This is a genomic window from Natrinema sp. LN54, from assembly GCF_052439245.1.
Classification (GTDB): domain Archaea; phylum Halobacteriota; class Halobacteria; order Halobacteriales; family Natrialbaceae; genus Natrinema; species Natrinema versiforme_A.
The window spans coordinates 54076-108913 of sequence record NZ_JBQVRP010000006.1; the positions used below are offsets into that span (position 1 = coordinate 54076).

Here is a 54838-nt window from a genome sequence, read left to right on the forward strand (position 1 = left end):
GTTGGCCGGATGCCCACTGAGATCCCGACACGGTGCACGTCGGGACGGTTACGCGGGGTCCCGAATCGGGACACAGAACCAGACCGGTGGATTTTACGCACCCGACCGTCAACGCACCGCACATGAGCGAGGATTACAGAGTCGAACGCGACAGCCTCGGCGAAATGCAGGTTCCCGCGGACGCCTACTGGGGCGCACAGACCCAGCGCGCGATCCAGAACTTCCCCATTTCGGGAATCACGTTCAGCCGTCGGTTCGTCCGCGGGCTCGGCGTCGTCAAGAAGGCCGCCGCACAGGCCAACCGCGATCTCGGCCTGATCGACGACGACGTCGCCGAGGCGATCATCGAGGCCGCCGACGAGGTCATCGCCGGCGAACACGACGACCAGTTCCCGGTCGACATCTTCCAGACCGGCTCGGGGACGTCCTCGAACATGAACGCGAACGAGGTCATCGCCAACCGCGCCGCCGAACTCATGGGCAGCGAAATCGGCGACCGCGTCGTCCACCCCAACGACCACGTCAACTACGGCCAGTCGAGCAACGATGTCATCCCGACCGCGATGCACGTCGCCTCGCTCGAGGCCGTCGAAAAGGACGTCATCCCGGCACTCGACACCCTCCGCGAGGCCTTAGAGGAGAAAGAGGAGGAGTTCGACGACGTCATCAAGACCGGCCGCACCCACCTGCAGGACGCGACGCCGGTCACGCTGGGTCAGGAGTTCGGCGGGTATCGCACACAGGTCGAGAAGGGACTGGCCCGCGTCGACCAGGTCCGGGACCACCTCGGCGAACTGGCCCTCGGCGGCACCGCGACCGGGACCGGCCTCAATACCCACGAGGAGTTCCCCGGCCGCGCCGCGGAGTACATCACGAAGGAGACCGGCGTCCAGTTCCGCGAGGCCGACAACCACTTCGAAGCCCAGGCCGCCCACGACGCGATGAGCGAGGCCCACGGCGCGCTTCGGACCGTCGCCGGCTCGCTGAACAAGATCGCCAACGACCTCCGACTGCTCGCGTCCGGCCCGCGCAACGGACTCGGTGAGATCGAACAGCCCGAGAACCAGCCCGGCTCCTCTATCATGCCCGGCAAGATCAACCCCGTCGTCGCCGAGGCCGTCAATCAGGTCCACAAGCAGGTCGTCGGCAACGACGCCGCCGTTTCCGCCGGCGCCGCGGAGGGCCAGATCGACCTGAACCTCTACAAGCCCGTGCTCGCCCACAACTTCCTCGAGTCGGCAGAACTCATTTCGAACGCGAGCCAGGTCTTCGGAGAGCGGTTCGTCCGGAAACTCGAGGCCAACGAGGAGTACTGCGAGGAGCGCGTCGAACAGTCGATGGCGATGGCCACCTCGCTGAACGTCCACATCGGCTACGACAAGGCCAGCGAGGTCGCCAAGGCCGCCCTCAAGGAGGACAAGACCGTTCGCGAAGTCGTCCTCGAGAAGGGCTACCTCGACGAGGACGAGGCCGACGAGGTGCTCGATCCCCGGAAGATGGCCGAGCGCGGCATCCTCGGGCAGGACGACTGAACCGGGAGCCGTCTCCCGGTCACCGCTCGCCCGCTTTCATCGTCTCCTGTTCTCCGTACCGTTCATCGCTCACCGCATACCGCTCGATCGAGTCGACTGCTCGCGGACCGTCGTTCCTCGCCGTCTTTCTCACGATCACTCGAGGTTCTGATACAACGATGAGATGGTTGTTCCCATACGGCATGATCCGTGTGATCTGACAGCAAGCGGAATACTCGAGCACGAGTAAACTGCCGATTCTGTCGTTCTTTTTTCCCGGACCGGATCGACCAAATCGGCGCAGTGGAGCCGAATCAGGGCACAATTCGATGTAATAAAAGAACCCAAGCAGTTTTGGCGGAGGCTCGCGTCAGACGAAATATGCACACCTGTCGCAACTGCAACCAGTCGTTCCAGACCGAACTCGCCCTCGAGTTACATCGGGATACGTGTAAAAACGGACAACTCCTCTGTCAGGTATGCGGGGAGCGATTCCAGGAGGGCACTGCGACGGAAGACGGCTGGCACTACGAGTGTCCGAACGAGGACTGCGAGGGAGACGGACTACAGGAGGACCTCTATCGCGTTGGGGACGTCCGAACGGCGACGCAGTAACCCTCTCGAATCGCGACTCGCTTCTCTCGTATTCCATCCGTGAGCGATGGCTCGAGAGACTCGTCTGTGTCGTGGCGATCCGAACTTCCTCGGACGACGGCGTGTCCCCTCGCTGCGGGCGAGTCCGTCGATTACCCGCGGCCAGCGTGCCTTTCACGTCGTGAGAACCACCGCCGCTTTCCCACCCTTTAATCGGGTAGTGCCCGCACGATAGGTATGGAACGGCTCACTCCGCGAGTGCGAGTCGTCTGGATCGCCCTCGCGATCGTTCGAGCCGCGATTTTCGGTGGCCTCCTCGTGGGCGCGGCGATCGCCCTCACGCGGACCGATTTCTGGGACAGCGCGCCGTCGAACCTCGTGCCCGCCGCCGTCGCGATCGCCGTCGTCCTCGCCGTTCTGCGCGTGCTCGTGGCGTGGCGACGCTACGGCGTCTGGCGGTTCGAACTCCGAGACGACGACCTCTACATCGAACGCGGCGTCTTCACCCGAGTCAAGACCGTCGCCCCCTACGTCCGCGTCCAACACGTCGACTCCCGGCGGTCGCCGCTCGAGCGAACCACGGGTCTCGCGACCGTTGTGGTCTACACGGCCGGTTCACGGAGTTCGGACGTCGCAATCCCCGGGCTGACGCCGGCTCGCGCCGAGGAAGTACAGGAATCGCTCCGCCGACTCGCGATCGAGAGCGCGGGTGAGGACGCCGTATGAGGTCGCTCCATCCGGCGTCGGTCGCCGTCCGATCGCTCTCGCGGAGCCTCAACACCGGCTTCCTGTTCTTCGTCGTCGGCATTGTCGTCTCACCGGGCGGGAACGGGACCGATCTGCTGTCGGTCGGCGCGCTCGTCGCGATCGGCATCGTCACGGGGATCATCTACGAGTTCGCGTACTACCGACGGTTCCGGTACGAACTCTCCGACGACACGTTCGATGTCACCTCCGGGGTGTTCGCTCGCAGGGACCGTGAACTCCCCGTCGGACGGATCCAGAACGTCGATATCAGACAGAACGTGATCGGTCGCGTTCTCGGCATCGCCGCCGTCCACATCGAGACCGCGGGCGGTGGCCAGACCGAGGTCAGCCTGCAGTACGTCGCCGAGGACGAGGCCCACCGGCTCAGGCGACGACTCCGGCGCGGCGCGAGCGCCGAAACCGCCGACGCGACCGACTCGAGTCCCACCGAAACGGGAGCGCAGGCGACCGAGAGCGAACGGGAAATCGACGACGACGAGGAACTCCTATTCGAGATTCGGCCGCACGAACTCGCGATCCTGAGTATCTTCACCATCGATCCCGGGGCGAGTCTCCTGGGCGGGATCGCGCTCTCGTTCGCCAGCGGCTTCGATCCCGCGACGTTGCTCCCGACCGACCGCATCGCGGGGCTCCCGGGTCCGGAATCGGGATTGCTCACGCTCGCGTGGGGACTCGTCCTCTTCTTGCTCGCCGCGTGGGTCATCAGCGCGGCGCTTACCTTCACCCGGTATTACGGCTTCCGACTCACCCGCGTCGGCGACGAACTCTACTACGAACGCGGGCTCCTCCAGCGCTACAGCGGGACGATCCCGCTCGAGAAGGTTCAGACGCTCACCGTCTCGGAGTCGATCCCGTTCCGGTGGTTCGGCTACGCCGCGCTGAGCGTCGAGACGGCCGGCTACGCGCCCGGACAGTCCGACTCCCGCGGGACGGAGTCCGCGATTCCGCTCGCCGACGCCGATCGCGTGGCCGAACTCGCGCGGGCGATCGAACCGTTCGGCCCGATCGACCTCGAGTCCCCGCCGCGACGGGCGCGCGAGCGGTACGCGGTCCGGTATTCGCTCGTCGTCGCCGCTATCGTCGGCGGTGCGTACGTGCTGGCGCGGTATACGGCGGTCGTCCGGCAGTGGTACGTCCTCGCCGTGCTCGCCGTCCTCGTCCCGGTCGCTGCTCACCTGAAGTGGTCGAACCGAGGGTACCGAATCGGTGACCGATACTTCCTCACCCGCACGGGCTTCTGGCGACGGACGACCAAAGTCGTCCCCTACTACCGGGTACAGGCCGTCATCCATCAGGCGACGATCTTCCAGCGCCGACGCCGACTCGCCAGCGTGACGGCCGACACCGCAAGCTCCGCGTCGCTCCTCGGGCGGGCCGCCATCGCCTACGACGTGGACGAAAAGCGGGGACTCGAGATGCAGGCCATCATCGAGGAGCGGTTACAGGACCGTCTCCGGGCACGTCAGCGCGAGCGGACGGTCGGGCAGTGGTTCCGGGACGCGACCGAATCGGCGGACGAGGAGCCGTCGGCCGACGAGACCGACGACCGTTGAATCGTGGGTCGTTCGGTCAACTTCGCTACCAGCACTCCGCATTCACTCTGTATAGCGTCATAGGATATACGAGTTCAAACGCGGACAGTGCTAATCCCATTGAAGAAACTGACCGTGCTCACGGAGACGTGAATATAGCCCGTTCTATGTCCGATATCGACTCGAGAACCGTTCCAAAGGCAAGGAGCAGTCAGAGCGAGTCCCCACTGGCCGATCTATCGAAAAACGCCACAGCGCCGTTCTAAGCCGATCGAGGCGGTCGACAGTTACCCGGGCCGAACGAGAGTTTCTCAAGCGAGAGAGTCGTCGCAGACGCAGTGTGTAGTGTTCTGAAATCGACTCGAGGGCGGATCAACGAGTGATAGCAGTGTGGAACGAAGGTGTGGCCTACTCGAGTCGGAGACAGTCGCGTCTCGACTCGCGAGATGGAGGCGTGAAGACCGGGCCACGCAGTGACTCATGCGAGCGGTCGGACGGTTCAGATTGTAGTACATGAACGAATCGCCGGTCCAGAAAGGGAGACGACGACTCACGATCGGTCGCGGTGGAGCCGTTCGCAAGCGGGTGCGTTCGATCGGACGAACGCAGTGGCGGCCTCGACCGCGACTGATCGTAATCCGGATCGGGCCTCCTCGAACTGGCGGTCCGTTCCCTCGTGACTGCTACGGCGTGTGACTCGACTCTGGCTCGAGCGAGATTCGTTTCTCACAGCTCGGTTCAATGAGGGCCGTTCGATTAGTTGAGTTGCAGACCACTAGCTGGTTCGCGGAGTTCGCCGTGCAATGGACTCGAGACGATTCTTGCTACCGGCCGACTCGTTCGACGAGTCGACTCCGTTTCGAGACTGAATATACGACGAGTTTCGGACTCGAGTTGGGCTCTTCAGGTCGCTCGAGGAGCGGATCGACTACGTCGAGTGACAGTGACCGGTCACGCGTCGTAGCTGAATTCGGGGTGGCGTTTCGATGCTTCGACGCGACTGTCCTACTTATTATCCCGAACCATATCACCACGTGGCCAATATCTATATCTCACACTGTGGCACTTCTATAAGAGAATATCTTCGACTATAGGACTACATCTGCTACCAGAAGGGAACTATATGATAAGATAAACTCACTTAGCTCGAATAATGGGTAGATTGAAGATCACCGCGTCTGATGGATGGCGTATGAGCGATTCGGCGGACACCTCTCGGACCGCTGTCAAAACGTACGTCCCGGCCTACCAGAAATCGGAGTGGCAATCCCACGCCGACGAGCTCAACATGAGCCAGAGCGAGTTCGTTCGAACGATGGTGCAGGCGGGGCGAAAGGGGTTCGAATCCGGCTCAGCGGAACCCGATTCTACCGACCCAGACCCTGGGGGTAGCGGCCTCGAAACACAGGTCCTCAATTTACTCTCGTCTGACACGTATTCGTGGGAGGAACTCCTCGAGGCGGTCTCGGACGACATCGAGTCGCGATTAGACGAGACGCTCGAGGATCTCCAGTCGGCAAACCGGATTCGATACAGCGGTCGCCACGGCGGGTACACGACGATCGACGGTGGTGGCGATGGCGACTGAATCCGGGACCGACACCCCGGAGGACGTGACCGACCCCATCGAGTACTTCCTCGACGACCAGCGCTATCACGGCAAGAGCGACCGCACGCTCGAGGCCTACGAACGGGTGCTCCGGCAGTTCGAGGCCTTCGTCCGCGAGCGCTTCGACGCGGACGCGGTCGGTGCGGCCGAGCGACGGGAGTGTATGGCCTGGATTCACTCGCTGCGCGGCGAGTTCGAGTCGAGTACGATCGCGAGCTACGCGTCCTATCTCAACCGATTCTACGACTACATGACCCGCGTCGGCGTCTTCGATGCCAACCCGATGGCGCTCGTCATGGAGGAGATGTCCGAATCGATCGACACCAACCCGACGAGACGGGATCTCTCCGTCGGCGAAATGCGGTCGTTCCTCGGTTCGATCGACCATCCCCTCGAGCGGGCCGTCATCGTCACGCTCCTGAAGACGGGAATGCGCGTCGGAGAGCTGTGTAACCTCGATCTGCGGGATCTCCATCTCGAGTCCGTGCAGGCGGAACTCGACTGCGAGTGGTCTCCGCGCGTCGGGCTCGAACGCCGACCGTCGTCACTGTTCGTTTCGTCCGAGCCGGCCCGCGGAACGGCCGTCAACGGCGAGGAGAGGACGGCCTCGAACAAGCGAAAGCGGGATACGGTCGTCCCCGTCGACGCCGAACTCCAGCGGGCGCTGCTCGAGTGGCTGGCGATCCGTCCCGACGCGATCTCGCCGGCACGGCCGCTCTTTCTCGATACCAGAGACTCGTGGGGCGAGCGGATCGAGCCGTCTGATGTCCGCTATATCGTCGAAAAGCACGCTCGTGACTACGGCTGGTACCGGACCGGTGGCGGGACCCAAGAGAACGTCACCCCCCACTACTTCCGGCACTTCTTCACCACGCACCTGCGGGATCGGACCGGCGACCGGGGGATCGTTCAGTACCTCCGCGGCGACGTCGCCGGCGACGTGATCGATACCTATACCCACAACTGGGGCGACCGCGTTCGCGAGACCTACCTCGAGAACATCTACGCTATCACCGAGTAGGGGAATCAGTCCCGCTGGTTCTCACTGTCGGCGACCCGAGTCACGGTTGGGGCTGCAGACGGGCGATTTCGGCCGTTCGACGCACGTTGCTGTAGATATTTACTACAATTATCCGTAACCGACGCGCTCGAGACAGTACAGATAAATCTCATACCACTATATCAACTTCGCCCCCGAACGGTGAACGCGATCGGTCGTCGACACCGTCGAAGGAACCGCCCGCTGCATCGGTGTCGACATCGATAGCGAAGTGAGTCCCCGGAAGCGGAACGTTCTCCAGTCACGACCGTAGCAGGGGTGAGACCGTGGATTCTCAACCGACGACGGAGCAGTACGGCGAGGTGGACCGGCAGTACCGACTTCGGCTATCGCAGACTCTCTCTTCGGTCAGTTCGACGGAGCGACCGGCAGAAAGCGGCATTGACGATCCGCAGGAACGCTGGTTACGGCTCGACGGCGAGTTCCGTCTCGAGGTCGCCCCCGTTCAACAGGGAGCGAACGAGATCGACCGTCTCGGTGGTTTCGGCCGTGTTCTCGAGCAACACGGTCTCGCTCGGAAAGAGCTGTTCGCCGAGCAGGAGACCGTGATCGCGAGCGGTCGAGCCGGTGACGGTCAGATAGACGCCGAGCCCCGCGTCGGCGATGGCCGCCTCCTCCTCGCGGTCCTCGTCGGGGTAGCGAAAGTCGACGCCGTCGAGCGTCCGCGTGCCGAGTACTGCCTGCACGAGCCGTTCGTATCTGGGTTCGATGCAGAGCGGCCCCTCGTAGGCCTCGAGGAAGTCCCGGTCGAGCGTCCCCGACGACGGAGCGACCTCGGGCGAGGCTAACAGCGTGTGGTAGACCGTATCGCCGAGGCCGGTGACGACCTGCACGTCGGTATCGGAGGGATTGATCCGGGCGTTTACGTCGGCGATCCGGTTGAGCGGCTCCGGCCGGAGTTCGACGACTTCCTCGAGGACCAGATCGGCGCTGTCGAACCCGAGCGCGAACTCGTGGGTCCGAAGGGAACGGAACGGCTCCTCGCGGCCGACGAGTTGGATCGCCGCGTCGTCGGGTGCACCCTCGATATTCGTCAGCGGGATCGTGACGCTGTCGAAGACGATCCGGCGGGGCTTCCCGGCGCGGTCGTCCCGCAACAGCGTGTATTCGGGTTCGGTCGGATCGTCCACGGCGCTGTAGTCGGCGAGACGATGGTAGACGTCCTCCTCGTCGGGATCGATCGACCCCTTCGTGAGTGCCTTTTCGTGGCGGAGCGTCGACGTAATGTCGTCCGCGAGATCGGGGACATCGAGGCGATCCGCGAGCCGGTCGAGAACCGACTCGAGGGGTCGCCCCTTGCGTGGAACAGCGATCGGTATCGTCTCGCCCATCGATCGATTCTCCATCGGCGACGGATAAACGAGTTGTGTTTCCGGAAGAGTCGCGAGCCCTGGGGCCGAGATTCGCGAACCGAGTCAGTCCGAGAACATCGAGCCGAGCTGGTCGCGCCACTCCTGAATATCGGTCACGTCTTCTCGCACGGCCTCGAGTTCGTCTTCGACCGTCTCGAGCTCGTCTTCGACAGTCTCGACCTCTTCCTCGACGGATTCGACGTCTTCCCCGACGCGTTCGAGATCGTTCTCGACCGTGTCGACGGTGTCCTCGACGGCGTCGAGGTCGTCCGCAACCGTTTCGACGTCGTCGTCGACCGAGTCGATATCGTCGGCGAGTTCGCCGACATCCGATTCGAGTTCGTCGACGTCGTCGCCGACCGCACGCAGATCGGTCTCGAGGTCGCCGTTCCAGTCGGTGAGGTCGGCGACGTCGCCTTCGATATCGTCGACCGTGGTCTCGGTCCCCTCGAGTCGGTCGTCCATCGACGCGAGGTCGTCCTCGAGGGCGTCGATATCGGTCTGGAGCTCCTCGATGAGTTGCGCGCCGGTGCCGTTCTCCTCGAGGAACGTCTCGAGGGCATCCGTGTAGGCCGCGACCTCCTCGACGCGGCTCTGGAGGTGCTCGACTTTGGCGATGTCCGGACCCGAAGTCTCGAGGTCGAGTTCCGCCTGAATGGTCTCGAGATCGTCGTCGTCGACCGTTCCGTCGCGGATTTCGGTCGCGAGACGGGCGGCGATCGATCCGCCGAAATCGGGATCGGGATTCGGTGCCGCAGCGGCCGCCGCGTCCTCGTCGACCGAGGGTTCGGACTCGGTGTCGGCCGTCGCCTCGAGCGATTCGTCCGTCGTCGCATCCGTGTCGGCTTCGGTAGCCGCGGACTCGGCGTCGGTTTCGGCGTCGCCGTCGGCCGCGTCCGGTTCGTCGTCGAGGACGGCCTCCTCGTCGACGGCCTCGTCTTCCTCGAGCGCGGACTCGTCCGCTTCGTCTGCCGCCGCGTCGTCCGTGTCGTCGGGTGTGGTCTCGTCGGCCTCGTCGGAATCCGACTCGGTTTCGGCGACCGGTTCGGTCGACTCGGGGTCGTCCGTCGCGTCGGTCGATCCCTCGTCGTCCGGTTCCGCCGTAGCCGTCTCGAGGTCGTCGACGGCGTCCGGTTCCGCGGTCGATTCGTCGGCCGCGTCCTCATCGGCGGCAGCGGCCGCCTCCTCGAGATCGAGTTCGATTTCGGGCTCGTCGGCGGCGTCGGGTTCGTCGGCCGTCTCGTCCGAGGGCGTGTCGTCGGACTCGTCGGTTTCAGTCCCGAGATCGAGTTCGACGGACTCGTCGGCGTCGCCGTCGTCAGTGTCGTCCTCCGGTTCCGGAATCTCTTCCTCTTCGAATCCGAGATCGATATCCGGCGTGTCCGCCGCGTCGCCGTCGTCCGCATCCGTCTCGACATCGACCGGGTCCGGATCGACATCGCCGAGATCGAGGTCGAGGCCGTCCGATTCGTCCGCCGTCTCGTCGGTGGATTCCCCGTCGGTCCCCGCGGCCGTGGTACCGCTCGCGTCCGTCGCCGAATCGGCGTCGTCCTCGTCGTCCTCGAGCCCGGGGACGGTGTCCGATTCGCCGGAGATCATGTCCTTGACGGCCTGATTCCGGTCCTCGGAGACGATGTTACCGATGACCTCGTCGTCGACCTCGTCGGCGTCCGCCGCGCCGTCGTCGGTCGCGTTGCGTTCGACGATCGTCGGCTCGGAGAGGAACGCCGCGGCCCGGCTCTCGTCGTCGATCTGGATCCCGTAGACCGTCTCGAGTCGGTCGCCGGGCTCGAGCGTCGCGGTGAACTCGACGTGGTTGTCCTGAAACGCCGTCCAGTCGTCGCTGTGATAGTCCGGATGGAACCCCACCTTGTCCATCGGGAACGATTCGGGGATCTCCTCTGAAAGCTGAAACGTGACCGGCTCGTCGCGATCGGACTCGATCTGGAATCGGATCGCGGGGACGGGAAACTCGTCCGCTGCGAACGTCTTTCGGACGGCTATCCCGTCTGAACTGACCTCTATCACGTCGTCCGTGTCGGCGGTGCTACTCATATGGAACCAACGTTACCATACCATTACTATAAATTGTGCGGACGGACTCATATCTGTCTGTAGATAGGTTCTACAGATCGACGCGATCGCCGATCTCGCGGATCTCGAGTCGGCGCGGATACTCGAAGCTGTTCGCGTGGTGGTGAAGCGCCGTCGGATCGGCGGTGAGCCCCTTCCACATGTCCCAGTGGCTCGGCAGGAGTCGCTCGCACTCGAGGGCCGCGGCGCACTCGACGATCTGGTTCTCGTCGTTGTACCAGCGAGTCCGCTTCGGTTCACGGGTCTGTTTGTCGGGGATCTGCCCGACGGTTCCGAACGCGAGCGCTGCGAGATCGATCTCGAACTCGTCGCCGATCCGCTCGAACTCGTCGCACGGCTTCGTATCGCCGCCGTGGAAGAAGGTTCCGGCGTCGTGCTCGAGCACGTAGCTCACGGGGTGGGTCGCGTCGGAATCGTTCGCCGCCTCGACGTGGACCGTGAACTCGCCGACCTCGAGCGTCTCGCCCTCGGTGACTTCGGTCAGTTGGTCGTCAGTTACGTCCCACTCGTCGGTCCAGTTCTCGTCCTCGCGGGCGACCGCGAGGCTATCGTCGGGCGCGTAGAAGGTCGCGCCCGTGTTCGCGAGAATCGGTGCCTGACTCGGGCCGTGAACGTGGTCGGTGTGTTCGTGGGTCGCGAGCACGGCGTCGGCCGCCTCGACGTCGTCCGGATCGAACGGCACGGGAATCATGCGAATCGTCCGGGGCGGGCTCCCGAGTCCGACGTACGGATCGATGAAAATCGTCGTTCCCTCGCGGCCTTTGACGATAAAGCCGTTACAGCCGAGATACCAGACCGCGACCCCGTCCGGATCGGCGTCCTCGACGTCGCGAACGAGCCAGTCTCCCCAGTCGCTTTGGGTCATACTCGAGGGTGCGAGGACCGACTGGGTAAATGTTGTCGTCTCTGTTGACGGGTCGACGTGCCGATGCGTGTCGCGAAACGAGAGTCAGTCCGAGAGAAGAGCGACCGGCGCTGTGAGCGGACGTGTGGCCACGGTATTATAGCGGGAACTGCGAGCGGCGATCCGCGCTCTGGGCGTCGGGGCCGTCGAGCCGCGAGCCGAGCATCTGGCGCATGAGGACGACGAGCCCGTTGTGTGGTCCCTCGCCCAAAATCGCGGTCTCGGCGTACTCGCCGTCGCCCGGCAGCGGCTGCCCGAGCGTCCCCAGCATGACCGCATCGCGGTCAGCGAACACCAGTCGGCCGACCGACTCGCCCTCGGGCGGCAGGTTAAGCCAGTCGAGTTGGGGCTCCCAGAGGACGACCTCGGGCACGCGCTCGCGGACGAGATCGCGGACACGCGGGTCGCGCGAGCCGAGATAGACGTCGACGCCGCGATCGACCGCGTCCTCGATCCGGCGGAAACAGCCTTCCTCGAGCAGCCCCGTCGTCGTGAACATCAGGAAGAGTTCGTCCTCCGCTCGCTCGCAGAGGGACTGGCCGGTCGCGATGATCGTGTCCCGGCCGTCGAGCGTGCGGACATCCGTCCCGGCCGTGCTGTCCGCGACTGCGTCGGTGCCGGCATCGCCGGTCGTCGCCGGCGCGCCGTCAGCGGGCTGGATCCACTCGGCGCGGACGGCGGGGTGGCCCTCGTAGGAGACGCGGTCCGCGTCGTCATCGTAGCCGACGAGCGTGGCGTCGCTCAACAGCGGCAGGTGAACGTGGACGAGGGAGGCCAGTACCTCGTCGACGCGTTCCCCCGAGACCTCGCGCTCGGTCACGTCGTCTTCGCGCGCCGCGACATCGCGGGCGAGCGTCTCGGTCGCGATCGGGTGATACTGATCGCTGAGGACGGCGAGGACGGTCCGCCGGCGGCTATCGGCGAGCGCCTCGAAGACGGCGTCGAGTTCCTCAGCGTCGTCGGTCCGGTGACCCGAGACGGCCGCCTCGAATCCGGGCTCGTCGAACGCCCGGTGGTCGGCGGTCCGGATCAGGTCGCCGTCGGTCTCCTCGAGGAGGCCGGCGTCCGTCAAGCGGGGCACCAGTCGGTGGTGGAGGTCGACGAGCGCTCGCTGGTGGTCGTCGTCGGTGACCGACGCGAGCTGTTTATCCGATGTTACCGCCGCGAGCCGGAACGCAAGATCGTCTTTCTCGATCCCCTGCGGCGATCGTTCGTGGACGAGACGGAGGACGGTTCGGCGGCGGGCGTCGGCGAGGGCGGCGAAATAGTCGTCGCGGGCGGCGACCGCGGATCCGCTCGGATCTGAGTTACTCATCAACTACTGGTCGGGGACTAGCGTCCAAAAGAACTGCTCCAAACCACTTTGGAATCAGTGTAGTATTACCCTTCTTTAGAGCGATATTCAACTATATATACTAATTTTCCGATGATCGTAGTGTCCTATTTCGATCCGTCTGTCGAATATACAACCGAGTCCGAGACTTCTCGACCAGTGACGCTCATCGGTTCCGGAACGAATTCGATCGGTCGAAAACGAGGAAATCGGCGCGTGATCAACCAGCGGTTCCGCCACCTACCACGTCCCGTGGAACGTATCGAACGAGAGACTGTCGAGCGGCTCGTCGCCGACGGCGATCCGGTACTCGCCGGGCGTGAGCATCGGCTTGTGGAACTGCGGCCCGTCGTCGGTCGTGATCCGCGGGCAGCCGGTGTTGACGAACGCGTCCATATCGAAGTTTCGCAGGCGGTCCGGCGTCACTTCGTCCATCGTGATGAGGTAGGCGTTATCGTTGTCCTCGAGGATCTCTTGGGCCATTTCCCAGCGGCCCTGCCCGATCTTGGTACAGAAGATGACGCCCCACTTCTCGGCGTCCATCGCGCGGTGGATGGCACCGTAGCGCTGTTTCATGAACTTGTCCGTGTCCGCGACGGTGACGACGTTGTTGACCGGGTCCGCGATGACGACGTGCTTGTCGGGGTGTTCCATCGCCAGCCCGAGCGGATGGAACTTCCCGCCGCCGACGTAGAGCACCTGATCCGCGGGCACGTCCGCGCTCGCGTAGTTGCAGCCGAGCACCTGTCCCTCGTGGGTCAGTCGCTCGTCGCCGCGGCGGCTCTGGACCTCGTAGCCCCGCTCCTCTAAGAACGCCTTCATCTCGTCGTAGCGGTTCATGTGCTGGGCCGTGGTGACGAGCCCGACGCCCTCCGTCTCTTCCGGCGGCTCGAGGGTCTCGAGGGACTCTTCCATGATCGGCTCGACCTCGACGTTCGAGAACAGCGGCACGTAGATCACCTTGTCCGTGTCCTTCATCGGCGAGTGGCCGAAGTGAACGAACACGTCGGTGCGTTTCATCAGATAGGTATCGAGATCGCAGGCACCGTAGCAGGGCTGTCCCGAGAGCATGAACGTCACGTCGTCGTCGGCCAGCGCCCGGAGGTCGTCCGCGACGGCCGGTCCGCGGCGCTTTAACCCTTCGGGGAACTGCAGTCCGACTTTCGTCGCGTCCCGCTCCTCGATCGCGTCGACGATCGTCTCGAGTTCGTAATCCCACTCGCGATCGTGTTTCAACTGCATTCCGGTGTTCCGGAGGTCCCCCTCGGTGTATTCCGACTCCTGACTCATTGACCGTTCTAACGACCACGGACGTATATACTGCACGCTGTCTCGAGACGCCCGATTTCCCGTCGTCCTCGAAACGGCGGTCGTCTTCGAGCGAGCGTCGGCCGTGGCGTTCGCGGCGAGGCCGCGCAGTCGGCCAGCAGGTCTCGTCCCGAGCGCGTCGACGCAGTCGACGGACGGTCTCGAGGCGGGCCGCTTTCGCAATCGGAACCGGTCACGCCGGTCGCGACGATCGGTCCCCGGTTCGTTTCCCGTCCCAACAGTCATAGTACTGGAGTGTAAACGAGGTGCTAATGGCAGCGGAACAGGCCGCAGACGGCTATCTCTTCGACCTCTATCGTCGATACATCGGTGAACCGGAGGACCGGACCGACGTCTACGTCGGGTTCGGACTCTTTCTGGGCGGGATCGGACTGGCAATCATCGGGCTCTTGCTCTTTCTGTGGGGCAATACGTTCGAGGCGCGATCCGGGGGCTACTTCGCGTGGGTCGGTCCCGCGTACGCGCTCGCGATGATGGCACTACCCGTGACGATGCTCGGGATCGTCGTGCTCCTTCCCTCGGAACGGCGAATGCTGTACACGTCGATCGCCGGCGTCGCCGTCACGATCGGTGCGATCGTCGGCTTCCTCGTCGCCTATCCGGACAACTGGAACGGCTACGGCAACGACTACACCGTCGAAGTCATCGCGACCTACGCCGTCGGACTCGCCGGCATCACCGCCTCGACGGGCGCGGCGCTCATCGCTCACTACCTCGACATGGCCCAGCAGGCCGATGTCGTCGCGACCGAGGCGGACGACGCCGACGACGATCCCGAACTCACCGACGAGGAGATTCAACAGGACATCGACGACGCGATGGACGGCGTCGAACTCTCGTGGGGCGGCGTCGAGAAGACCGAGCACAAACGCCTGAACTTCTCGAGCGACGATCTCGACGACGTCAGCATCGACACCGACGCCGGGACCACGACGACCCGCTCGTCGGGGGTCGACGCACAGGTCAACGGTCTCAAGGGGCTGAAAGGCGGCGAAACGAAGGAGACGACCTCGCAATCGACGGTCGACGACCAGACGGCGAAGCTCAAAGAGCTGCGCGAACAGCAGCGCGCGGAAGAGTTGGCGACGGCCGACGACGACGGCGGTGCCGTCGACACCGTGACGAAACCGTTTTCGGGGCTGCTCGAACGGTTCCGTGACCTCGTAAAAAGGAATTAAAATACGGGGGGAGAAAGTAATAGCCGATTGTGCCGTAGTATCAGTTCCGAAAGTGGCGCACATAGATTTATAATCCGTCGGTGGCCTTGCCCACACATGGCCAAAGGCCTGGACGTTGGAACGATGAACATCCTGTCAGCACAACAGGATGGGAACGATACGGTTTTCGTGCAACAGCGTAACTCATTCGTCGAGATCGAGTACTCGGATATGGCCGAGCAGATGCTCTCGCGAAGCGAAGTGCTCCACATTCGGAAGGACGACAAGGTCTACGTCGTCGGCGACGACGCCCTGAACTTCGCGAACATCTTCAACAAGGAGACCCGCCGCCCGATGAAACACGGGATCCTCTCGAACGACGAGCAGAGCGCGATCCCGATGATGAAGCTCATCATCGAGCAGGTCGTCGGCGAGCCCGCCTATCCCGACGAGAAGCTCTACTTCTCGTCCCCGGCGGATCCGATCGACTCGGATCTCTCGACGCTGTACCACCAGAAGACGATCGAGTCGTTCCTCGACGACATGGGATACGACTCCGAACCGATCAACGAGGGGATGTCCGTCATCTACAGCGAACTCGCGGACAACAACTTCACCGGACTGGGGATCAGTTTCGGTGCCGGGATGACGAACGTCTGTCTCTCCTACTACGCGGTCCCCGTCATGAAGTTCTCCGTCGCCCGCGGTGGCGACTGGGTCGACGAGCAGGCCGCCCGCGCGACGGGTACGCCCGTCGACAAGGTCACCTCGATCAAGGAGGACGACTTCGAACTCGACTTCACGACCGACGTCGGCGGCGTCGAAGGCGCGCTCTCGATCTATTACGAGAACCTGCTGGACTACGTCATCGAGAACATCGTCAAAGAGGTCGACGAGGAAGACGTCGAAGAGGGTCTGGACGTGCCCGTCGTCGTCACCGGCGGCACCTCGAGCCCCAGCGGCTTCGAGGCGCTGTTCCGTGACCACCTCGAGGACGCGAACATTCCGTTCTCGATCAGCGGCGTAACCCACGCGAACGAACCGCTCTACAGCGTCGCACGCGGTGGCCTCGTCGCGGCCCGCTCCGACGAGGATGTCGACCACGACGCCGAGGACGACGAAGCGGAAGCGGCGGCCGCAAACGAGTAATCCGTCGGCGGTGCGGTTTGCGTTCTTTTGCCACTCACGTCTCGACGAGTGACGACTCGAGTCACGGATCGACTCGAATCGACCGCCGTGGCTCGAGCCGTCGCGGCCGGCTCACTCCTTGTAAAAACGGTTGAACGCGTCTCGCCAGGATTCCGGTTCCTCGCCGGCGGGCAGATGTTCGACGGGCACGTCGGCGTACCCACAGCGGGAACACGTCACCGTCGACACGTCACCGAGCGAGAGTTCTTCGATGGCTCCCCCACACCGTGGACACTCGTCCATACCTGTAACTTTCCCGGGGCATCCTTAACTCTATTCGAAACTGTCGCGAAACCAGGACGTTCCCGATCGGTGGATCGGCCGCCTCTCGCGGCGGCGCCATATCGGCTCGAGTGTATTACTACTGCGTATTCACCAACCTTTTTGTATGCAATCCATGTATGCACTGGCAATGAGTACGACGTCATCCCATGCCCGCGCGATCGACCGCTGTCAGCCCGCAGACGCCACCCCCGTCGCCCTCGAGGCCGACGCGCTCGAGTCGACGTCGCCGGAGTACCTCCGCGATTTCAAGGGCGAACTGACCGCGGAAGGGTTGGTCCCCGCCGAACTGACCGTCGAGGCCTGTTTCGACGAGGACTGCTCGCTGGCCACGCAGGAGGAAGTGGACCGCATCCGCGGCTACGTGCGCGCCGGTTCGTTCCTCGGTGTCGGGACGGTCACCGTCACCGTCGACGACATCGCCGACCCCGAGAAAGTCCGCCCCGCGCTGGCGGCCTGTGCCGAACGGGCCGACCGCGAGGGACTCGCGTTCGAACTCGAGGGACCGATCGCCGTCGACGCGTGAGATGGCCGGCCTCGCTCGGCGCACGCTCGCTCGCCGACTCGAGTCGGTCGCCGACTTCTCCGATCCCAGCGCCGGCTTGGAGCAGTATCTGACGCCGGCGGAACTCGCCGCACACCTCTGTCATCTAGCCGGATTGCAGGACGACCTCGAGCGACGGGTCGTCGACTTGGGCACCGGGACCGGGATGCTCGCGATCGCGGCGTCGCTCGCCGGTGCCGAGCGAGTCGCGGGGATCGACGTGGACCCGGACGCGCTCGGGTTGGCTCGCCGGAACGAACGGACGGCTGGGGATGATGGCGTCCGCGGACGCGCGATCGAGTGGCTCCGCGGGGATGTCACTCGGCACCCGTTTTCGACGACCGATGCGACCGTCCTCTCGAACCCGCCGTTCGGTGCCCAACGGGGGAATCGACACGCCGATCGGGAGTTCCTCGAGACGGCGCGCGAGATCGCGTCGGTCTCGTACACGATCCACAACGAGGGGAGCCAAGAGTTCGTCGAGTCCTTCGCCGACGACGCGGGCGGCGACGTGACCCACGCGTTCCGGGCCGAGTTTCCGATCGCGAAGCGATTCGAGTTCCACACCGAAGCCCGAGAAACGCTCGAGGCCGAGGTCTTCCGGATCGAGTGGGAGTAACGGGTCAGTTTCGGTCGGGACGGAGTGGAGGGCCGGAATTACCCCGAGTGCTGCCGACAACGCGTCTGACGCCGGTCCCCACGAGGAATCCGAGTACTGCGATCGGGAGGCCGATGACGAGTGCAGCGCCCGTTCCGTCGGCGATCGCCTCGGGTACCGAGACGATCTGGGTCACGTTTCCGACCGCGTATTCAGTGCCGTACCGCGCGAGTCCGACGCCGAACGGGACGCTGGCGACCAGCGCGAACGTCGGGACGAATCCGGCCTTGAGAGCGGCACTCAGCGCGGCGACGCCGACGAGCAGGCAGGCGGCACCGATGACCTCGTAATGGAGCGTGGCTCCGCGCCACGTTTCGACGGCCGCGTCGGCGACGCGATCGCTTCCGGCGGTCATCCCGACGCCTGCCGCGGTCGCGAGTGCGAATACGGCGGCGAGGATAACGGCGGCAAGGGAGACGGTCGGACGGCGGCCAACGAGTATCGTTCGAACTCTCGCGGCGAGCGGATGACGTGTCACTCGGCCTAATGACATAGACCTAACTAATCCGGAACGAAAGTAAAAAGTAACGGTGACCAACCGCGTTCTCACCGGACCTTAGCCGACCGCATCGTACGTCTCCTCGCTTGCAACCGCGACACGCGTTCCGTCGGCAGACGCGTAGACCGTCTCGTTGCGACGCTCGAAGGTGAGCCCGCCCGCAGTCGCCGTTTCGTTTTCCCCGGGAATCGGCGTCGTCGCGACGGCCGTTCCGCTCGAGTCGACCTCGAGGACGAACCCGCCGTCGGCGGAGTCGATCGTCACGTTCCGGCCGGCGATCGTCGCCTCCGCGCGGGACTCGTTGGACTCGTGTGCGAGCCGTCGATCCTCGCCGTCTTCCCACAGCCAGACCTGATAGACGGTCTCGTTGCCGACGGGCTCCCAGCCGGTGCGTTCGACGTGGACCGCCTCGCGCCAGCCGGGGCCGCCGACGGTGACCGTCTCCTCGCCGGTAAAGGAGAGCCGCTGGGCGCTGACCGCCTCGAGCCAGACGTTCCGTCGCTCGCTGGCGACGATCACCCCGCTCGACTCGAGGCCGTCGTCGCTCTCGAGGGCCTCGATGCCGATCCCGGAGACGAGCCCGTTCGGAACGCCCTCGACGTACTCGACGGTGTAGTCCTCGATCTGGACGGCGGCGTCCGAGGACGCGGTCGCGTCCTCGACGACGAGGAAACTGGCGGGGATCGCGACCCCGGCGAGCATCGCGAGGACGGCGACGACCGCGAGAAACGCGGCCCGTCTGCGTGTTAGGTCCGACAGCGCGCTCGAATCGGCGGCTTCGGTGGCTCGCGTTCGGGCCCCCGACGCGAGTTCGCGAACGCGCTCGAGTCGGGCGGTGACGGCTCCGTCGGCGGGACCGCCGGCGAGTTCGAACGACCGATCGATCGATGGTTGGACCCCGCCGTTCGACCGCGGATTCGCCCGCTCCGATCCGGCGAACAGCTCCTCGAGTCGCGCCGGGACGAGCGGCGTCTCGGAGGCGGTCATCGAGAGGGTGACCACCAGCGCGAGTATCGAGACGACGGCGACGCCGGGGCCCTGAAAGAGGATGTACGTGTTCTCGCCGCCGAACCAGTAGATCGCCCACAGTCGCTTCGAGAAGCCGAAGAGGAGGACGGCGAGCCAGAGTCGCAGCGGATTGGGACGGGTTCCACGGCGCTCGAGGAGCGCGATGCCGAGGACGAAGCCGATGAAAAGCCCGAGCGCGTGGCCCTGAATGGCGATGCCGGCCCACGAGGGTGCAGACGGCGGGCTCGGCTGTGCGGTGTAGACGTTGATCGGCTCCCGAAGCGCGTAATAGAGCCGCAAAAGCACGCTCTGGACGCCGAGCGTGCCGACGATCGTGACGATCGGATAGTGGACGACGGCGAAGCCGGCGAGCGCGAAGACGACGCCCGAGAAGCCGATCACGGGGCCGAGGGAGAAGAGACTGGTCGCCAGCCCGACGGCGACGACGGCCAGCGGAAAGAGCACGAACGCCCGCAGCCGCGGATTCGTCCGCCACGAGTCGGGCCGCTCCGGGTCCCGATCGTCCGGGTAGTGGCCCCACGCGAACTCGACGAGCGGTGCGACGACGACCGTCCCGGCCAGATTCCCGAGGAGATGGCTCAGCCCGGCGTGGGAGAACGCCGCCGTGGCCATCCCCAGCGGATAGAAGTACGACCAGCTGCGGTAGGGGATCGTCACCGGATCAGACACGTCCGTGATGCCGTCCTGGACGAAGAGATAGACACAGACCACGAACGCGATCACGATCAGCGACCCCCACGGGACCCCGTACACGAGCCGCGACTCGAGTACGTCACGCCAGCGTCGGGTCGGCCGGTGGACCCGTCTGACGACCGCGATCGACCCCACCAGCGCCGCGGCGACGACGACCGTCAGCAGGGCCGCAAGCGAGAGCATGTCCCGTGGTTCGAACGGCGGCGTATAGTGATTTGCCTTCGCGTGCGGTCCTCGAGCGGCGGCTTCGAAAGGTACAAGCAGCCGACGAACGGACTCCGTGACATGGAACTGCGGGTCACCGAGAGCACCGACGACGAACTCTCGATCGAAATCGCCGGCGAGGATCACACATTCATGAACGTGCTCAAGGGCGCGCTGCTCGAGCACGACGACGTGAGCGCAGCGACCTACGACGTCAACCCCGAACAGTCGGGCGGCCAGACCGAGCCCATCCTGACGATCAAGACCGAGGGCGGTGCCGATCCCCTCGAGTGTCTCGAGGAGGCCGCCGTCACCGTCCGCGAGAAGGCGAACTCCTTCCGGGACGCGTTCGAAGCGGCCGCGTAATTCGTCGATCGCAGGGCTCTCGAGTTCTCTCTGACTGTTCGATTCGGATCAGTTCTCGCGTCGAAGTGGTATCATCGTCGAACGGAGGGTAAAACGCACAGCCGTCGACTGGCGTGGTCAGCACGCCGCGTAGAAGGCATAGATATCCCCGTTCGGCGCGACGTGGACATCGACACCCTCGGCGTCGAAGCCGGTCCGAATGTCGTCGCCGTACCGCGAGAGCAACTCCGAAGCGATATCCTCGGCGAGTCCCGACTCGTCGGCGTAGTCGTCGACCGAGACATCCGTGACAACTGCCGGTGCTCCTTGTACCTCGGCCTCGCAACTGTGGTCGAACTCGTCGGCGCTCACTCCGTCCGGAGTTCTGTCCTCGAACTCGAGCACGACGAGCCTGCGGTTCTGGTACTCCGCGTAGGCTGCGAGCCCGTCGTCGTACGTTCGGCGTTCCGCCGACTCTCGTTCTTCCTCGAGCCGGTCGTGGACCGCTCGGTCCACGGCCTCGAGATCCATCCCGGAGGCCTCGGAGTGTTGCCCCGGCGCGTCGGGCGGCGACGGCGGGCCGATCCCCGGCAGGATCGTTGGTGAGACGATCCCCGTCGCGAACAGCGCGATGATCACGCCGATGATGACGAAGATCGGCAGGTAGGGCTTTGCGACCTCGAACCAGCTCGGGGTGTCCAGATCGCGTTCCAGCCCCTCGTAGGTCTGCTCGACCCGCTCGAGGTCGGGGTTGCCACAGCGAGAACAGGGCGGAGTGTTCCGGACGTGTTCCCGGCCGCAGTTGGTACAGGCCCAGACGTAGTCGGGCCCCGTTTCGACGGTCCCGGACGGGATCGGCTCCCGGTCGGCATCGGGAGCGCCGCCGCTCCTGGGCCCGGATTCGTGCTCCTCGTCGACGCGGACGACCGCCTTCTCGAACGAGTTATGGCCGCATTCGTCACAGGGCGGGTCGTTCTCCGCGTGCGGTTTGCCACACCGCGTACACCGCCAGTTCACTGATAGAAGAGCACGACCGCGGAGGCATAAGCGTATTGGACGGTCGAACGCGTCGGTCCACGCGTCGCCAGTCCGACTCGACAGTGCCGTTTCGGTCGGCAGTCCGCTCCCTCGGAGAGCGTTCGATCGAAACGCTCGGTTAGCACGTCGCGTAGAACACGTAGATCGAGCCGTCGACGACGTGGAGATCGATTCCCTCGCCGTCGTACCCGGATCCGGTAATGCCATCGCCCGAGCGCATGAGATCAACGACGCCGTCGGCGAGCGCCGCTTCGTCGTCGTAGTTCGCCGTCGATAGGGCGTACGGTAGCTGGCCCTCCTCGAGCGTGCCGTGACAGTCGATCCCGAAGTCCCTCAGCGATACCGCCTCGACCTTTGCGTCCTCGTACTCGATCGCTACGTACGCACGGTTGTGGTACTCTGCGTACGCTGCGAGGTCGTCGTCGTACGTCCGCGAGTCGGCGCGCTCGTCCTCGAGGCGATCGTGGATCAACTCCTCTGTCCGTTCGAGGTCGATCCCCGCCGCTTCGGTTCCGTCGCCGGGCGCATCGGGCGGGTCCGGCGTGAAAATACCGTTTATCATCGTCGGTGAAACGATCCCCGTCGCGAACAGCGCGCCGACTAGGACGACGACGGCGACCACTGGTAGGTACGGTTTGGCGACTCCCAGCCAGCCCGGCGCGTCGAGGTCCCGATCGACGTCGTCGTAGGTTTGTTCGGTCTTCTCGAGGTCGGGGCTGCCACAGCGCGAGCACGGTGGATTGTGCTTGACGTGGTCGCGGCCGCAGTCCGAACAGGTCCAGACGTAGCTCGTTCCGGTATCGATCGTGCCGGATGACGCAGACGACGACTCGGCGTGCCCCTCGCGGACGACGGCCTTCTCGAATGCGTTGTGGCCGCAGTCGTCACAGGGCGGATCGTCTTCCGCGTGTGGTTTCCCACACCACGTGCATCGCCACTCCATTACTGCCTGAAGGAAACCGGATACATATAAAAATAGTGAACTGTGTACGAAAGCGACGGATAGCGGTCGAATCGGCTGCTGTCGGCTCAGAGGCGAACGGGAACGTCGCGCTCGTCGAGGTACTCCTTCGTCTCCTCGATCGAGTACTCGTCGAAGTGGAAGATCGAGGCCGCGAGGCCGGCGTCAGCACCGGCGTCGGTAAATACGTCGTACATGTCCTCGGGGCCGCCACAGCCAGAGGAGGCGATGACCGGCGTGTCGACGGCGTCGCAGACGGCTTCCGTCAGGGGGAGGTCGTAGCCGTCTTTGGTGCCGTCCTTGTCGATCGAGTTGACGAAGAGTTCGCCCGCGCCGCGGGACTCGGCTTCGGCGGCCCACTCGAGGACGTCGATCCCGGTCCCCTCGCGGCCGCCCTTCTTCGTGCACTCGAACCAGCAGGACTCGCCGTCGATCTCGACGTAGTGTTCGCCCCCCTCGTCGAAGCGCCGTCTGGCGTCGACGCTGATGACGATACACTGGCTGCCGAAGGCGCGAGCCCCCTCGTTGATCAGTTCGGGCCGCTCGAGCGCGCCGGTGGTGATCGAGACCTTGTCAGCGCCGGCGCGCAGGGTTTCCTTGATGTCCTCGGTGGTGCGGATGCCGCCGCCGACCGTGAGGGGGATGAAGACCTCGTCGGCGACGCGCTCGACGACGTCGAGCATCGTCTCGCGGCCCTCCGCGGAGGCGGTGATGTCGAGGAAGACGAACTCGTCCGCGCCGGACTCGTTGTAGGCCTTGGCCATCTCGACCGGATCGCCGGTGTATTTCAGATCCTCGAAGTTGACGCCGGTGTAGACCGCCGGGTTCCCGTCCTCGTCGAGATCCACGTCGATACACGGGATGACTCGCTTGGTCAATACCATGTGGTAACTACCGCACAGTTCGCACTCGGGGTAGTAAAGGGGTCTGGATCGTGTTCGCGAGCCGAGACGACCCGACGTCGGCCCTCGAGTCGACGATCCGTGTAGGTGTTCTTAAGTGATCGAACCGAGAACGAGCACGTATGGCAGACGACACTGAAACCCCCGAGGGTGACGACACGGGAGCCGATGTCGGGCACGATCTCGACGCCGAGCGAACGACCGCACCGATGAGCGACTACTCGTCGCGGGCCGTCCTGACCGGATCGGTCGTCGCGCTGGTCGGCGCGGCGATCGCGTTCGGAATTCCGTTGCTCGCGGTCGGGATATAAGCTAGAAGACGTACTCGTCGTCGTGGCCCATCATGCCGTCGTCTTCGAAGCCGGTCCCGCCGGTTCCTGCTCCCTCCTCTTCGTCGGAGGGTCCACTGGTCTTGTAGGCCTTGATGCCCGTCGAAAGGAGGTCCTCGATCGCCTCCTCGCGGTTGACGAACTCGCCGCGTTCGACCATCTGGGCGATCTGCATCTCGAGGTGCTCCGGTATGGTGATCTCTACTTTCGGCATCTGATTCGGCTTTCGGCGAGGGGGTATTTAGGTTTGACGGGGGACTGACAGCGGCCGGAACGAAGCATGCACTCGTCGAACGGGTAGGCGGCTCGAGCGAGGCCGAAGCCGTCGCGGGAACCGTGTGCGGATGAGAAGTCGGCGACGCGGGTCGCTTAGCGGTTGCCCATCATCGAGTCGAACGCGTTCTTCAGCTTCGTCCCGGGCTGGGTCAGCGTGTCGAGTTGCTGGCGCATCTTGCGCTGGTTGAAGTAACTCGCGAACGCCAGGATAGTCGGCGGCCAGAGGCCGATGAACGCGCCGAGCTGGCGCTCCCCGCGCATGAAGAAGTAGTATAGCGAAAGGCCGACCGCTGCGGCCGACGCGATGAACGCAGGCCCCATCGCCTGTTCACCGACTTCTTCCGCTGCCTGTCCGGACATCTCTCGTTCCGTTATCTGTTGTCTGCTCGCCATGCACTGATTTCTCTCGGCGAGACTGTACTAAGGGATGGCGAGGGTTTCGCGAGAAACCCCCGAGTAGTGCCAACCAACGGACTGTTTCGATCAGTTTCGGACCCGTCCCTGTCGGGCCAATTCGGGGTTAGTCGAGGGCCGGCCGCGCGCTCATCGCAGCGGTTCGCATCGAGGGGCCGAATCGGCGTTCTTTTCGCCGGACCGACGCCGCGAGTGTCCGCGTCGAACGGCGACCGTCTGCGGAACCGGTCGAGAGTGGGGCCGATGCGTCACACCTACATCCGTCGGGACGTACCCACGGACATGGACGCGACGGACGTTACGGACCTCTATCAGGAGTTCGGCGACGAGCGACTGCCACCCGGACAGCGCGAGACGTCCGAGTTTCCCGTCCTCTCGAAGAGCGGGACGCCCGACTGGGACCCCGAGACGTGGGAGTTCACCGTCACCGGCGCGGTCGACGAGGAACTCTCCTTCTCGTGGGACGAGTTCCGGGACCTGCCGAGTGTCACCCAGCGACAGGACTTTCACTGCGTGACCGGCTGGAGCAAGTTCGACTGTACGTTTACCGGGGTACCGTTCCCCGAACTCGCCGAGCGGGCCGGCGTCCACGACGACGCGGTCCACGTCATGTTCTCCGCGTTGGACGATTACACGACGGACCTGCCTCTCGAGGACTGCATGCGCGAGGAAGTCCTGTTCACGTGGGAATTCGACGGCGAGTCGCTCCCGGACGACCACGGCGGCCCGCTCCGGGTAGTCACGCCCCACAGGTACGCCTACAAGGGCGCGAAGTGGGTCGACGGCGTCGAGTTTCTCACCGAGTCCCAGCGGGGCTACTGGGAGCGACGGGGGTACTCCCAGACCGCGGACCCGTGGCAGGAAGAGCGGTACAGTTAGTGCTCGGTGAATAGTTAGGCTGAAGGCGAGGCGGTCCTGACCTGTGGTCGATGGATCGATCGTCGGGCGATGGTCGACTGGCGGGTGGGACGGATCCGGCTGGGGAGGCTGACGGCCTCGTGAGCCGGAGCCGCGAACTCGAGGATGTCTCTTTCAGCGCGATACTCGACGGCAGCGCCGAGTCACGCGTCCAGTGGGCCACACCCGACGGTCTCGAACTCGTCGGTCGGGGCGTCGCCGCGCGGTTTACCGCGGCCGGCACCGACCGATTCGATCGGATTCGAACCCAAGCGAGGCGCGCGTTCGACGGGATCGCACACGACGGCCCCGAGGCGGCCCGGCCGCGGGCCGTCGGCGGCGTGTCGTTTCACGACGGCCACGAGCCGGACCCGCCGTGGACCGGATTCGACGCGGCCTCCTTTGTCGTCCCGCAAGTACTCGTCACTCGAACCGACGACGGCACGTGGTTGACGGCCGTCGGGGACCGGGCCGACGAGGCCGACGACCGCCTCGAGCGCTGGCACGAGCGCCTGCGGGATCTGCCGGCGATGCGACCGAGCGGCTCGACGCCCGGTGTCGCCGCGACGCGGCGGACGACTTCGCAGGCCGACTGGACGACACAGGTCGAGACCGCCCTCGAGCGGATCGCCGACGGAACGCTGACGAAAGTCGTCCTCGCACAGGCGCTTTCCGTCGAACTCGAGGGGCCGATCGACGTACCCGCGACGGTCGAGCGACTGCGCCGCCGGTACCCGAACTGTTATCGGTTTCTGGTCGGCCACGGGATCGGCGGCACGTTCTTCGGCGCGCCGCCCGAGCGGCTGGTTTCGAAACGCGGCGACCGCGTCGAGACGGAGGCACTCGCCGGCTCGGTCCCCCGCGGCGAGACGCCGGCCGAAGACGAGGAACACGTCGAACGGATGCGTGCCGACGCGAAGTTCCAGCACGAACACGGGCTCGTCGCGGACGCGATCAGCGACCAACTCGAGCCCCTCGCGCGCGAACTCACCGTCCGCGAGCAGACGGTCCGCCGGCTGGCGACGATCCAGCACCTCCGGACGCCGATCGAAGCGAGACTCGAGGGGGATCGACACGTCCTCGAACTCGTCGAGGCGTTACATCCCACCCCCGCAGTGGGCGGCGTTCCGCCGGACGCGGCCTGGGAGACGATTCGCGAGACGGAGCCCTTCGAGCGGGGCTGGTACGCCGCGCCCGTCGGCTGGTTCGACGCCGACGGTGACGGCGAATTCGCGGTCGCGCTCCGCTCGGGCGTCGCGGCCGACGGGACGGTGACCCTCTTCGCCGGCAACGGGATCGTCGCCGACAGCGATCCCGACGAAGAGTGGCTGGAGGTAGAACTGAAGTTCCGACCGATCCTCGATGAACTGCGATAACACCTGAGATGAGCGCACCGAACCGCGCGACCCTGTGGGGTCGTATCCTCGTCGACGAACTCGCGGCGGGCGGCCTCGAGGCCGTCTGTCTCGCGCCCGGGAGCCGGTCGACGCCGCTGACGGTCGCGTTCGCCGAGCACCCGGAGATCGACGTCTACTCGCACTTAGACGAGCGCTCGGCGGCCTACTTCGCGCTCGGTCGCGCCCGCCGGACCGGCGAGCCGACGGCGCTGGTCTGTACCTCGGGGACCGCGGCGGCGAACTTCCATCCCGCCGTGATGGAGGCCGATCAGGCCCGCGTCCCGCTGTTAGTTCTCACCGCCGACCGGCCGTCGGAGTTGCGCGACAGCGGCGCGAACCAGACCGTCGATCAGGTCAAACTCTACGGCGACGCGGTCCGGTGGGACGCCGAGCTACCCGATCCCGAACCCGACGAGCGGAAGGTGCGGAGTCTCCGGACGACCGCGGCTCGAGCGCTCTCGGAAACGACCGGGATTCCACCCGGTCCCGTCCACCTCAACTGTCCGTTTCGCAAGCCCCTCGAGCCGCTCGAGGTGTCCGGCGACGTGCCCGACTCGTTCGCCGAGACGGCGGCCGGGCGGGGACGCGACGGCCCGTTCGTCGAAACCACTGGTGGGACGCAGACGCTCGCAGCCGACGACCACCGACGGCTACTGGGTGCGCTCGAGGCCGCCGATCGGCCGCTGATCGTCGCGGGACCCGCCGATCCGACGGTGCTCGCCGACCTCGAGCCCGCGGCCGTGACCGACCTCGCGGATCGACTCGGCGCGCCGATCCTCGCGGACCCGCTTTCGGGGCTGCGGTTCGGCCCGCACGTCGAGCGCGAGGACGAAACCGAGAGCGACGAAAAGGACCGCTCGAACGGGGACGGAGAACCGCGTTCGATCTACGGCGGCTACGATACCTACGTCGAGGAGCTTCCCGCGCCGGACGCCGTTCTCCGATTCGGGGCCTCGCCGACATCGAAACCGCTCCGCCACTGGCTCCGCGACGCCGACGCCCGACAGTTCCTCGTCGATCCCGCGGGCGCGTGGCGCGAGGCGACGTTCACCGCGACGGATCTGCTCGCGGCGGAACCCGGCGCCGTCGTCGACGGACTGCTCGAGGCGCTCGGCGACGCAGACAGCGAGCCCGGAGCCGACCGGACCGACGCCGAGTGGCTGGCCCGATTCGACGCGGCCGAACGCCGACACTGGGTGGTTCGCGACGAGGCGCTGTCTCCCGATGCGCTCGAGTCGGAGCCCTTCGAGGGCGCGATCCTCGCGTCGGTGCTCTCGAACGCGCCGGACCCGGCGACCGTTTTCGTCTCGAACAGCATGCCGATCCGGGATACGGACCGATTCGCCCGGCCTCGAGCCGCCGATCTGACGGTGCTCGCAAACCGCGGCGCGAGCGGCATCGACGGAATCGCGAGCACGGCGCTCGGGGCCGGAAGCACGACCGACGAGCCGCTGGTGCTCGCGACCGGCGATCTGTCCCTCTATCACGACTCGAACGGTCTGCTCGCGGTCGATCGCTGCGACGTCGACGCCACGATCGTGTTGCTGGACAACGACGGCGGCGGCATCTTCCACAAACTCCCGATCGAGGCGTTCGACCCGCCGTTTACCGACCAGTTCAAGACGCCCCACGGCCTCGAGTTCGAGGATCTCGCCGACGTATACGACATCGAGTTCGAGCGCGTGACCCCCGCGAACTTCGCGGCCGCCTACCGCCGATCGCTCGAGGCGGCGGGGACCCAACTCATCGCCATTGAGTTCGATTCCGAAGCGAACCACCGGCGGCGCGACGCACTCGCGGAGCGCGTGCAAACCGCGGTCGCGAGCGACCTCGGGACGGCGGGCGACGGAGCGGACTGATCTCGAGTCGGAATTCTATTCACGGCGAGCGATGTTACGGCCGCAGTAGCGACCAGAGCGCGACGGCGTAGCCGAACGGAATCCACGCGAATCCGAGCGCGAGCAATCCGAACAGGGAGAGCGGATCGACGAACGACGACCACGCCATGCCGACCGGAAAGAGAACGCTCCAGCCGCCAAAGGCCGCGGCCGCGATTCGGGGCATCGTTAGCAGGTAGCCGACCAGCACGAGCGTACAGGCGGCGATGATCGCGTTGACCGGCAGCGAAAACAGCGGCGCGAGGCTCGCGGCGACGAACAGCGGATACAGCAACGCGACGGCACCGACTGACACCGCCGTCGTCCGATCGAGCGCCGGCCCCTCCCACTCGAGGTCGACCTCGCCGTCCCAGTCGTGGACCGAGTACTCCGCTTCTTCTGTGTCCTGCGTGTCTTCGGCCTCTCCCGGTGCTGTGGCAGTTGTCCCGCTCGAGGGGCTGGGATCGCCGCTCTCGAACGGCCAGTCCCCGGCCGCTCGTTGCTTCGCGCGTTGGCGGCGTCGCTCGGACCGTTGCCGAGCGTGATGGCTCTCCGTCGGATCGGTGCGGTCGGCCCCGGTCTGCGTGCTATCGGAGTCGGTTCGGACACGCTCGGCCCACTCGCTCGGCCCTCGAGCGTTCGCGTTCGTCCGCTTGCCACCGGTCTCAGACGATTCGCTCGTCGTTCCGGACGATTCCGCGGTTCCGGTCGATGACGTTTCCGCCCCCGCCGATGTTGTCTCCCCGCTGGATGATGTCTGCCGCGTCGTTCGGCGAGTTTCCGAATCCGACTGCGCTGATTCACCGCCCTCGTGGCTCGAGCCGTCGCTCTCGCGAGTGCCGTGGCCTCGGGCGAGTCCGACGTACGACTCGTGGCCGAGCCGATCGTAGCGGGCGCGTTCGGTTCCGTCGGTGAGCACCGACTTCGCGGTCGTCATCCGCTGGAACTGCTCGGCCGCGTCGGGGTCGTCGGAGTGATCCGGATGCGTCTCGAGGACGCGCTCCCGATAGGCCGACTCGATCTCGTCTCGAGTGGCCTCCGGATCGACCTCGAGGACGTCGTAGTACGTCTCGCCCATCTCGTACGGAACACTCGAACGTTCGCGTAAAAATCAATCGGGCTAGACGACTGGCGATCGCGGCCGATCGTTCCGTCCTCGTCTGTGGTGTGTTCGCAGTAGTCTGTGGCCCGTGGCGAACACATAAACCAAATAGCGCTGTACGAAATGCCGTCAGATCGTGACGCGAACCTATTTCACGGGCCGCGGACCAACGTCGACCCAATGGTTTCGGAACTGTTCGACCCCGAGCGCTGGGAGCCGGTCGCGGACCTGAACGACGAGTTCAGCGACATCACCTACCATCGCGCGGTCGACTCCGGCACAGTCCGGATCGCGTTCGATCGGCCCGACGTTCGCAACGCCTTCCGGCCGGGGACCGTCGACGAGCTGTACGACGCGCTCGACCACGCCAAGCGCCAGACCGACGTGGGCTGTATCCTGCTGACCGGGAACGGGCCGTCCTCGAAAGACGACGGCTGGGCCTTCTGTTCCGGCGGCGATCAGACAATCCGCGGTGAGGACGGCTACCAGTACGAGGGCGACGAAGAGCGAGCATCGGAACAGGGGCGGTTACACATTCTCGAGGTGCAGCGTCTGATTCGGCACATCCCGAAGGTCGTCGTCGCCGTGGTGCCGGGCTGGGCCGTCGGCGGCGGCCACTCGCTGCACGTCGTCTGCGATCTCACCATCGCGAGCGAGGACCACGCCAAGTTCCTCCAGACCGATCCCGACGTGGCGAGCTACGACGCCGGCTTCGGCTCGGCCTACCTCGCCAAACAGATCGGCCAGAAGAAGGCCCGCGAGGTGTTCTTCCTCGGGAAGACCTACTCGGCGGAGGAAGCCGCCGATATGGGCATGGTCAACGAGGCGGTCCCCCACGAGGAACTCGAGGAGGCCGCCCTCGAGTGGGGCGAGCGCATCAATGCCAAGAGCCCGACGGCGATGCGGATGCTCAAGTACGCGTTCAACATGACCGACGACGGGATGGTCGGCCAGCAGGTCTTCGCCGGCGAGGCGACCCGGCTGGGCTACATGACCGACGAAGCGGCGGAGGGACGGGACGCCTTCGTCGAGGGCCGCGAGCCCGACTTCGACGACTTCCCGTGGCACTACTGAGCCGCTGATCAATACTGACTCGAGTGACTCGACCATGAATCGTCGAACGGTCCTCCGACGGGCGGTCCCGATTTCGGCCGCGCTCACCGCCGGCTGTGCGGCTCCGCGTAGCGAGCCCGACGGTCGGAACGAGAGCGGCGACCGCGAAAACGGGGGCGATAGCAACGACGTCACGGGCACCGCGCCGATCCCGATGCTCGAGGACCCCCCGGAAGCGGTCTACCTCCCCGGCCACCGGAAGTCGATGCGAGCGCTCGAGCCGGTCGAAGCCGGCGACTACCTGCTGGCACCGATGCTTTCCTACCCGCATCCGTTCTGGGTCGTCACCGGAACCGACCGCCGACTGGTCGAACCCGAGTCCGGTCGCGGCGTCCACCTGATGATCGTCGTCTGGGACCGGGAGACGGAAACGGTCCTCCCGGGCACTGCCGAACCGACGGTAACCATCACGAAGGGTGACGAGCAAGTCACATCACGTCCGCTGTGGCCCATGCTCTCCCAAGAGATGGGGCTGCACTTCGGCGACAACGTCTCCCTGCCGGCCGACGGGACCTACACCGCCAGCGTCGAACTGCCGCCGCTGCCGACCCGTCGAACCGGCTCCCTCGACGGCCGATTCACCGACGGCGGGACCGCGGCGTTCGAGTTCACCTACGACGAGGCCTTTCGCGACGCGGTCGTCGACGGCATCGAACTGCTCGATCGGGAGCGATGGGGCGAACGGGGCGCGCTCGAGCCGATGACTGGTGGCAGCGACGGAGGGATGGACGAAATGGGAGCCGACATTCCGTACTCCGCGCTCCCGCCGGCCGACGACTATCCCGGAACGCGGCTGGTCGATCCGACCGCGGACGCCGACGCGTCCGCTGACGGGCTCCCCAGAAGCGGCGATGCGGCCTTCGTGGTCACGCTGCTCGAGTCCGGCTCACGGCTCGCCGACGGCGACGGTCGGTACCTGCTCGTCTCGCCGCGGACGCCGTACAACCGCGTGCCGCTGACCAATACCTCGCTGCGCGCCGTTATCGAGCGCGACGGTGAGCCGGTCGGCGACGGCCCGGTCGAACTCGTCCAGACCCTCGACGGCGAGTTGGGGCTGCACTACGGGCGCTCGCTCGCCGATATCAGGTCCGGCGACTCGGTTCGGATCGAGATCGAATCGCCCCCGCAGACGGCGCGCCATCAGGGGTACGAAACGGCGTTTTTCGAGATGGACGCACTCGAGCTATCCGTTCCCGACTAATCGTTCGCTCGCGGGTGGCGACTCGCAATGCCAACGTTGACACTCTCTCGAGTGGGACACTCGAGCCATGAGTTCGGCCGAGGTCGAGATATCACGGACGAAGGCGTGGCTGATGGCGGCCCGCCCCCAGACCTTGCCCGCGGCTGCGGCCCCGATCATCGTGGGGACGGGACTCGCAGCCACTGAGGGCGTGTTCGCGCCGCTGCCGGCGGTGATGGCGTTCGTCGGGTCGGCGCTGATACAGATCGGGACGAATTTCGCGAACGACTATTACGACGCGGTCAAGGGTGCCGACACCGAGGACCGCGAGGGCTTTACCCGCGTTACCCAGTCGGGGCTCATCTCTCCCGAACAGGTCAAGCTCGCGACCCTCGTGACGTTCGGGCTGGCGATCCTCACCGGGACGTATCTGGTCTACGTCGGGGGGCTCCCGATCCTCGTCGTCGGGCTCGTGAGCGTCTTCTGCGGGTGGGCCTACACCGGCGGCCCCTATCCGCTGGGCTATCACGGGCTGGGCGATCTCTTCGTGTTCGTCTTCTTCGGCCTCGTCGCGGTGACGGGAACGTACTACGTACAAGCCGCGGCCGTCCTCGCGGAGCCGCTGGCGACGACGATTCCGGCGGGAACTGTCACGCGCGAAGCGGTCGTCGCGAGCCTGCCCGTCGCCGGCATCTCGACGGCGATCCTCGTCGTGAACAACGTCCGCGATCTGGAGACCGACGCCGAGACCGGCAAACGGACCCTCGCGGTCCGACTGGGGTACCGGTGGAGCCGCCTCGAGTACGTTGCCATGCTCACGCTCGCCTACGTCGTCCCGGTCTGGTTCTGGCTCGGCTCGGAGTTCGGCCCGGGTGCACTGCTGCCGCTCGTCACGCTGCCCTACGCCGCGATGGTCGCGAAGACCGTCTGTACGCGAACCGACGGCGAGGCGCTCAACCCGGCCCTCGAGGGGACCGGCAAACTGCTCGCGATGTACGCGGTCACGTTCGCCGGGGGACTGGTGTTGCTATGACCCCCAACGACGACCTCGAGCTCGAGTACCGCCCCTTTTCGCTCGACCTCGCCGAGCCGTTCGAGACGGCGGGCGAAACGATCGACTCCCGGGACGGGTTTCTCGTTCGGCTGGTCGACGAGGGAAGTGACGCGTCCGACGCGGGTGGCGAACCCGCCGTCGGCTACGGCGAGGCGACGCCGCTGCCGGGCTGGACCGAATCCCGCGAGGACTGTGAGCAGGCCCTCGAGCGCGCACGGAAGGCGATTCGAACGGGCGGGCCGAGCGAGGCCCTCGAGACGGTCGACCGGCAGGTTGCGGCTCGGCATGCACTGTCGCTTGCCCTCGCGGATCTACAGGCCACCCGCGACTCGACGCCGCTCTATCGCTACCTCGGGCAGGGGCCGATGGTCGGCCGCGTTCCCGTCAACGCGACGATCGGCGACGGGTCACCGGCCGAGACCGCGAGCGAGGCCCGCGAGGCCGTCGACCGCGGATTCGACTGCTGCAAGCTGAAAGTCGGCCTCCGGAGCGTCGAGGAGGATATCGAGCGCGTCCGCCGGGTTCGCGACAGCGTCGGCGAGACCACGGAACTGCGGGCCGACGCGAACGAGGCGTGGACCTACGAGGAGGCCGAATCGGCCCTCGAGGCCTTCGGGGAACTGGGCGTCTCGATCCTCGAGCAGCCGCTGCCGGCGGGCGCGCTCGAGGGTCACGCCGACCTCCGGGCAGGGGACCACGGCGTCTCGATCGCGCTCGATGAGGGGCTGCTCGAGCACGGCGTCGATTCGATCTGCGAGGCCGACGCGGCGGACGTGGTCGTCCTGAAACCGATGGCGCTGGGCGGCATCGACGTTGCGCGCAAGGTCGCGGCGTGGCTGACGGAACTCGACGTCACGCCGCTGGTGACGACGACCATCGACGGAGTCGTCGCGCGGACCGGCGCGGTCCACCTCGCGGCGGCGATTCCCGACGTGCCAGCCTGCGGGCTCGCGACCGGCGAACTGCTCGCGACGGATCTGGGACGGGACCCCGTCTTGCTCGAGAAGGGGTCGGCGGTCGTCCCCCAAGCGAAGGGACTCGGCGTGCAGGGTGTCTGGAAGTCATGACGGGCGAGCCCGTCGACTGGCCGACGCGCGATCCGGTCGCCCACCGCGTGGCGGCGACGCCCCAGCGGACGGCTCTGATCGACATCGAGAGCGGAGCGGCGTGGAGTTTCCGCGAGTTCGATCGCCGCGTCGACCGCGCCGCCTCGGGGCTGGTCGCCGCGACCGCGGGAAGCGATCGCGGTCGGATCGGCGTTCTCATGGACACCAGACCCGCCTTCGCGACCCTGTTTTTCGCCGCGATGCGGATCGGGGCGACCGCGGTCCCGCTGAACGTCCGCGAGACGGCCGGCGAACTCGCCTCGAAGGTCGACCGGACCGACCTCGCCGCGATCGTCTGCGAGGGAGACACCGAGGAGACCGCACTCGAGATCGCGGCCGACCCCGCGGTCGCCGTGCGCTCGGTCGACGATCCGGCCGCCGATCGGACGGAGCCGCTGATTCCGTCGGAGAGGAACGATAGACTCGGCTCGGACTTCGACCTCGAGTCCGAACCCGTGTCCGATCCCGCGTCCGAGCCAGTGCCGGAATCGCGATCTGTCGATCCGGTCACCCTCGAGCGCGAGGACACCCAACTGATCATGTTTACGTCGGGGACTTCCGGCGAGCCGAAGGCCGTCAGGCTGACCGTCGGCAACCTCGTCGCGAGCGCGACCGCCTCGGCGTTCCGGCTGGGCGTCGATCCGAGCGACCGGTGGCTGTGCTGTCTCCCGATGTACCACATGGGCGGGCTGGCACCCGTCATCCGCTCGGTGCTGTACGGCACCACCGTCGTGATCCAGCGCGAGTTCGGGCCAGAAAGCACCGCACGCGCGCTCGCAGCGTACGACGCGACCGGCGTCTCGCTCGTCCCGACGATGTGCAAGCGGCTACTCGACGCCGGCTGGGAGCCGGCCGACGCGTTGCGGTTCGTCCTGCTCGGCGGCGCGCCAGCGTCGGACGACCTGCTCGAGCGCTGTCGCGACGCGGGCGTTCCGGTCTATCCGACCTACGGCATGACCGAGACCGCGTCCCAGATCGCGACGGCGACGCCCGCGGAGACCGGCACGAACGAGGGGACCGTCGGACAGCCGCTGCTCTGTACCGATGTCTCCGTCCTCGAGGACGGCGAACCGGTCGCGCCCGGAGAGCCGGGCGACCTCGTCGTCTCGGGGCCGACGGTGACGCCGGGCTACCTCGACGAGGAGGCGACGGCGGCGGCGTTCGGCGAGCGCGGACTCCACACCGGCGATATCGGCTACAGGGACGATGACGGCCGGCTGTGGATCCTCAACCGCCGCAGCGACCGCATCGTCACCGGCGGCGAGAACGTCGATCCCGGCGAAGTCGTTGCGGCTCTCAGATCGCACCCTCGCGTCGACGCGGCCGCGGTCGTCGGGCTGGCAGACGAGGAGTGGGGGGAACGGGTCGCGGCGCTCGTCGTCCCCGACCCGGAGACGAACGCGGGCGACGATGGCTCGCTCGAGCCCCGGTCCCTGCGCGCCCACTGCGACGAGCGCCTCGCCGGGTTCAAATGTCCGAAGACGATCGGCATCACCGACGCGCTTCCCCGGACGGCCTCGGGGACCGTCGACCGGGACGCGGTGCGGGAACGGCTGCTCGAGGACGGAGCGGACGTAACAAAATCGGCATAATTCCGACCGCTCTCGTCCTCTTTCTCCCCCGCAGACTGCCGCCGGACCCGGAGTTAAGGCGCTGGCACCCCTACCGCGAGTCGTGTGTACGCTCACGCTCGCTTGGCGGGTCTTCGACGACGCACCGGTCGCGGTCGCCGCGAACCGTGACGAGGCACTCGAGCGCGAGTCGAGGCCGCCCGCCGTCTACGACGACGATCCGGTTATCGTCGCGCCCCGCGACGCCGAGGCCGGCGGGACGTGGATCGGCTACAACGAGTTCGGCGTTGTCGTCGGCATCACGAACAAGTGGACCGACGCCGATCTCGCCGGCGAGCGCTCCCGCGGGCTGCTCGTCGCAGATGTCCTCGAAGCCAGATCTGCCGCTGACGCGAAGTCGATCGTCGAGGACGCTACTGGGGCCGACGAGTACGGCGGCTTCTACCTCGTCGTCGCCGACGCGGCCGAGGCGTTCTGCTACCAGTGGGACGGCGACCTCGCCCTGACCGAGTTCGATCCGGGAGTCCACGTCGTCGTCAACGTCGCCGTCGACGACGACGTCGACGCGCCCTCGATCCGCCCGGATGCGAGCCGCGAGCAGGCGGCCAACGCTCGAGCGGTTCGAGACGCGCTCGCCGCCGAACCGGGAGAGACGGCCGCGGACTGGCTCGAGCGCGCCGGCGGCGTCCTCGGCGATCACGAGTACGGCGTCTGCATCCACCGGAACGGCTTCGGCACCCGATCGTCGTCGCTGATCGCGCTCGGCCCCGACACGACGCGCTACGCCTACGCGCCGGGGCCGCCCTGTCGAACGAACTACGAGGACGTGGCCCTCCCCGATCTCGACGGTCTCGGTATCACGGCCAGTACCGACATCGACGGGCACCGCGCCGAGGACGCCGACGGTGGCGACGACCCGTCGCTCGAGGGGGAAGGGCACATTTAAGCGGCTCGCTCTCTCTGTTGTGGATATGGACGCACTCCTGCCAGTAGCGACGCGCACGGCGAGGTGGTCACCGTGAGCGTTTCCGCGGCCGAAGCCGAACTCACCGAGGACGAACGGGCCGGCCTCGAACTCGTTCGTGAGTCCGGCGGCATTCACCAGAGCGACTTCTGGAAGGAACTGGACGTCTCCTCGCGGAAGGGAAGCCGGATCGTCGAGTCCCTCGTCGAGAAGGAACTCGTCGATCGCGAGGATACCGTCTACGACGGGCACAACACCTACTACATCACGCCGACCGCCCGCGATCTGGATTTCACCCTCCTGATGGCCGGCGACATGCTCTCGCCCTTTATCGGCGAGGAAGAGGTCGATCCCAACAGCGACGCGTTCTCGCAGTGGATCATGAACCTCGCCTACGAGGAGTAACGAGAGTTCTCAGGACCGGTCCGGTCAATCGGTCCCCGAAACACGCCGTTTTCAGATAGCAAACCGCCGGAGCTACTCGTAGAGATCGAATCGCTCGATGAGAACGAACGGGTCGCGTTCGCGGTTGTAATGGGGAACGTCGCCGTCGAGGGCTTCGATGAGACGACGGTGGACTTCGCGCGCGGCCCGCCCTTCGTCGGGCTCTAAGTGGTGCTGGCCGCGCATATCGGTCCAGAACCCGCCGTCGAGCCAGAGCAGCGTCTCGTCGTTGGTCTGGTAGACGACCTCACCCTGTTCGGTCAGCCCGTCGATCGCGAGCTGGCGGCCGGAGAGCTGTGCGCGAGCGAGGACGGCGATGAGTTGGCGACGCGAGACGGGCGCGGACAGCGCGACGTCGTCGACGGTCTCGCCGAAATACGCCTCGACGAGGTCGCATGCCCGCGAGAATTCGTCGAACTCGACTTCGTGATCCTGTGTGAGGTTCATGACATTCGATCCGAATGATTCGTTCGGTACCACTACTATCACGAAATGGTATAAAAGTTTATCCGTTATGTGTGTGCGGCGGCACCGTCGACCGCACCCGGCCCGCCTCGAGGTCGGCGGCGGTTAGGCGAGCGCGCTCGCAGCCCGGATCAGCTGCTCTTCGCCGAAGGCGGGGCCGACGAGTTGGAGGCCGACGGGAAGGCCACCGGTCTCGCCCGCCGGAACCGAGATGGCCGGCAGATCCGCGAGGTTCACGGGGACGGTGTTCGCGTCGGCGAGGTACAACTGGAGCGGGTCGTCCAGACTCTCGCCGAGTTCGAACGGCGGCACCGGCATCGTCGGCGACGCGAGCACGTCGGCCTCCGAGAGCGCCTCGTCGAAGTCCTGTTTGACCCACGCGCGAGCGTCCTGTGCCTTCTTGTAGTACTTGTCGTGATAGCCCGCCGAGAGCGCGTACGTCCCCAGCAGGATCCGTCGCTTGACCTCGTCGCCGAAGCCCTCTTCGCGGGCCGTCGCGAAGGCCTCGTTCCAGTTGCCGTCGTAGCCGCCGGAGCGGCCGTATCGAACCCCGTCGAACCGCGCGAGGTTCGAGGACGCTTCGGACATCGCGATCACGTAGTAGGCCTCGACGGCGTGTTCGACCGATGGCAGGCTAACTTCGTGATACTCCGCGCCGCGGTCCTCCAACTCGCCGATGGCGTCCCAGAACGTCTCGACGACGCCCTCGTCGGCCCCCTCGAGTAGCTCCGTGGGAACGCCGATCTGGAGCCCGTCGACGTCGCCGGTGGCGGCGTCGGCGTAGCTCGCATCGTCGCCCTCGCTGCGAGTGGTCGCGTCCCGGTCGTCGCTGCCGGCGATCACGTCGAGCAGCGAGGCGGCGTCCGCGACGGTCTCGCCGAAGGGACCGATCTGCTCGAGACTGTTGCCGTAGGAGACGAGGCCGTACCGCGAGACGAGGCCGTACGTGGGCTTGATACCGACGACGCCACAGAAGGCGGCGGGACAGCGGACCGAGCCGCCGGTGTCGGAGCCGAGCGCGAGGTCGGCCTCGCCGGCGGCGACCGCGGCCGCGGAGCCGCCCGAGGAGCCGCCGGGGACGTGCCCCGGTGCGGCGGGGTTGTCCGTCTCGCCGAAGTACGACGTTTCGGTGGTCGTCCCCATCCCGAACTCGTCCATATTGGCCTTGCCGACGATGGTCGCGCCGGCGTCTTTCAGGCGGGAAACGACCGTCGCGTCGTAGGGCGGGACGTAGTCCTCGAGCATCCGCGAGCCGCAGGTCGTCCGGACGCCTTCGGTCGAGATGTTGTCCTTGACCGCGACCGTTTTGCCGGCGAGCGGGCCGTCCTCGCTGCCGTCGATCCGCTCCTCGGTGATGAAGATGTTCTCGGACATGGTTACGAGACGTTCGGCCCCTTGAAGTAGCCGTCCTCGGTTTCCGGCGCGTTCCGGAGCGCCTCCTCGCTGTCGAGCGAGGCCCGTTCCTCGTCCGGTCGCATCACGTTCGCGAGGTCGGCGTCGCGATCGACTTCCGGCACCTCGTCTAGCGTCTCGAAGTACTCGAGGATGTCCGCGAATTGCCCGGTGAACCGGTCGACCTCGTCGTCTGCGAGGTCGACGCGAGCCAGCTCCGCGACGTGGCGGACCTCCTCGGGACTGACGGCGTCGTCGCTCATACGTGTTCGCACCGGCCTCCGGAGAGTAAGGGTTTCGATACCGCCGGCTCGATCGCGGCCGTGTGCTCGTCCGTCGGCCCTCGCTTCGTTCCCGCCGCTGTACGAGCCACATCGCCGTTGGCTACGCGCGATCGTCGGCCACTCGGGGCGAGTCGAGGTGACGATCCGAGTCTCCTCACGAGTCGCTCGAGGCCAAGGACGAAGCGACGGGCCGACTCCGCCGTCAAACCGCACGCCGAGCCGCTGGCTCAATACCGTATTACCGATTTCTAACACGGTATTACCGGGACGATAGCTCGAGTGCAATCGGTATAATGACTGTATACTCAAGCCCGATGATGGCGATCGACCCAGTATGGACTGCGATAACTGCGACGCCGACGAGGTCGCGTACACGTTAACGACCTACGTCGAGCCGGACGGACAGGACGACGTCGAACTCCACTTCTGTTCGACCGACTGTCTCGACGTCTGGACCTAACGGCACGCAGGCACTGTTCGGATAACGCAGCCGACGAGTCACACGTTGAGGCCGGGCAGCAGCCGGCGTCGCCGTTCGGTGTCGCGTCCGGACCGCACTCGAGCGCTTCCGAGCCGTTCGGACCAGCAGGTATCAGACAGTTTCGACCGAGAAAAGGAGCCGACGCGGGCGGGCGATTCCCGCTCACGGATCACGGATCTTCGTCGTAGAGATCGCGAGTGGGCTCGCCGTCGACGTTGACGACGCCGAGGGCGCCGCGGCGGCCGGCACGAGTCAGCGCGTGGTCGACAATTTTGACCGGGCCGGGCACGGGGAACTCCATCTCGGCGGCGGTGGTCGTCCCCGGCGCGACGGGCGCGGTCTCGATGTTTTTCTCGGGGTCGGTCAGGAGGTCGCCGTCGCGGTAGTAGCGACTCCAGACGTTCCCGATGGGGTGAAGCGAGCTCAGCAGGTTCGGGCCGCCGTTGGCGAAGTAGACGCGTGCGGTTTCGCCGGTGTTGGCCTGCATAGGCTGGCCGCCGTCAGGAGCGAAGCCGTAGGCTTGGCCGTTGAAGACGACGTAGGTGGGTTGTTCGGCCAGCATCGCGTCGAAGTCGAAGCTGTGGTGGCCCTCCTCGCCGACCTCGCCGTCGGTGTAGATCTCGTGTTGACCGAGGTAGTACTCATTATCGACCTCGGGAAGCCCGTCTTCGGGCTCGACGAGGATCGAGCCGAACATCCCGCTGCTGATGTGCATGTCCATGTTCGGGATCGCACAGTGGTAGATGAACACGCCCGCGTAGTCGGCCGTGAAGCTGATTTCGGTCGGGTCGTCGCCCGGCCCGATCGTGGTCGCGTCGGCTCCCCCGCCGGGCCCGTAGACCGCGTGGAAGTCCATGTTGTGCCCGACCTTGTTCATGTCCTCGGGCACCTCGAACGTGAGGTTCACCCGATCGCCACGGCGGACCCGGATCATCGGCCCTGGAACCTGCCCCTCGAAGGTCATGTACTCGAAGGTGACTCTGGGCTCGATCTCGGCGGTCACCCGTTCGGTCTGGATCGTGATATCGTGTTCGCGGGGCTCGTCCCAGTCGACCGGGTCGGGGATGTCCGTCGGATCCCGCGCGATCCGGTCGACATCGATGTCTTTGGCCGCCGGCAGCCCCTCCTCACTCGCCGACGTGTCGCTTTCCGCACCGTTCCCCTCCGCGTCGCCACCGAGACAGCCGGCCACCGCGGCGGCGCCGGTCGCCCCGATCGCTTGCACCATCTGCCGTCGGTTGAGTCGGATTTGGGTCATTGTCCTCACTTCGGGATTCGGATGGACGTATGATCAACCGCCACGACGGTTCCCGTCGACTAGTAATCTAATTGGTAATTCCCTGCATATCACGGGCAGTTAAGTACGCCTCGAGTCGAGTCCCCGTCCGAGACGGTTTCCGGCCGGTCACCGGCGGCTCGCAACTCGTTGGTCGACCCCTCGAGGCCGGACGCTGACGATGGCACCCTCCCAATCGATATGGCGGTTCGCGGTGCAGGGAGCGACGATGCAATCGAACGAGCCATCGACGGTCCCGAGGGCGGACCTCGAGTCCGTCGTTCCGCCGACGATCGACGCGGAGTCGACGGTTCGGACAGCCAACGGAGTCGAGTTACACGCCGTCGTCGCCGGTGACGAAGCCGATCCGCTGGTCGTCTTGCTCCACGGCTTTCCCGAATTCTGGTACGGCTGGCGGGCCCAGATCGCGCCGCTCGTCGAGGCCGGCTACCGAGTGCTCGTGCCCGACCAGCGCGGGTACAATCTGAGCGAGAAGCCGAACGGAGTCCGGGCGTACCGAACCCGCGAACTGTCGGCGGACATCGCCGACCTGATCGCGACCGAGGGACGCGAGACCGCCCACGTCGTCGGCCACGACTGGGGCGGGATGGTCGCGTGGGACCTCGCGCGCAGATATCCCGAGGCCGTCGATCGACTCGCCGTCGTCAACGCACCCCATCAGACCGCCTATGGCCGGCAGCTCCGCTCGAACCCCGAGCAGCTGCGCCGGAGCTGGTACGCGATGGGATTTCAGCTCCCGCGGCTGCCCGAAATCGCCTGTCGATACGACGACTACCGCCTGCTCGAGCGGGCGCTTCGCTCCCCGGTCCCGGCGGGCACGTTCAGTGATGACGATCTGGACCGCTACCGCCGTGCCTGGGGCCGAGACGGAGCGCTCACGGGGATGCTCAACTGGTATCGAGCGGCCGCACGGCATCCGTCGAGTCCGCCGACGGAGCGGGTCGACGCGCCGACGCTCGTCGTCTGGGGCGAGGACGACGCGGCGCTCGTCCCCGAACTGGCGATCGACAGCACGGGGTTCTGTCGAGAGAGCCGCCTCGAGTTACTCCCGGAGACGAGCCATTGGGTGCCCCACGAAGCAGCCGAGAACGTGACGGCCCTGCTTCGCGAGCACCTCGCAGAGGGAGCGGAGATCAGTCCCGCCAGATGACCGTCACGACTTCGTCCTCGAGTTCGGCGGTCTCGTACGCGTAGTCACGATCCTCGAGTTTCGGGTAGAGAAACTGGGGGACGCGGTCGTTGCGCTGGATCAGGACCGTCTCGTCGGGCAGTTCGACGAGTCGCTCGAGGGTCTGCTGGAGCGGGTTCGGTGGGCCGAGCGACCGCACGTCGAGGGTCTCCTGCGGTCGATCGTTCGGGGCGTCGGTGCGGTCGACGACGGTGGTGGGTGAGGGCATACGTGCCGGTTCGATCGCCCGCTAGCTATCTTTCGTCCCGTACGTGTTCGGCCGCGATGTGGTTCTGTGGAAACCAACGGTCGAGACCGTTCTGTGAAAACCCACGGGGGCGATACCGTCGATTGTGACGCCCCGCTATGCCTCTACTTTCGGGAACGTGGCGACGAACTCGTCGGGGGCGACTCGTTCGACCTCGTAGCCGTCAGCGTCGAAGCTGTCGACCTCGGCCTCGAACTCGTAGAACAGCGGCTTGGGTTCGTGGTCGTTGACGATCGTCAGCGACTCGCCCGGCTCGAGGGCGTCGAACGCGTCGTGGATTTTCGGATGGCGGTTCACCGGCGGAACGTCCCTGACATCGAGTCGCGTCATGCGAGTCGTACTCGGGACGAGCGATGCATCGACGTTTGCGCGAATATGTTCGGGTAGCGATTCGGTCGGTTACGCGTGTTCGATGAGTACGTGCCAGACGCCGCCGTCGCGCTCCTCGCTCTCGTAAGCGAACCCGCGGTCCTCGAGCACCTCGTAGAGCGGCTCCGGCTCGAAGGGAGCGATCAGCCGCAGTCGTTGCTCCGCCTCGAGTTTCTCGAGTGCGGCCGTGATGTCGTCGAACGGCGGGCCGTCGATCTCTCTGACGTCCAGCGTTCGTTCGGTGGATTCGGTTGCCATCGGTTTCGCGTTCGAGTCGCGACCGGTTGGTCGTTCGTCCGAACGTGTTCGTCGCTATCGATCTTCCCGCTCGGCAGGAATTCGCCGAACATATTCGTAGCCACCGGCATATAGTTTCGAGCGGAACACGTTCGTATGGCTCAAGCCACACTCACTCTCACGTTGCCCGAGGAGGTCTGGATACAGCAGCTTTCGACGGACTACCCCGAGTCGACCTTCCGGGTCCTCGCGGCCGTCCCCGGCGCCGACTCCGGCTTCGCGCTCGTCCGGATCGCCGGTCCCGAAGTTCCCAAGGTGATCGAGGGAATGGAGGAGCATCCGCAGCTCACCGAACTCACGCTCGCCCAGTGGAGCGACAACGAGGCGACGGTCCACTTCGAGACGACCGCCCCGCTCCTGTTGTTCTCCTCTCGAGAGTCGGGGATGCCGATCGAGCTCCCGGTCGAGATTCAAGACGGCGAGGCGACGATCGACGTAACCGGTTCCCGGGAGCGGCTGGCCGAACTCGCCGAACAGCTCGAACACTTCGGCCTTCAATACCGGATCGAACACGTCCGCGAGCGGCTCCACGAGAGCCAGCTGCTCTCCGAACGCCAACTCGAGGTGATCGTCGCGGCCGTCGACGAGGGCTACTACGACACTCCGCGGGGCTCGTCGCTGACCGAACTGGCCGACCACCTCGACATCGCCAAGTCGACCTGCAGCGAGACGCTCCACCGGGCCGAGGAGGCGATCATCAAGCGGTTCGTCGAGGACCTGCCGAGCGTCGACAGCGAGGAGTCGCTCGAGGAGGAACTGGCGAGCACCTAAATGGGTCTCGACGGCGCGATGAGAGTCGAGTCCTCTCGGTGTCGCTGACCGATCGAACACGTGTCTCGTGATGGCTGGCCGACCGAGTGACAACTGGTCTCTTTTCCGCCAGCCGCAGTCCGAAAACTGATCGGATTCGGTGCTCCGTCACCCGGCTCGAGTCGGGTTCGCTGTCGACTGAATACTGCCCCGGTTTAAAATAGCGAATATGTTCGCCTCGATTCTCACGCGGTGGAAATCGACTCGATACTTCATCCGAGTACGGTTGTGAGACGGGGAACGAGGAGCAACAAATGAACGATTTGAAGTGCATGCTTTCGAGTACAACCAGCATGACACCAGCGTCATATTCAGAGGTGTTCTGATCTAATGAGTACGGACGATGAATCATTCCACCCGCTCGGCGAAGAGTGGGAGGACGAACTCGAGACGATGCTCGACGATACCGAGTACGACAGCGACCTCGGTATGGAGATGGCCCAGGACGCGATGCGGGTCACGAAGGGTGAACTCTCCGAGTCCGAATTCCACGAGCGCTATCACGAGGACGTGATGGAGGAGTTCGGCGAGGACGAACGCCCGACCAAGGAAGCCTACGAGGCGGCACAGGAGGAGGCGAAAGGAACCGCCTCCAACATGCTCGACGCCTTCGACGGTGACGGCGGCGAGACCCGCCGCGAGACGATGAAGAAGATGGGTGTCGGGGCGGCGGCCGTCGGAGTCGGCGCGTTCGGTGCCACTCACGACCCACCCGAACAGAGCCTCAGCGCCGCCGAGAGCGGCGAGGGCGGCCACTCGGAGACCACCGAACACAGCGACACCCAGTGGGGGATGACGATCGACCTCGAACGCTGTGACGGCTGTCTCTCCTGTATGACTGCCTGTACGTCGGAAAACAGCCTCGATCAGGGGGTCAACTGGATGTACGTCATGGCATTCGAGGACGAACTCACGTCTTCTTCGTCCCCGCAACCCGACGTAGTCGGTGGCCAATCCGACTTCAACATGCTCGTGCGACCGTGTCAGCACTGCACGGACGCACCCTGTGAGAAGGTCTGTCCGACGACGGCCCGTCACACTCGCGACAAGGACGGCCTCGTGCTGACCGACTACGACGTCTGTATCGGCTGTCGGTACTGTCAGGTCGCCTGTCCCTACGGCGTCAACTACTTCCAGTGGGACGAGCCCGACACGGACTACAGCGAACTCGACGAGAGCCACACGATGGGCGAGTACGAGCACGGCGAGCGCTGGGTCGACAGCCGTGCGCCCCGTGGCACGATGAGCAAGTGTACGATGTGTCCATCCCGACAGGACGGAAACCAGGGCGACGAAATGATCGGTACGTCCGCGTGTGAGGACGCCTGCCCGCCCAACGCGATCCAGTTCGGGAACGTCAAGGACGAAAAGAGCGATCCCTCCCAGCACCGCGAGCACCCGATCAAGAGCCGGGCCGTCATCGACGTCGAACGCGACGTGCCCTCGTCCGACACGCTCGACGAGAACCTCAGCGAGGACGACGACCTCGCGTCCGCGACCGAGGCCGTCGAGGACCTCACCACCGAACTCGTCAGCATCATGAAGGCGATCGAGATCGTCAGTCGGGACACCGAGACCGATCCGGGCGAGGAGGAAAACAATACGATCCTCCAGAAACAGGAGACGATCCTCGAGGTGCTCGAGACGCTCGAAAGCTACGTCGACCTCGAGAGCGAGGATGTCCTCGCCGAACTACAGCTCGGCTCGGGCGAATCCGACGACGCGATGGTCCGACTCCAGCAGTTCGCCGGCAACCCCAGCGCGAAGTTCAAGCTGCTCGAGGACGTCGGGACGCACCCGAACGTCACGTACCTCGGTCAGGAACCCGGTCCGGAAGCGCACCAGGTCGAAGGGCCGACCAAGTACGAGGACGTAGGAGACCTCGTCGACAAGCGACAGGACGTCCTCGACGAAGGGACCGTCGGCCGCGTTGACGGGGTGTCGTTATGAGCACGAAGACGCCGTCCGAGGAGGACATCCTCCGGCCGATCAACACGCTCACGACGAAGTACTTCATCATGTACGGCGCTGCGGCCCTCGGCCTCGTGGCCTTCCTCGTGGCCTGGGCCTACCAGCTCCAGCAAGGGCTGATCGTCACCGGCCTCGGCGACTGGGGCTCCGGTGGCGGTTCGACCTGGGGGCTGTACATCGGCGCGTTCATCTGGTGGGTCGGCGTCGCCCACGGCGGCATCATCCTCTCGGCCGCCGTCCGCCTGCTCGGCATGGATCGGTACCTGCCGATCGCCCGTATCGCGGAGATGACGACGATCGGCGGCCTCTCGGCCGCCGGCTTCTACATCCTGGTCCACATGGGCCGGCCGGACCGGATGGTCACGAGCGTCATCGGTCACTACCACATCACGGTCAACAACTCGCCGCTGGTATGGGACGTGACGGTCATTACGGCCTACTTCGTGCTGTCGGCGACCTACCTCGGCCTGACGCTGCGCTACGACGTCGCTCGACTGCGCGATCAGCTCCCGTCGTACGCCCCGAAGATCGGTAGCTTTCAGCTTCCGGACCTGTACGGGCTGATCTACGACACGCTGACGATCGGCTACACCAAGAAGGAAGACAAGATCATCGATCGGATGGTCTGGTGGCTCGCGGCCGCGGTCATCATCATGGCACCGCTCCTGCTCCACGGCGGCGTGATCCCGTGGCTGTTCTCGGTGCTCCCGGCGATGCCCGCGTGGACCGGCGCGATTCAGGGACCGATGTTCCTGAGCATCGCGCTGATGTCGGCGATCAGCGGCGTGATGATCATCTCCTACGCCTTCCGTCGCGCCTACGGATGGGACCACATCATCACCGACGACATCTTCCGCGGGCTGCTCCTGTGGCTCGGGTTCTTCTCCCTGCTGTTCCTCTGGTTCCAGCTCCAGACGATCCTCAACGGTTCGTTCCTCGGACCGCTCGACCAGGCACACGCGACCGAAGCGAAGATCTCCAACCCCATCTACCGCGTCGCGATGGGGATGGTGTTCGCCACGCTCGTGTACATCTTCGTGCAGGGAATCCGCCCGGCGCTGTTCAGCAAGAAGCGGGCGCTCATCGCCAGCGTTGCGGTCCTCACCGCGACGCTGACCGAGAAGGTCCTGTTCGTCGTCGAGGGGTTCATGGACCCGCACTTCAACATCTACGAAGCGGTTCCCGGGGAGTACTTCCCGAGCGCGATCGAGTGGCTGTCGCTCGTCGGCACGGCCGCCTTGGTCGCACTTTTATTCCTCAACCTCTCGAAGCTCGTTCCGGTGGTCGAACTCCACGCGGTCGAACACCTGCGCGGTGACCACGAGCACAGTGAGGAAGCAACCGAACCGGAGGTGGAAGCATGAGCCCAGCACTGACAACGATCCCGGCAGAACTCCTGTACCACGGCTACGACGGCACGGCCGGCTTCACCGGCTTCGCCAACGAGGGGACCTACATCATCTTCGCCGTCATCCTGGTCCCGGTCTACATCATGCTCGCGGCGTGGTTCCTCGGCGAACCCCGCGACACGAAGACCGGACTGACCGGCGTGAGCTACCTCGTCGGCCTCACGACGTCGATGTGGGTCGGTATGTTCGTTCTGACCGTCCTGATCGGCGTCGTGTTCTACGGCGGCCCGCCGGAACCGTTCAGCAGCGTCGGCCCGCCGTAACCGTCGCTCGAATCGCATCCGAACACCGGTTCCATTTTTTCACAGCGGACATCGCAGGCAGGCCCGTCAGTGCCATCGCTCGAGTCCCGAACCATCACACGTATCCCGTTCCGACCCCTCCGTTCGGCTAGCACAGAGTCACTATGAGTATCACAGAACACGAACTCGAAATCAAACTCGAGGCGGTCGAAGATCCGGACCTCGGCGAGGACATCATCTCGCTGGGACTGGTCAACGACCTCACGATCGACGACGAGACGGCCCGGATCTCGCTCGCGTTTAACGCGCCGTATGCCCCCTCCGAACTGGAACTGGGCAACCGGATCCGCGATGTCGTCGAAGAGGCGGGTCTCGAGGCCGACCTGCGAGCGCACGTCGGCGAGGACCACGGCTTCGACGAGGAGGTACTCCCGAAGGTTCGCAACGTCATCGCCGTCTCCTCCGGGAAGGGTGGCGTCGGCAAAACGACGGTCGCGGCCAACCTCGCGGCCGGACTCGAGAAACGCGGCGCGATGGTCGGCCTGCTCGACGCCGACATCCACGGGCCGAACGTGCCCCAGATCCTGCCGCCCGAGAGCGATCCGGGCGTGACGCCGAACGAGGAGATCGTGCCGCCCCGCTCGGACGGCGTCCGTCTCATCAGCATGGGGATGATGATGGAAGACGACGACGATCCCGCCATCCTCCGGGGTCCGATGGTCAACAAGTTCATGGTGAAGTTCCTCGAGGGCGTCGAGTGGGGTCGACTTGACTACCTCATCGTCGACCTGCCGCCGGGAACTGGCGACGCGACGCTGAACCTGCTCCAGTCGATGCCGGTGACCGGGTCGGTCGTCGTCACGACGCCACAGGAGATGGCGCTCGACGACACCCGAAAGGGAATCCAGATGTTCAACAAACACGACACGCCGGTGCTGGGCGTCGTCGAGAACATGAGCTCCTTCATCTGCCCGTCCTGTGGCGACCAGCACGGGCTGTTCGGAACCGGCGGCGCGGACACCATCGTCGACAAGTACGACGTCCCGTTGCTCGGCCGCATCCCGATCCACCCCGACTTCGGTGCCGACGGCAGCGAAGGGGCGCTCGTCAAGGACGACGACAGCGAGGTCCAAGGTCACCTCGAGGACGTCGTCGGCGAAGTCGCCGACCGGATCGGCGAGCAGAACCGCCGCAAAGTCTCGGAGAACGTCACGTACGAACCGCAGAACAAGCTGCCGACCGAGACCGAGGACTGAGTCGGCGCATCGCGGCGGTGCGGAGCAGCGAGCCGTTCTCTCTTCTACTGCGATCTCGACGGTTCGAGGCGGGCCGCGCCGGTCGCTCGCGTTCGCCCGTCTCTCCCCCGCCGTTTTAGTTCCGCCCGTCGAATCGGACGATATGCTCGACGCATACGCCGATTCGATCGCCGACCTCGAGCCGGGAGGCGGCGAGGTCGCGACCGCGGAACTGGTCGTCACCGACGATGTCCTCGTGAAGGCCTTCGCCCTCGGGCCGGGCGCGGAACTCGAGGCGCACGACCACGCCGAGAGCACGAACGTCTTCCACGTGCTCGAGGGAACGGTGACCGTGATACGGGGCGAGGAAAGCGAACAGGTCGACGCGCCCGGGGTCGTCCACCACGAGCGCGGCGTCGACCACGGCGCGAGAAACGAGACCGACGAGACGGTGGTCTTCACGGCGAGCCTCTGTCCGTTGCCGTCGTGAGGAACGGGCGGAAAATTACGTAGTCGGTTCGGTATCGCCGTCCTCGAGCAGCGACGCGACGTACTTCGTGACGTGGTCGTCCATCCGGCGCTTGTACCCCGCCTGCCGAGCGAGCCGGTCGAGTTCGCGGGCGACGAGGCTGCCGTACTGGACCGCCTTCTTATCCCGCGTCGCGACCTCGTCGGGGAGATACCGCGACGCGACCCGGCGGAAGCCGCGCTTCCGTTCGTTCTCGTCGGCCAGCAGGTCGTCGGGTAGTCGAAGCGCGGCCTCGACCACGGCGTCGTGGAGGAACGGCGCGACCGGCTCCAGCCCCGTCGCCTCGATCGTCAGCACGTCCCGCGGCAGCTGATCGGGCAGACTTCGGAGCTGTTCGCGGACGGCCCCGCGGACCGTCTCGGCGTCGACCCGGTGGTCGAGCCTGACGACCTTCTCGTAGCCGCCGAACAGTTCGTCGGCTCCCTGCCCGACGGCGAGGGCGTCGAAGCCGTCCGCGGCGACGCGTTCGCCGACCAAATACAGCGGAAGCGCGATCTGGACGTCCATCGCGTTCGTCCGGCCCGTCGCCCGTGCCACCTCGGGGACGGCGCGCTCGAGGTCGGCCGGCTCGAGGTCGACGACGGTCAGGTCGCGGCCCATCGCGTCGGCGGCCGTGCGCGCGGCCTCGACGTCGTGGCTGTCGGGAAAGCCGACGACGTACAAGGGGGCGTCCAGCAGTTCGGCGACCAGTGCGGAGTCGACGCCGCCGGAGAAGGCGACGGCGATCTCGCGGTCGTCGTCGCGGACGGCGTCGGTCGCCGTTCGGATCGCGTCCTCGAGCGCCTCGATCGCAGCGTCGCCCTCGAGCGGGTCGGGATCCGGCAGTGCCCAGCGCGATTCCGGGTCGGGCAGCGGGCCGTCGGCGGGCGCGGCCGCACCGGGCGGGAAGAGCGTCGGCTTCTCGAGTGCGGTCGGCTCGAAGGCCCATGCTGGGTCGCCGCCGGTCTCGGAAGCGCCGTCGACGAACAGCGGGACGCGGCCGAGCACGTCGCGAACGAGGCGGCCGTCGACCGCTCCCGCGAAGCCGGCCGATCCCGGGAACGGGTCGTCGTCCTCGAGCGCGGTACGAACCGTCGTCGGGTCGGCACCGCGGAGCGTCGGCTCGGTCATTGGAAGAGTTTCAAAACGTGGCTCAGTCGTCGCGTGACGCCGCCGGCGAACTGCTGGATGCTGATCCGCCACGGCGTTCGCTTTCCTTCGACGGTCGTTCGACCGTCCGCGATGGCCGCGAGGATCGCCTCGACGGAGCGCTCGTCGGCGTCGACGCGGGTGACCGCCTGCCCGACCATCTCGCTGATGTGGGCGTCGCTACCGGCGGTCATCGGCAGATCCCGCGACCGGGCGTAGCGTTCGGCCTGTCGGTTGGCTCGCCCGGTGAACAGCCGGGAGTTGTAGACCTCGATCGCGTCGCCCAGCGCGAGTTGCTCGCGGGAGATGCGGGCCATCACGCCGTGGCGCGACTCCTGAAACGGGTGGGGTACGACGGCCAGCCCGCCCTGCTCGTGGATCGCCTCGAGCGTCGATTCGAAGGAGAGCCCGGGCGGAACGGCTTCCTCGAGGCCCAACCCGAGCACGTGGCCCGCCTTGCTCGAGATCTCCATGCCCGGGATTCCGACCAGTCCGTAGTCGGCGGCACGCTCGGCGGCCTCGAGGCTCGCGTCGATTTCGTCGTGGTCCGTCACTGCGATCGCGTCGAGACCGACGGCTTCGGCCTGCTCCAGGATGAGCTCGACCGGGTCGCGGCCGTCGTAGGACAGCGACGAGTGCGTGTGAAGTTCGACCGACAGCACGAGCACACGTTTAGGCGGCCTGATCAAAAGCGACTCGGTCCGCGACTCGACGGTCGCGCGATCGTCCGAGAGTATCCACGAACGTGCATATAGAAACCCATTTACCGACCGACTTTCACCACCTAGATGAATGAGTCTTGCCGATTCGGACCGCGAACTCGTCGTTTCCGAGCTGGGGCGGGAACCGACTCGAGCGGAGGCGGCGCTGTTCGAGAACCTCTGGAGCGAGCACTGCGCGTACCGCTCCTCGCGACCGCTGCTGTCGGCCTTCGACAGCGAGGGCGAGCAGGTCGTCGTCGGGCCGGGCGACGACGCGGCGGTCGTCGCGTTGGACGACGAGACGTACATCACGCTGGGCATCGAGAGCCACAACCACCCCTCCTACGTCGACCCGTTCGACGGCGCGGCGACCGGCGTCGGCGGCATCGTCCGGGACACGCTCTCGATGGGTGCCTATCCCATCGCGCTCGCGGACTCGCTGTACTTCGGCGAGTTCGACGACGACCACTCGCAGTACCTCTTCGAGGGGGTCGTCGAGGGGATCAGCCACTACGGGAACTGTATCGGCGTGCCGACGGTCGCCGGCAGCGTCGATTTCCACCCCGATTACGAGGGCAATCCGCTTGTCAACGTCGCCTGTGTCGGCCTGACCGACGACGAGCGACTCGTTACCGCCGAAGCCCAAGAACCGGGGAACAAGCTCGTCCTCGTCGGCAACGGCACGGGTCGGGACGGACTCGGCGGCGCGAGCTTCGCCAGCGAGGACCTCGCGGAGGACGCCGAGACCGAGGACCGACCCGCGGTACAGGTCGGCGACCCCTACTCGGAGAAACTGCTCATCGAGGCCAACGAGGCGCTCGTCGACGAGACCCTGATCGAGTCCGCTCGCGACCTCGGTGCCGCCGGCCTCGGCGGTGCCTCGAGCGAACTGGTCGCCAAGGGCGGCCTCGGCGCCGACATCGAACTCGAGCGGGTCCACCAGCGCGAGCCGAACATGAACGCGCTGGAGATCCTGCTCGCCGAATCGCAGGAGCGGATGTGTTACGAGGTCGCACCCGAGAACGTCGACCGCGTGCGCGAGATCGCCGAGCGGTTCGATCTGGGCTGTTCGGTCATCGGTGAGGTCACCGACGGCAACTACACCTGCACGTTCGAGGGCGAGACGGTCGTCGACGTCGACGCCTACTTCCTCGGCGAGGGCGCGCCGATGAACGATCTCGCGTCCGAGGAACCGGCACAGCCGGAAACGGACCGCCCCGAGGTCGGCCTCGAGGCGGCCTTCGACGCCGTCGTCTCGAGTCCGAGCACCGCCTCGAAGCGGTGGGTCTACCGGCAGTACGACCACGAGGTCGGCGTGCGAACGAGCGTCGGGCCGGGCGACGACGCCGCCATCATTGCGGTCCGGGAGGCGAGCGCGGAGCCACGTCGAGGGAACTCGGAGAGTTCCCGACCATTGGAAGACGGAGTCTTCCAAGACTCCGCGGATGAATCGAGCGGCGATAGCCGCGAGATCGGGCAGGGGCTGGCGCTTTCCTCCGGGGCCGCGCCGAACTGGACCGACGCCGCACCCTACGAGGGAGCCCGCGCGATCGCGCTCGAGAACGCGACGAACATCGCGGCCAAGGGCGCGACGCCGCTGGCCGCGGTCGATTGTCTCAACGGCGGCAACCCCGAGAAACCAGACGTGTACGGCGGCTTCACGGGCATCGTCGATGGACTCGCGGAAATGTGCGAGACGCTGTCGACGCCGGTCGTCGGCGGCAACGTCTCGCTGTACAACGACTCCGTCGCGGGGCCGATCCCGCCGACGCCGACGCTGGCGATGGTCGGCGCCAAGGACGGCTACGACGCGCCGCCGCTGTCGGTCGAGTCCGCGGGCGACCTGCTTCTCGTCGGCGACCTCGGCCTCGAGGCCGACGATACTCGCCTCGGCGGCTCCGAGTACCTCGCGCAGTTCGGCGGCAGCGACCGCTTCCCCGAACTGCCCGACGACCCCGCGGGCCTGATCGAGGCGCTCGCCGCGGTCGCCGATGCGGACTCGACGCTCGCGGTCCACGACGTCAGCCACGGCGGACTCGCCGTCGCCCTCGCCGAAATGGTCACCGAGGACGCCGGCCTCGAGGTGTCGATCCCGAGCGAGGACCCCGCGGGCGCGCTGTTCGGCGAACAGCCGGGTCGCGCGCTGATCCAGACCGAGTCCGTCGAGGCAGTTCGCGAGGCGTTCGACGGCGTCGCGCCCGTCGTCGAACTCGGCGCTGCGACCGACGACGGGACGCTCGCAGTCGAGGTCGGCAACCGAACGATCGAGACCGACGCGGCCGCGATCCGCGAGCGACGCGCGACGATCGAACGCGAACTCGAGTGACGACCGCACCGGCGCGACCAATTGAGTCGGATCCGAGTTCCGTTCTCGAGAATCTGCCATGGAAAAGCGGTAATATCCGTCACCACTGCCACGTTCGCCGTCTATTGTCCGACATATTGATATACAATCGCCGCGAGTAGTCCAACGAACCAACAGTTTCGGAGGCTCCGATGACTACCGACACCCCATCCGTCCTGATCGTCGAAGACGAGCCCGATCTCGCGAACCTCTATGCCGCGTGGCTCGAGGAGGAGTGTACCGTCGAGAGGGCCGCCGACGGGGCCGACGCGCTGGCGGCGATCGACGACTCGATCGACGTCGTTCTCCTCGACCGGCGGATGCCGGGGCTCTCGGGGTCGACCGTCCTCGAGACGATTCGGGACCGAGGCCTCGAGTGCCGGGTCGCGATGGTGACGGCGGTCGAGCCCGACTTCGAGATCATCGAGATGGGGTTCGACGACTACCTGGTCAAACCCGTTTCGCAGGACGAACTGGTCGGCGTTATCGATCAACTGCTGCTCCGGACGACCTACGACGAGCAGCTCCGGGAGTTCTTCGCGCTCGCCTCGAAGAAGGCGCTACTGGACGATCAGAAGGACGAGCCCGAACGCCGCTCGAGTCAGGAGTACGCCGAACTCAGAGACCGGCTGGCAGTCCGCCGGGTCGAGGTCGACGACACGATGCAGGAGCTCTTGGCCCGGGACGGCTACCGCCAACTCTGTCGCGATATTGCGAGCGACTCCGTCGTCCGGGAGTGACGGCGTTGTACCTCCTCGAGTCCACAATCGTCTCGTGCGTTCAGTGCGGAGATGCGAGTAACGGAGCCACACATGACCCGATCGAATCGGACCGACGACGCCGTCAAGGACCTCGTCCGACAGCACTGGAACGACCGCGCCGCGACGTTCGACGACGCGAGCCAGCACGGTATCCACACTGACGAACAGCGCGAGCGGTGGCTGTCGGTTTTCCGCGAGTGGACCGGCGACGACCCCCTGCGAGTCCTCGACGTCGGCTGTGGGACCGGAGTCGTGTCGCTGCTGCTGGCGGAACTTGGCCACGACGTTACCGGCGTGGACTTCGCCCCGGAGATGCTCGAGCGTGCACGGACGAAAGCCGAACGGGTCGACCGCTCGGTCGCCTTCCACCGTGGGGA

The 54838-nt window shown here is 65.9% G+C and carries 56 protein-coding genes (1 of these 56 cut by a window edge); 33 read left to right on the plus strand and 23 right to left on the minus strand.

Annotated features, from left to right (window positions below; translation table 11 throughout):
* The first annotated feature begins 122 nt into the window (after positions 1–122).
* The 6 genes from ACT4ML_RS17355 (at position 123) to ACT4ML_RS17380 (ending at position 7035) form a co-directional block, all read left to right on the plus strand.
* Positions 123–1532: a class II fumarate hydratase gene (locus ACT4ML_RS17355; protein WP_444721994.1), complete on the plus strand. Its 1410-nt coding sequence runs from the start codon at positions 123–125 to the stop codon at positions 1530–1532.
* 360 nt (positions 1533–1892) lie between these two features.
* Positions 1893–2126 carry an HVO_2901 family zinc finger protein gene (locus ACT4ML_RS17360; RefSeq protein ID WP_138245260.1) on the plus strand — a complete coding sequence of 78 codons (234 nt, stop codon included), beginning with the start codon at positions 1893–1895 and terminating at the stop codon, positions 2124–2126.
* 216 nt (positions 2127–2342) lie between these two features.
* Positions 2343–2831: a PH domain-containing protein gene (locus ACT4ML_RS17365; RefSeq protein WP_444721995.1), complete on the plus strand. Its 489-nt coding sequence runs from the start codon at positions 2343–2345 to the stop codon at positions 2829–2831.
* Positions 2828–4426, plus strand: coding sequence for a PH domain-containing protein (locus tag ACT4ML_RS17370; protein ID WP_444721996.1), 1599 nt, complete (start codon positions 2828–2830; stop codon positions 4424–4426). Before ACT4ML_RS17365 ends, ACT4ML_RS17370 begins: the two co-directional genes overlap by 4 nt.
* Before the next feature lie 1171 nt (positions 4427–5597).
* Positions 5598–5993 carry a DUF5805 domain-containing protein gene (locus ACT4ML_RS17375; protein WP_444721997.1) on the plus strand — a complete coding sequence of 132 codons (396 nt, stop codon included), beginning with the start codon at positions 5598–5600 and terminating at the stop codon, positions 5991–5993.
* Positions 5983–7035 carry a tyrosine-type recombinase/integrase gene (locus ACT4ML_RS17380; protein WP_444721998.1) on the plus strand — a complete coding sequence of 351 codons (1053 nt, stop codon included), beginning with the start codon at positions 5983–5985 and terminating at the stop codon, positions 7033–7035. Before ACT4ML_RS17375 ends, ACT4ML_RS17380 begins: the two co-directional genes overlap by 11 nt.
* 443 nt (positions 7036–7478) lie before the next feature.
* Here the strand turns inward: ACT4ML_RS17380 and ACT4ML_RS17385 are convergent, their stop codons facing one another.
* The 5 genes from ACT4ML_RS17385 to dph2 form a co-directional block, all read right to left on the minus strand.
* Positions 7479–8405 carry a hypothetical protein gene (locus ACT4ML_RS17385; protein ID WP_444721999.1) on the minus strand — a complete coding sequence of 309 codons (927 nt, stop codon included), beginning with the start codon at positions 8403–8405 and terminating at the stop codon, positions 7479–7481.
* A gap of 84 nt (positions 8406–8489) precedes the next feature.
* The gene (locus tag ACT4ML_RS17390; protein WP_444722000.1) at positions 8490–10481 is read right to left on the minus strand and encodes an AAA family ATPase; all 1992 of its coding nucleotides are present in this window, start codon (positions 10479–10481) and stop codon (positions 8490–8492) included.
* Positions 10482–10551: 70 nt separating this feature from the next.
* Entirely contained in the window at positions 10552–11385 is an 834-nt protein-coding gene (locus ACT4ML_RS17395) for an MBL fold metallo-hydrolase (protein WP_444722001.1), read from the minus strand.
* A 136-nt stretch (positions 11386–11521) separates the two neighbouring features.
* Entirely contained in the window at positions 11522–12739 is a 1218-nt protein-coding gene (locus tag ACT4ML_RS17400; RefSeq protein WP_444722002.1) for a DUF7344 domain-containing protein, read from the minus strand.
* 258 nt (positions 12740–12997) lie between these two features.
* Positions 12998–14047, minus strand: a complete 1050-nt coding sequence (gene dph2, locus ACT4ML_RS17405) for a diphthamide biosynthesis enzyme Dph2 (protein WP_444722003.1) — start codon at positions 14045–14047, stop codon at positions 12998–13000.
* 290 nt (positions 14048–14337) lie between these two features.
* On the opposite strand from dph2, the gene ACT4ML_RS17410 reads away from it, so the two are divergent.
* Positions 14338–15264, plus strand: coding sequence for a DUF7139 domain-containing protein (locus ACT4ML_RS17410; RefSeq protein ID WP_444722004.1), 927 nt, complete (start codon positions 14338–14340; stop codon positions 15262–15264).
* 96 nt (positions 15265–15360) lie between these two features.
* The gene (locus tag ACT4ML_RS17415; RefSeq protein WP_444722005.1) at positions 15361–16392 is read left to right on the plus strand and encodes a hypothetical protein; all 1032 of its coding nucleotides are present in this window, start codon (positions 15361–15363) and stop codon (positions 16390–16392) included.
* A gap of 111 nt (positions 16393–16503) precedes the next feature.
* Here ACT4ML_RS17415 and ACT4ML_RS17420 read toward each other — a convergent pair whose 3' ends face one another.
* Complete coding sequence (locus tag ACT4ML_RS17420) at positions 16504–16674, minus strand: zinc finger domain-containing protein (protein ID WP_006430077.1); 171 nt, start codon at positions 16672–16674, stop codon at positions 16504–16506.
* Between the two features lie 169 nt (positions 16675–16843).
* On the opposite strand from ACT4ML_RS17420, the gene ACT4ML_RS17425 reads away from it, so the two are divergent.
* Positions 16844–17239: a hypothetical protein gene (locus ACT4ML_RS17425; RefSeq protein ID WP_444722006.1), complete on the plus strand. Its 396-nt coding sequence runs from the start codon at positions 16844–16846 to the stop codon at positions 17237–17239.
* 1 nt (position 17240) lies between these two features.
* Complete coding sequence (locus tag ACT4ML_RS17430) at positions 17241–17876, plus strand: METTL5 family protein (RefSeq protein ID WP_444722007.1); 636 nt, start codon at positions 17241–17243, stop codon at positions 17874–17876.
* A 4-nt stretch (positions 17877–17880) separates the two neighbouring features.
* On the opposite strand, the gene ACT4ML_RS17435 is transcribed toward ACT4ML_RS17430, so the two are convergent.
* Both ACT4ML_RS17435 and ACT4ML_RS17440 read right to left on the minus strand, forming a co-directional pair.
* Positions 17881–18408, minus strand: a complete 528-nt coding sequence (locus ACT4ML_RS17435; RefSeq protein WP_444722008.1) for a hypothetical protein — start codon at positions 18406–18408, stop codon at positions 17881–17883.
* A gap of 63 nt (positions 18409–18471) precedes the next feature.
* Positions 18472–20319 carry a rhomboid family intramembrane serine protease gene (locus ACT4ML_RS17440; protein ID WP_444722009.1) on the minus strand — a complete coding sequence of 616 codons (1848 nt, stop codon included), beginning with the start codon at positions 20317–20319 and terminating at the stop codon, positions 18472–18474.
* Between the two features lie 102 nt (positions 20320–20421).
* On the opposite strand from ACT4ML_RS17440, the gene ACT4ML_RS17445 reads away from it, so the two are divergent.
* On the plus strand, positions 20422–20706 hold the full coding sequence (locus ACT4ML_RS17445; RefSeq protein ID WP_444722010.1) for a DNA-directed RNA polymerase subunit L: 285 nt from the start codon (positions 20422–20424) through the stop codon (positions 20704–20706).
* A 117-nt stretch (positions 20707–20823) separates the two neighbouring features.
* On the opposite strand, the gene ACT4ML_RS17450 is transcribed toward ACT4ML_RS17445, so the two are convergent.
* From ACT4ML_RS17450 to hisF, 3 genes are all read right to left on the minus strand, one after another.
* On the minus strand, positions 20824–21702 hold the full coding sequence (locus ACT4ML_RS17450) for a hypothetical protein (protein ID WP_444722011.1): 879 nt from the start codon (positions 21700–21702) through the stop codon (positions 20824–20826).
* Positions 21703–21841: 139 nt separating this feature from the next.
* Positions 21842–22666, minus strand: a complete 825-nt coding sequence (locus tag ACT4ML_RS17455; protein ID WP_444722012.1) for a hypothetical protein — start codon at positions 22664–22666, stop codon at positions 21842–21844.
* An 86-nt stretch (positions 22667–22752) separates the two neighbouring features.
* Entirely contained in the window at positions 22753–23568 is an 816-nt protein-coding gene (hisF, locus tag ACT4ML_RS17460) for an imidazole glycerol phosphate synthase subunit HisF (protein ID WP_444722013.1), read from the minus strand.
* Positions 23569–23708: 140 nt separating this feature from the next.
* Here hisF and ACT4ML_RS17465 point away from each other — a divergent pair, with 140 nt between their 5' ends.
* On the plus strand, positions 23709–23897 hold the full coding sequence (locus tag ACT4ML_RS17465; RefSeq protein ID WP_444722014.1) for a DUF7550 family protein: 189 nt from the start codon (positions 23709–23711) through the stop codon (positions 23895–23897).
* A gap of 1 nt (position 23898) precedes the next feature.
* Here ACT4ML_RS17465 and ACT4ML_RS17470 read toward each other — a convergent pair whose 3' ends face one another.
* Both ACT4ML_RS17470 and ACT4ML_RS17475 read right to left on the minus strand, forming a co-directional pair.
* The gene (locus ACT4ML_RS17470) at positions 23899–24129 is read right to left on the minus strand and encodes a ribbon-helix-helix domain-containing protein (protein ID WP_006180851.1); all 231 of its coding nucleotides are present in this window, start codon (positions 24127–24129) and stop codon (positions 23899–23901) included.
* A gap of 155 nt (positions 24130–24284) precedes the next feature.
* A complete protein-coding gene (locus ACT4ML_RS17475; protein WP_138245282.1) occupies positions 24285–24584 on the minus strand; it encodes a hypothetical protein in 300 nt (99 codons plus the stop codon).
* A 264-nt stretch (positions 24585–24848) separates the two neighbouring features.
* Between ACT4ML_RS17475 and ACT4ML_RS17480 the strand changes: the two genes are divergently transcribed.
* From ACT4ML_RS17480 to menD, 3 genes are read left to right on the plus strand one after another with little or no spacing between them, the layout of a single operon-like run.
* Positions 24849–25484: a sulfite oxidase-like oxidoreductase gene (locus ACT4ML_RS17480; RefSeq protein WP_444722015.1), complete on the plus strand. Its 636-nt coding sequence runs from the start codon at positions 24849–24851 to the stop codon at positions 25482–25484.
* A gap of 50 nt (positions 25485–25534) precedes the next feature.
* Positions 25535–26878 (plus strand): isochorismate synthase, encoded by a 1344-nt coding sequence (locus ACT4ML_RS17485; protein WP_444722016.1) that lies wholly within the window; start codon positions 25535–25537, stop codon positions 26876–26878.
* An 8-nt stretch (positions 26879–26886) separates the two neighbouring features.
* A complete protein-coding gene (gene menD, locus ACT4ML_RS17490) occupies positions 26887–28758 on the plus strand; it encodes a 2-succinyl-5-enolpyruvyl-6-hydroxy-3-cyclohexene-1-carboxylic-acid synthase (protein WP_444722017.1) in 1872 nt (623 codons plus the stop codon).
* 34 nt (positions 28759–28792) lie between these two features.
* Here the strand turns inward: menD and ACT4ML_RS17495 are convergent, their stop codons facing one another.
* The gene (locus ACT4ML_RS17495; protein WP_444722018.1) at positions 28793–29854 is read right to left on the minus strand and encodes a DnaJ domain-containing protein; all 1062 of its coding nucleotides are present in this window, start codon (positions 29852–29854) and stop codon (positions 28793–28795) included.
* A gap of 204 nt (positions 29855–30058) precedes the next feature.
* Here ACT4ML_RS17495 and ACT4ML_RS17500 point away from each other — a divergent pair, with 204 nt between their 5' ends.
* From ACT4ML_RS17500 to ACT4ML_RS17530, 7 genes are all read left to right on the plus strand, one after another.
* Positions 30059–30952 (plus strand): 1,4-dihydroxy-2-naphthoyl-CoA synthase, encoded by an 894-nt coding sequence (locus tag ACT4ML_RS17500; RefSeq protein WP_444722019.1) that lies wholly within the window; start codon positions 30059–30061, stop codon positions 30950–30952.
* Between the two features lie 34 nt (positions 30953–30986).
* The gene (locus ACT4ML_RS17505; RefSeq protein WP_444722020.1) at positions 30987–32192 is read left to right on the plus strand and encodes a DUF7350 domain-containing protein; all 1206 of its coding nucleotides are present in this window, start codon (positions 30987–30989) and stop codon (positions 32190–32192) included.
* A gap of 67 nt (positions 32193–32259) precedes the next feature.
* Entirely contained in the window at positions 32260–33204 is a 945-nt protein-coding gene (locus ACT4ML_RS17510) for a 1,4-dihydroxy-2-naphthoate polyprenyltransferase (RefSeq protein ID WP_444722021.1), read from the plus strand.
* Positions 33201–34292, plus strand: a complete 1092-nt coding sequence (locus tag ACT4ML_RS17515; RefSeq protein ID WP_444722022.1) for a mandelate racemase/muconate lactonizing enzyme family protein — start codon at positions 33201–33203, stop codon at positions 34290–34292. Before ACT4ML_RS17510 ends, ACT4ML_RS17515 begins: the two co-directional genes overlap by 4 nt.
* A complete protein-coding gene (locus ACT4ML_RS17520) occupies positions 34289–35923 on the plus strand; it encodes a class I adenylate-forming enzyme family protein (protein ID WP_444722023.1) in 1635 nt (544 codons plus the stop codon). Before ACT4ML_RS17515 ends, ACT4ML_RS17520 begins: the two co-directional genes overlap by 4 nt.
* 82 nt (positions 35924–36005) lie before the next feature.
* The gene (locus ACT4ML_RS17525; protein ID WP_444722024.1) at positions 36006–36848 is read left to right on the plus strand and encodes an NRDE family protein; all 843 of its coding nucleotides are present in this window, start codon (positions 36006–36008) and stop codon (positions 36846–36848) included.
* A 72-nt stretch (positions 36849–36920) separates the two neighbouring features.
* Positions 36921–37271, plus strand: a complete 351-nt coding sequence (locus tag ACT4ML_RS17530) for a helix-turn-helix transcriptional regulator (protein ID WP_006430056.1) — start codon at positions 36921–36923, stop codon at positions 37269–37271.
* A 72-nt stretch (positions 37272–37343) separates the two neighbouring features.
* Here ACT4ML_RS17530 and ACT4ML_RS17535 read toward each other — a convergent pair whose 3' ends face one another.
* From ACT4ML_RS17535 to gatC, 3 genes are all read right to left on the minus strand, one after another.
* Positions 37344–37757: a hypothetical protein gene (locus ACT4ML_RS17535; protein ID WP_138245294.1), complete on the minus strand. Its 414-nt coding sequence runs from the start codon at positions 37755–37757 to the stop codon at positions 37344–37346.
* Between the two features lie 123 nt (positions 37758–37880).
* On the minus strand, positions 37881–39149 hold the full coding sequence (gene gatA / locus ACT4ML_RS17540) for an Asp-tRNA(Asn)/Glu-tRNA(Gln) amidotransferase subunit GatA (protein ID WP_444722025.1): 1269 nt from the start codon (positions 39147–39149) through the stop codon (positions 37881–37883).
* A gap of 2 nt (positions 39150–39151) precedes the next feature.
* The gene (gene gatC, locus ACT4ML_RS17545) at positions 39152–39430 is read right to left on the minus strand and encodes an Asp-tRNA(Asn)/Glu-tRNA(Gln) amidotransferase subunit GatC (RefSeq protein WP_006430053.1); all 279 of its coding nucleotides are present in this window, start codon (positions 39428–39430) and stop codon (positions 39152–39154) included.
* Positions 39431–39785: 355 nt separating this feature from the next.
* Here gatC and ACT4ML_RS17550 point away from each other — a divergent pair, with 355 nt between their 5' ends.
* On the plus strand, positions 39786–39911 hold the full coding sequence (locus tag ACT4ML_RS17550; RefSeq protein ID WP_267877905.1) for a hypothetical protein: 126 nt from the start codon (positions 39786–39788) through the stop codon (positions 39909–39911).
* Between the two features lie 190 nt (positions 39912–40101).
* On the opposite strand, the gene nirK is transcribed toward ACT4ML_RS17550, so the two are convergent.
* Positions 40102–41190: a copper-containing nitrite reductase gene (nirK, locus tag ACT4ML_RS17555; RefSeq protein ID WP_444722026.1), complete on the minus strand. Its 1089-nt coding sequence runs from the start codon at positions 41188–41190 to the stop codon at positions 40102–40104.
* 247 nt (positions 41191–41437) lie between these two features.
* On the opposite strand from nirK, the gene ACT4ML_RS17560 reads away from it, so the two are divergent.
* Positions 41438–42379 (plus strand): alpha/beta fold hydrolase, encoded by a 942-nt coding sequence (locus tag ACT4ML_RS17560; protein WP_444722027.1) that lies wholly within the window; start codon positions 41438–41440, stop codon positions 42377–42379.
* On the opposite strand, the gene ACT4ML_RS17565 is transcribed toward ACT4ML_RS17560, so the two are convergent.
* The 3 genes from ACT4ML_RS17565 to ACT4ML_RS17575 all read right to left on the minus strand — a co-directional run bounded on the left by ACT4ML_RS17565 (position 42363) and on the right by ACT4ML_RS17575 (position 43292).
* Positions 42363–42626 carry a DUF2249 domain-containing protein gene (locus ACT4ML_RS17565; RefSeq protein ID WP_444722028.1) on the minus strand — a complete coding sequence of 88 codons (264 nt, stop codon included), beginning with the start codon at positions 42624–42626 and terminating at the stop codon, positions 42363–42365. The two genes, ACT4ML_RS17560 and ACT4ML_RS17565, sit on opposite strands and share 17 nt — an antisense overlap.
* 135 nt (positions 42627–42761) lie before the next feature.
* Entirely contained in the window at positions 42762–42995 is a 234-nt protein-coding gene (locus ACT4ML_RS17570; RefSeq protein WP_138245298.1) for a DUF2249 domain-containing protein, read from the minus strand.
* 69 nt (positions 42996–43064) lie between these two features.
* The gene (locus ACT4ML_RS17575) at positions 43065–43292 is read right to left on the minus strand and encodes a DUF2249 domain-containing protein (RefSeq protein WP_138245299.1); all 228 of its coding nucleotides are present in this window, start codon (positions 43290–43292) and stop codon (positions 43065–43067) included.
* A gap of 135 nt (positions 43293–43427) precedes the next feature.
* On the opposite strand from ACT4ML_RS17575, the gene ACT4ML_RS17580 reads away from it, so the two are divergent.
* From ACT4ML_RS17580 to ACT4ML_RS17605, 6 genes are all read left to right on the plus strand, one after another.
* Positions 43428–44102 (plus strand): helix-turn-helix domain-containing protein, encoded by a 675-nt coding sequence (locus ACT4ML_RS17580; protein WP_444722029.1) that lies wholly within the window; start codon positions 43428–43430, stop codon positions 44100–44102.
* Positions 44103–44471: 369 nt separating this feature from the next.
* Entirely contained in the window at positions 44472–46091 is a 1620-nt protein-coding gene (locus tag ACT4ML_RS17585; RefSeq protein WP_444722030.1) for a 4Fe-4S ferredoxin N-terminal domain-containing protein, read from the plus strand.
* Entirely contained in the window at positions 46088–47476 is a 1389-nt protein-coding gene (gene nrfD / locus ACT4ML_RS17590) for an NrfD/PsrC family molybdoenzyme membrane anchor subunit (protein ID WP_444722031.1), read from the plus strand. The genes ACT4ML_RS17585 and nrfD overlap by 4 nt, the downstream gene beginning before the upstream one ends.
* A complete protein-coding gene (locus ACT4ML_RS17595) occupies positions 47473–47784 on the plus strand; it encodes a hypothetical protein (RefSeq protein WP_444722032.1) in 312 nt (103 codons plus the stop codon). The genes nrfD and ACT4ML_RS17595 overlap by 4 nt, the downstream gene beginning before the upstream one ends.
* 143 nt (positions 47785–47927) lie before the next feature.
* Positions 47928–49019 (plus strand): Mrp/NBP35 family ATP-binding protein, encoded by a 1092-nt coding sequence (locus ACT4ML_RS17600; protein WP_444722033.1) that lies wholly within the window; start codon positions 47928–47930, stop codon positions 49017–49019.
* Between the two features lie 142 nt (positions 49020–49161).
* Positions 49162–49488 carry a cupin domain-containing protein gene (locus ACT4ML_RS17605; protein WP_444722034.1) on the plus strand — a complete coding sequence of 109 codons (327 nt, stop codon included), beginning with the start codon at positions 49162–49164 and terminating at the stop codon, positions 49486–49488.
* Between the two features lie 15 nt (positions 49489–49503).
* Here the strand turns inward: ACT4ML_RS17605 and ACT4ML_RS17610 are convergent, their stop codons facing one another.
* Together ACT4ML_RS17610 and ACT4ML_RS17615 are read right to left on the minus strand one after the other, a co-directional pair.
* Positions 49504–50637 (minus strand): asparagine synthase C-terminal domain-containing protein, encoded by a 1134-nt coding sequence (locus ACT4ML_RS17610; protein ID WP_444722035.1) that lies wholly within the window; start codon positions 50635–50637, stop codon positions 49504–49506.
* Positions 50634–51317, minus strand: a complete 684-nt coding sequence (locus ACT4ML_RS17615) for a PHP domain-containing protein (RefSeq protein WP_138245307.1) — start codon at positions 51315–51317, stop codon at positions 50634–50636. Before ACT4ML_RS17615 ends, ACT4ML_RS17610 begins: the two co-directional genes overlap by 4 nt.
* 130 nt (positions 51318–51447) lie before the next feature.
* On the opposite strand from ACT4ML_RS17615, the gene purL reads away from it, so the two are divergent.
* From purL to ACT4ML_RS17630, 3 genes are all read left to right on the plus strand, one after another.
* The gene (gene purL / locus ACT4ML_RS17620; protein ID WP_444722036.1) at positions 51448–53682 is read left to right on the plus strand and encodes a phosphoribosylformylglycinamidine synthase subunit PurL; all 2235 of its coding nucleotides are present in this window, start codon (positions 51448–51450) and stop codon (positions 53680–53682) included.
* A 170-nt stretch (positions 53683–53852) separates the two neighbouring features.
* Positions 53853–54440, plus strand: a complete 588-nt coding sequence (locus ACT4ML_RS17625) for a response regulator (RefSeq protein ID WP_444722037.1) — start codon at positions 53853–53855, stop codon at positions 54438–54440.
* A 72-nt stretch (positions 54441–54512) separates the two neighbouring features.
* Positions 54513–54838, plus strand: the start of a protein-coding gene (locus tag ACT4ML_RS17630; RefSeq protein WP_444722038.1) for a class I SAM-dependent methyltransferase. 355 nt of this gene lie beyond the right edge of the window; only the first 326 of its 681 coding nucleotides appear in the window; its start codon is at positions 54513–54515; its stop codon lies off the right edge, out of view.

Excerpts from the sequence above, each read along its gene's own strand:
- ACT4ML_RS17505 (WP_444722020.1), top strand. The coding sequence starts at position 30,987 with ATGAATCGTCGAACGGTCCTCCGACGGGCGGTCCCGATTTCGGCCGCG.
- ACT4ML_RS17515 (WP_444722022.1), top strand. The coding sequence starts at position 33,201 with ATGACCCCCAACGACGACCTCGAGCTCGAGTACCGCCCCTTTTCGCTC.
- ACT4ML_RS17595 (WP_444722032.1), top strand. The coding sequence starts at position 47,473 with ATGAGCCCAGCACTGACAACGATCCCGGCAGAACTCCTGTACCACGGC.
- ACT4ML_RS17415 (WP_444722005.1), top strand. The coding sequence starts at position 15,361 with ATGGCCAAAGGCCTGGACGTTGGAACGATGAACATCCTGTCAGCACAA.
- ACT4ML_RS17580 (WP_444722029.1), top strand. The coding sequence starts at position 43,428 with ATGGCTCAAGCCACACTCACTCTCACGTTGCCCGAGGAGGTCTGGATA.
- ACT4ML_RS17455 (WP_444722012.1), bottom strand. The coding sequence starts at position 22,666 with ATGGAGTGGCGATGCACGTGGTGTGGGAAACCACACGCGGAAGACGAT.
- ACT4ML_RS17410 (WP_444722004.1), top strand. The coding sequence starts at position 14,338 with ATGGCAGCGGAACAGGCCGCAGACGGCTATCTCTTCGACCTCTATCGT.
- ACT4ML_RS17610 (WP_444722035.1), bottom strand. The coding sequence starts at position 50,637 with ATGACCGAGCCGACGCTCCGCGGTGCCGACCCGACGACGGTTCGTACC.
- ACT4ML_RS17395 (WP_444722001.1), bottom strand. The coding sequence starts at position 11,385 with ATGACCCAAAGCGACTGGGGAGACTGGCTCGTTCGCGACGTCGAGGAC.
- ACT4ML_RS17605 (WP_444722034.1), top strand. The coding sequence starts at position 49,162 with ATGCTCGACGCATACGCCGATTCGATCGCCGACCTCGAGCCGGGAGGC.
- ACT4ML_RS17440 (WP_444722009.1), bottom strand. The coding sequence starts at position 20,319 with ATGCTCTCGCTTGCGGCCCTGCTGACGGTCGTCGTCGCCGCGGCGCTG.
- purL (WP_444722036.1), top strand. The coding sequence starts at position 51,448 with ATGAGTCTTGCCGATTCGGACCGCGAACTCGTCGTTTCCGAGCTGGGG.
- ACT4ML_RS17550 (WP_267877905.1), top strand. The coding sequence starts at position 39,786 with ATGGACTGCGATAACTGCGACGCCGACGAGGTCGCGTACACGTTAACG.
- ACT4ML_RS17430 (WP_444722007.1), top strand. The coding sequence starts at position 17,241 with ATGGCCGGCCTCGCTCGGCGCACGCTCGCTCGCCGACTCGAGTCGGTC.
- ACT4ML_RS17435 (WP_444722008.1), bottom strand. The coding sequence starts at position 18,408 with ATGTCATTAGGCCGAGTGACACGTCATCCGCTCGCCGCGAGAGTTCGA.
- ACT4ML_RS17355 (WP_444721994.1), top strand. The coding sequence starts at position 123 with ATGAGCGAGGATTACAGAGTCGAACGCGACAGCCTCGGCGAAATGCAG.
- ACT4ML_RS17625 (WP_444722037.1), top strand. The coding sequence starts at position 53,853 with ATGACTACCGACACCCCATCCGTCCTGATCGTCGAAGACGAGCCCGAT.
- ACT4ML_RS17600 (WP_444722033.1), top strand. The coding sequence starts at position 47,928 with ATGAGTATCACAGAACACGAACTCGAAATCAAACTCGAGGCGGTCGAA.
- ACT4ML_RS17480 (WP_444722015.1), top strand. The coding sequence starts at position 24,849 with ATGCGTCACACCTACATCCGTCGGGACGTACCCACGGACATGGACGCG.
- ACT4ML_RS17380 (WP_444721998.1), top strand. The coding sequence starts at position 5,983 with ATGGCGACTGAATCCGGGACCGACACCCCGGAGGACGTGACCGACCCC.
- ACT4ML_RS17565 (WP_444722028.1), bottom strand. The coding sequence starts at position 42,626 with ATGCCCTCACCCACCACCGTCGTCGACCGCACCGACGCCCCGAACGAT.
- gatA (WP_444722025.1), bottom strand. The coding sequence starts at position 39,149 with ATGTCCGAGAACATCTTCATCACCGAGGAGCGGATCGACGGCAGCGAG.
- ACT4ML_RS17475 (WP_138245282.1), bottom strand. The coding sequence starts at position 24,584 with ATGGCGAGCAGACAACAGATAACGGAACGAGAGATGTCCGGACAGGCA.
- ACT4ML_RS17520 (WP_444722023.1), top strand. The coding sequence starts at position 34,289 with ATGACGGGCGAGCCCGTCGACTGGCCGACGCGCGATCCGGTCGCCCAC.
- ACT4ML_RS17400 (WP_444722002.1), bottom strand. The coding sequence starts at position 12,739 with ATGAGTAACTCAGATCCGAGCGGATCCGCGGTCGCCGCCCGCGACGAC.
- ACT4ML_RS17420 (WP_006430077.1), bottom strand. The coding sequence starts at position 16,674 with ATGGACGAGTGTCCACGGTGTGGGGGAGCCATCGAAGAACTCTCGCTC.
- ACT4ML_RS17465 (WP_444722014.1), top strand. The coding sequence starts at position 23,709 with ATGGCAGACGACACTGAAACCCCCGAGGGTGACGACACGGGAGCCGAT.
- ACT4ML_RS17535 (WP_138245294.1), bottom strand. The coding sequence starts at position 37,757 with ATGAACCTCACACAGGATCACGAAGTCGAGTTCGACGAATTCTCGCGG.
- ACT4ML_RS17425 (WP_444722006.1), top strand. The coding sequence starts at position 16,844 with ATGAGTACGACGTCATCCCATGCCCGCGCGATCGACCGCTGTCAGCCC.
- ACT4ML_RS17510 (WP_444722021.1), top strand. The coding sequence starts at position 32,260 with ATGAGTTCGGCCGAGGTCGAGATATCACGGACGAAGGCGTGGCTGATG.
- ACT4ML_RS17560 (WP_444722027.1), top strand. The coding sequence starts at position 41,438 with ATGCAATCGAACGAGCCATCGACGGTCCCGAGGGCGGACCTCGAGTCC.
- hisF (WP_444722013.1), bottom strand. The coding sequence starts at position 23,568 with ATGGTATTGACCAAGCGAGTCATCCCGTGTATCGACGTGGATCTCGAC.
- ACT4ML_RS17570 (WP_138245298.1), bottom strand. The coding sequence starts at position 42,995 with ATGACGCGACTCGATGTCAGGGACGTTCCGCCGGTGAACCGCCATCCG.
- ACT4ML_RS17360 (WP_138245260.1), top strand. The coding sequence starts at position 1,893 with ATGCACACCTGTCGCAACTGCAACCAGTCGTTCCAGACCGAACTCGCC.
- ACT4ML_RS17370 (WP_444721996.1), top strand. The coding sequence starts at position 2,828 with ATGAGGTCGCTCCATCCGGCGTCGGTCGCCGTCCGATCGCTCTCGCGG.
- gatC (WP_006430053.1), bottom strand. The coding sequence starts at position 39,430 with ATGAGCGACGACGCCGTCAGTCCCGAGGAGGTCCGCCACGTCGCGGAG.
- dph2 (WP_444722003.1), bottom strand. The coding sequence starts at position 14,047 with ATGAGTCAGGAGTCGGAATACACCGAGGGGGACCTCCGGAACACCGGA.
- ACT4ML_RS17365 (WP_444721995.1), top strand. The coding sequence starts at position 2,343 with ATGGAACGGCTCACTCCGCGAGTGCGAGTCGTCTGGATCGCCCTCGCG.
- ACT4ML_RS17495 (WP_444722018.1), bottom strand. The coding sequence starts at position 29,854 with ATGGGCGAGACGTACTACGACGTCCTCGAGGTCGATCCGGAGGCCACT.
- ACT4ML_RS17390 (WP_444722000.1), bottom strand. The coding sequence starts at position 10,481 with ATGAGTAGCACCGCCGACACGGACGACGTGATAGAGGTCAGTTCAGAC.
- nirK (WP_444722026.1), bottom strand. The coding sequence starts at position 41,190 with ATGACCCAAATCCGACTCAACCGACGGCAGATGGTGCAAGCGATCGGG.
- menD (WP_444722017.1), top strand. The coding sequence starts at position 26,887 with ATGAGCGCACCGAACCGCGCGACCCTGTGGGGTCGTATCCTCGTCGAC.
- ACT4ML_RS17385 (WP_444721999.1), bottom strand. The coding sequence starts at position 8,405 with ATGGGCGAGACGATACCGATCGCTGTTCCACGCAAGGGGCGACCCCTC.
- ACT4ML_RS17470 (WP_006180851.1), bottom strand. The coding sequence starts at position 24,129 with ATGCCGAAAGTAGAGATCACCATACCGGAGCACCTCGAGATGCAGATC.
- ACT4ML_RS17445 (WP_444722010.1), top strand. The coding sequence starts at position 20,422 with ATGGAACTGCGGGTCACCGAGAGCACCGACGACGAACTCTCGATCGAA.
- ACT4ML_RS17585 (WP_444722030.1), top strand. The coding sequence starts at position 44,472 with ATGAGTACGGACGATGAATCATTCCACCCGCTCGGCGAAGAGTGGGAG.
- nrfD (WP_444722031.1), top strand. The coding sequence starts at position 46,088 with ATGAGCACGAAGACGCCGTCCGAGGAGGACATCCTCCGGCCGATCAAC.
- ACT4ML_RS17575 (WP_138245299.1), bottom strand. The coding sequence starts at position 43,292 with ATGGCAACCGAATCCACCGAACGAACGCTGGACGTCAGAGAGATCGAC.
- ACT4ML_RS17375 (WP_444721997.1), top strand. The coding sequence starts at position 5,598 with ATGAGCGATTCGGCGGACACCTCTCGGACCGCTGTCAAAACGTACGTC.
- ACT4ML_RS17500 (WP_444722019.1), top strand. The coding sequence starts at position 30,059 with ATGGTTTCGGAACTGTTCGACCCCGAGCGCTGGGAGCCGGTCGCGGAC.
- ACT4ML_RS17485 (WP_444722016.1), top strand. The coding sequence starts at position 25,535 with ATGGATCGATCGTCGGGCGATGGTCGACTGGCGGGTGGGACGGATCCG.